The organism is Streptomyces sp. NPDC047014 (assembly GCF_040644195.1).
Lineage (GTDB): Bacteria > Actinomycetota > Actinomycetes > Streptomycetales > Streptomycetaceae > Streptomyces.
Map to the genome: position 1 here is coordinate 1 of NZ_JBEYVX010000037.1, position 53,929 is coordinate 53,929.

At 73.3% G+C, this 53,929-nt stretch carries 60 protein-coding genes and 1 pseudogene (1 of these 61 cut by a window edge); 37 read left to right on the top strand and 24 right to left on the bottom strand.

The genetic code is table 11. From position 1 onward, the window contains the following. Positions 1-134: 134 nt before the first annotated feature. Entirely contained in the window at positions 135-485 is a 351-nt protein-coding gene (locus ABZ873_RS20305) for a PRC-barrel domain-containing protein (RefSeq protein ID WP_360873689.1), read from the bottom strand. 250 nt (positions 486-735) lie between these two features. Here ABZ873_RS20305 and ABZ873_RS20310 point away from each other — a divergent pair, with 250 nt between their 5' ends. Genes ABZ873_RS20310 through ABZ873_RS20330 form a run of 5 tightly spaced genes read left to right on the top strand, consistent with a single transcriptional unit; the run spans position 736 to position 5,048 of the window. Further along, positions 736-1,590, top strand: coding sequence for an STAS domain-containing protein (locus tag ABZ873_RS20310; protein ID WP_360873692.1), 855 nt, complete (start codon positions 736-738; stop codon positions 1,588-1,590). Continuing rightward, positions 1,587-2,024 (top strand): STAS domain-containing protein, encoded by a 438-nt coding sequence (locus ABZ873_RS20315; protein ID WP_360873695.1) that lies wholly within the window; start codon positions 1,587-1,589, stop codon positions 2,022-2,024. Before ABZ873_RS20310 ends, ABZ873_RS20315 begins: the two co-directional genes overlap by 4 nt. Beyond that, positions 2,021-2,434 carry an anti-sigma regulatory factor gene (locus tag ABZ873_RS20320; protein WP_360873698.1) on the top strand — a complete coding sequence of 138 codons (414 nt, stop codon included), beginning with the start codon at positions 2,021-2,023 and terminating at the stop codon, positions 2,432-2,434. Before ABZ873_RS20315 ends, ABZ873_RS20320 begins: the two co-directional genes overlap by 4 nt. A gap of 5 nt (positions 2,435-2,439) precedes the next feature. After that, a complete protein-coding gene (locus tag ABZ873_RS20325) occupies positions 2,440-3,693 on the top strand; it encodes an ATP-binding SpoIIE family protein phosphatase (protein WP_360873701.1) in 1,254 nt (417 codons plus the stop codon). Positions 3,694-3,695: 2 nt separating this feature from the next. Then, positions 3,696-5,048: a SpoIIE family protein phosphatase gene (locus ABZ873_RS20330; protein ID WP_360873704.1), complete on the top strand. Its 1,353-nt coding sequence runs from the start codon at positions 3,696-3,698 to the stop codon at positions 5,046-5,048. Positions 5,049-5,073: 25 nt separating this feature from the next. Here ABZ873_RS20330 and ABZ873_RS20335 read toward each other — a convergent pair whose 3' ends face one another. After that, on the bottom strand, positions 5,074-5,646 hold the full coding sequence (locus ABZ873_RS20335; protein WP_360873707.1) for a type 1 glutamine amidotransferase domain-containing protein: 573 nt from the start codon (positions 5,644-5,646) through the stop codon (positions 5,074-5,076). Between the two features lie 52 nt (positions 5,647-5,698). After that, the gene (locus ABZ873_RS20340) at positions 5,699-6,511 is read right to left on the bottom strand and encodes a type 1 glutamine amidotransferase domain-containing protein (RefSeq protein ID WP_360873710.1); all 813 of its coding nucleotides are present in this window, start codon (positions 6,509-6,511) and stop codon (positions 5,699-5,701) included. 193 nt (positions 6,512-6,704) lie between these two features. Between ABZ873_RS20340 and ABZ873_RS20345 the strand changes: the two genes are divergently transcribed. Both ABZ873_RS20345 and ABZ873_RS20350 read left to right on the top strand, forming a co-directional pair. Beyond that, positions 6,705-7,715, top strand: a complete 1,011-nt coding sequence (locus tag ABZ873_RS20345; RefSeq protein ID WP_360873713.1) for an AraC family transcriptional regulator ligand-binding domain-containing protein — start codon at positions 6,705-6,707, stop codon at positions 7,713-7,715. 601 nt (positions 7,716-8,316) lie between these two features. Continuing rightward, on the top strand, positions 8,317-9,888 hold the full coding sequence (locus tag ABZ873_RS20350; protein ID WP_360873716.1) for a S8 family peptidase: 1,572 nt from the start codon (positions 8,317-8,319) through the stop codon (positions 9,886-9,888). A gap of 79 nt (positions 9,889-9,967) precedes the next feature. Here the strand turns inward: ABZ873_RS20350 and ABZ873_RS20355 are convergent, their stop codons facing one another. Then, positions 9,968-10,231 (bottom strand): hypothetical protein, encoded by a 264-nt coding sequence (locus ABZ873_RS20355; RefSeq protein ID WP_360873719.1) that lies wholly within the window; start codon positions 10,229-10,231, stop codon positions 9,968-9,970. A gap of 126 nt (positions 10,232-10,357) precedes the next feature. Between ABZ873_RS20355 and ABZ873_RS20360 the strand changes: the two genes are divergently transcribed. After that, on the top strand, positions 10,358-11,407 hold the full coding sequence (locus ABZ873_RS20360; RefSeq protein WP_360873721.1) for a DUF2804 domain-containing protein: 1,050 nt from the start codon (positions 10,358-10,360) through the stop codon (positions 11,405-11,407). A gap of 16 nt (positions 11,408-11,423) precedes the next feature. On the opposite strand, the gene ABZ873_RS20365 is transcribed toward ABZ873_RS20360, so the two are convergent. The 4 genes from ABZ873_RS20365 to ABZ873_RS20380 all read right to left on the bottom strand — a co-directional run bounded on the left by ABZ873_RS20365 (position 11,424) and on the right by ABZ873_RS20380 (position 16,638). Then, a complete protein-coding gene (locus ABZ873_RS20365; protein ID WP_360873724.1) occupies positions 11,424-13,346 on the bottom strand; it encodes a hypothetical protein in 1,923 nt (640 codons plus the stop codon). Between the two features lie 99 nt (positions 13,347-13,445). Continuing rightward, positions 13,446-13,886 (bottom strand): STAS domain-containing protein, encoded by a 441-nt coding sequence (locus tag ABZ873_RS20370; RefSeq protein ID WP_360873727.1) that lies wholly within the window; start codon positions 13,884-13,886, stop codon positions 13,446-13,448. Then, positions 13,883-14,899 carry a cobalamin-dependent protein gene (locus tag ABZ873_RS20375; RefSeq protein ID WP_360873874.1) on the bottom strand — a complete coding sequence of 339 codons (1,017 nt, stop codon included), beginning with the start codon at positions 14,897-14,899 and terminating at the stop codon, positions 13,883-13,885. The genes ABZ873_RS20370 and ABZ873_RS20375 overlap by 4 nt, the downstream gene beginning before the upstream one ends. 152 nt (positions 14,900-15,051) lie before the next feature. After that, positions 15,052-16,638 (bottom strand): PP2C family protein-serine/threonine phosphatase, encoded by a 1,587-nt coding sequence (locus ABZ873_RS20380; protein ID WP_360873730.1) that lies wholly within the window; start codon positions 16,636-16,638, stop codon positions 15,052-15,054. 304 nt (positions 16,639-16,942) lie between these two features. Between ABZ873_RS20380 and ABZ873_RS20385 the strand changes: the two genes are divergently transcribed. The 8 genes from ABZ873_RS20385 (at position 16,943) to ABZ873_RS20420 (ending at position 23,269) form a co-directional block, all read left to right on the top strand. Next, on the top strand, positions 16,943-17,293 hold the full coding sequence (locus tag ABZ873_RS20385) for an STAS domain-containing protein (protein WP_360873733.1): 351 nt from the start codon (positions 16,943-16,945) through the stop codon (positions 17,291-17,293). Between the two features lie 67 nt (positions 17,294-17,360). Beyond that, complete coding sequence (locus ABZ873_RS20390) at positions 17,361-17,852, top strand: ATP-binding protein (protein WP_360873735.1); 492 nt, start codon at positions 17,361-17,363, stop codon at positions 17,850-17,852. Positions 17,853-18,083: 231 nt separating this feature from the next. Beyond that, on the top strand, positions 18,084-18,500 hold the full coding sequence (locus ABZ873_RS20395; RefSeq protein ID WP_360873738.1) for a phage holin family protein: 417 nt from the start codon (positions 18,084-18,086) through the stop codon (positions 18,498-18,500). After that, positions 18,497-19,060 carry a DUF3618 domain-containing protein gene (locus tag ABZ873_RS20400; protein ID WP_360873741.1) on the top strand — a complete coding sequence of 188 codons (564 nt, stop codon included), beginning with the start codon at positions 18,497-18,499 and terminating at the stop codon, positions 19,058-19,060. The genes ABZ873_RS20395 and ABZ873_RS20400 overlap by 4 nt, the downstream gene beginning before the upstream one ends. Further along, entirely contained in the window at positions 19,057-19,323 is a 267-nt protein-coding gene (locus ABZ873_RS20405; protein WP_360873744.1) for a DUF4235 domain-containing protein, read from the top strand. The genes ABZ873_RS20400 and ABZ873_RS20405 overlap by 4 nt, the downstream gene beginning before the upstream one ends. Positions 19,324-19,481: 158 nt before the next feature. Continuing rightward, positions 19,482-21,263: a diacylglycerol kinase family protein gene (locus ABZ873_RS20410; RefSeq protein WP_360873746.1), complete on the top strand. Its 1,782-nt coding sequence runs from the start codon at positions 19,482-19,484 to the stop codon at positions 21,261-21,263. 73 nt (positions 21,264-21,336) lie between these two features. Next, the gene (locus ABZ873_RS20415) at positions 21,337-22,290 is read left to right on the top strand and encodes a YihY/virulence factor BrkB family protein (RefSeq protein ID WP_360873749.1); all 954 of its coding nucleotides are present in this window, start codon (positions 21,337-21,339) and stop codon (positions 22,288-22,290) included. 94 nt (positions 22,291-22,384) lie between these two features. Next, complete coding sequence (locus ABZ873_RS20420) at positions 22,385-23,269, top strand: phosphatase PAP2 family protein (RefSeq protein WP_360873752.1); 885 nt, start codon at positions 22,385-22,387, stop codon at positions 23,267-23,269. A 7-nt stretch (positions 23,270-23,276) separates the two neighbouring features. Here the strand turns inward: ABZ873_RS20420 and ABZ873_RS20425 are convergent, their stop codons facing one another. Both ABZ873_RS20425 and ABZ873_RS20430 read right to left on the bottom strand, forming a co-directional pair. After that, positions 23,277-23,546 carry a DUF3817 domain-containing protein gene (locus tag ABZ873_RS20425; protein ID WP_360873877.1) on the bottom strand — a complete coding sequence of 90 codons (270 nt, stop codon included), beginning with the start codon at positions 23,544-23,546 and terminating at the stop codon, positions 23,277-23,279. 5 nt (positions 23,547-23,551) lie between these two features. Continuing rightward, a complete protein-coding gene (locus ABZ873_RS20430) occupies positions 23,552-23,989 on the bottom strand; it encodes a hypothetical protein (protein ID WP_360873755.1) in 438 nt (145 codons plus the stop codon). A 99-nt stretch (positions 23,990-24,088) separates the two neighbouring features. Here ABZ873_RS20430 and ABZ873_RS20435 point away from each other — a divergent pair, with 99 nt between their 5' ends. Together ABZ873_RS20435 and ABZ873_RS20440 are read left to right on the top strand one after the other, a co-directional pair. Beyond that, entirely contained in the window at positions 24,089-24,427 is a 339-nt protein-coding gene (locus ABZ873_RS20435) for a helix-turn-helix transcriptional regulator (protein WP_360873757.1), read from the top strand. Continuing rightward, positions 24,424-25,107 (top strand): permease prefix domain 1-containing protein, encoded by a 684-nt coding sequence (locus ABZ873_RS20440; protein ID WP_360873760.1) that lies wholly within the window; start codon positions 24,424-24,426, stop codon positions 25,105-25,107. Before ABZ873_RS20435 ends, ABZ873_RS20440 begins: the two co-directional genes overlap by 4 nt. A 279-nt stretch (positions 25,108-25,386) precedes the next feature. Here ABZ873_RS20440 and ABZ873_RS20445 read toward each other — a convergent pair whose 3' ends face one another. Both ABZ873_RS20445 and ABZ873_RS20450 read right to left on the bottom strand, forming a co-directional pair. Beyond that, on the bottom strand, positions 25,387-25,767 hold the full coding sequence (locus tag ABZ873_RS20445) for a DUF6086 family protein (protein WP_360873763.1): 381 nt from the start codon (positions 25,765-25,767) through the stop codon (positions 25,387-25,389). After that, positions 25,764-26,126 carry a hypothetical protein gene (locus ABZ873_RS20450; protein WP_360873764.1) on the bottom strand — a complete coding sequence of 121 codons (363 nt, stop codon included), beginning with the start codon at positions 26,124-26,126 and terminating at the stop codon, positions 25,764-25,766. The genes ABZ873_RS20445 and ABZ873_RS20450 overlap by 4 nt, the downstream gene beginning before the upstream one ends. Before the next feature lie 140 nt (positions 26,127-26,266). Between ABZ873_RS20450 and ABZ873_RS20455 the strand changes: the two genes are divergently transcribed. Then, on the top strand, positions 26,267-26,656 hold the full coding sequence (locus tag ABZ873_RS20455; RefSeq protein WP_360873767.1) for a hypothetical protein: 390 nt from the start codon (positions 26,267-26,269) through the stop codon (positions 26,654-26,656). Between the two features lie 1,012 nt (positions 26,657-27,668). On the opposite strand, the gene ABZ873_RS20460 is transcribed toward ABZ873_RS20455, so the two are convergent. Continuing rightward, entirely contained in the window at positions 27,669-28,244 is a 576-nt protein-coding gene (locus ABZ873_RS20460) for a DUF6368 family protein (protein ID WP_360873769.1), read from the bottom strand. A gap of 183 nt (positions 28,245-28,427) precedes the next feature. After that, a pseudogene (locus ABZ873_RS20465) lies at positions 28,428-28,586 on the bottom strand (IS5/IS1182 family transposase); the annotation flags it as partial. Between the two features lie 332 nt (positions 28,587-28,918). Between ABZ873_RS20465 and ABZ873_RS20470 the strand changes: the two are divergent. Continuing rightward, entirely contained in the window at positions 28,919-29,119 is a 201-nt protein-coding gene (locus tag ABZ873_RS20470) for a hypothetical protein (RefSeq protein ID WP_360873772.1), read from the top strand. Positions 29,120-29,280: 161 nt separating this feature from the next. Here ABZ873_RS20470 and ABZ873_RS20475 read toward each other — a convergent pair whose 3' ends face one another. Beyond that, positions 29,281-29,862, bottom strand: a complete 582-nt coding sequence (locus ABZ873_RS20475) for a 3'-5' exonuclease (RefSeq protein ID WP_360873775.1) — start codon at positions 29,860-29,862, stop codon at positions 29,281-29,283. Positions 29,863-30,148: 286 nt separating this feature from the next. On the opposite strand from ABZ873_RS20475, the gene ABZ873_RS20480 reads away from it, so the two are divergent. After that, a complete protein-coding gene (locus tag ABZ873_RS20480; protein WP_360873778.1) occupies positions 30,149-30,379 on the top strand; it encodes a hypothetical protein in 231 nt (76 codons plus the stop codon). 227 nt (positions 30,380-30,606) lie between these two features. After that, positions 30,607-31,485, top strand: a complete 879-nt coding sequence (locus ABZ873_RS20485; RefSeq protein WP_360873780.1) for a DUF4394 domain-containing protein — start codon at positions 30,607-30,609, stop codon at positions 31,483-31,485. Positions 31,486-31,567: 82 nt separating this feature from the next. Here the strand turns inward: ABZ873_RS20485 and ABZ873_RS20490 are convergent, their stop codons facing one another. Both ABZ873_RS20490 and ABZ873_RS20495 read right to left on the bottom strand, forming a co-directional pair. Then, entirely contained in the window at positions 31,568-32,221 is a 654-nt protein-coding gene (locus tag ABZ873_RS20490) for a fasciclin domain-containing protein (protein WP_360873783.1), read from the bottom strand. A 108-nt stretch (positions 32,222-32,329) separates the two neighbouring features. After that, on the bottom strand, positions 32,330-33,916 hold the full coding sequence (locus ABZ873_RS20495; protein WP_360873880.1) for a molybdopterin-dependent oxidoreductase: 1,587 nt from the start codon (positions 33,914-33,916) through the stop codon (positions 32,330-32,332). A 209-nt stretch (positions 33,917-34,125) separates the two neighbouring features. Here ABZ873_RS20495 and ABZ873_RS20500 point away from each other — a divergent pair, with 209 nt between their 5' ends. Further along, positions 34,126-34,542 (top strand): hypothetical protein, encoded by a 417-nt coding sequence (locus ABZ873_RS20500; RefSeq protein WP_360873786.1) that lies wholly within the window; start codon positions 34,126-34,128, stop codon positions 34,540-34,542. Between the two features lie 178 nt (positions 34,543-34,720). Here the strand turns inward: ABZ873_RS20500 and ABZ873_RS20505 are convergent, their stop codons facing one another. After that, positions 34,721-34,960 (bottom strand): chaplin, encoded by a 240-nt coding sequence (locus tag ABZ873_RS20505; RefSeq protein WP_360873789.1) that lies wholly within the window; start codon positions 34,958-34,960, stop codon positions 34,721-34,723. A 293-nt stretch (positions 34,961-35,253) separates the two neighbouring features. Here ABZ873_RS20505 and ABZ873_RS20510 point away from each other — a divergent pair, with 293 nt between their 5' ends. The 4 genes from ABZ873_RS20510 (at position 35,254) to ABZ873_RS20525 (ending at position 38,353) form a co-directional block, all read left to right on the top strand. Further along, a complete protein-coding gene (locus tag ABZ873_RS20510; protein ID WP_360873792.1) occupies positions 35,254-35,577 on the top strand; it encodes an STAS domain-containing protein in 324 nt (107 codons plus the stop codon). Between the two features lie 103 nt (positions 35,578-35,680). Then, complete coding sequence (locus ABZ873_RS20515) at positions 35,681-36,025, top strand: ATP-binding protein (RefSeq protein ID WP_360873795.1); 345 nt, start codon at positions 35,681-35,683, stop codon at positions 36,023-36,025. 772 nt (positions 36,026-36,797) lie between these two features. Beyond that, on the top strand, positions 36,798-37,190 hold the full coding sequence (locus tag ABZ873_RS20520; RefSeq protein ID WP_360873798.1) for a TraR/DksA C4-type zinc finger protein: 393 nt from the start codon (positions 36,798-36,800) through the stop codon (positions 37,188-37,190). A 68-nt stretch (positions 37,191-37,258) separates the two neighbouring features. Continuing rightward, the gene (locus tag ABZ873_RS20525; RefSeq protein ID WP_360873801.1) at positions 37,259-38,353 is read left to right on the top strand and encodes a YihY/virulence factor BrkB family protein; all 1,095 of its coding nucleotides are present in this window, start codon (positions 37,259-37,261) and stop codon (positions 38,351-38,353) included. 83 nt (positions 38,354-38,436) lie between these two features. Here the strand turns inward: ABZ873_RS20525 and ABZ873_RS20530 are convergent, their stop codons facing one another. Beyond that, positions 38,437-38,829, bottom strand: a complete 393-nt coding sequence (locus ABZ873_RS20530; RefSeq protein ID WP_360873804.1) for a hypothetical protein — start codon at positions 38,827-38,829, stop codon at positions 38,437-38,439. Between the two features lie 348 nt (positions 38,830-39,177). Between ABZ873_RS20530 and ABZ873_RS20535 the strand changes: the two genes are divergently transcribed. From ABZ873_RS20535 to ABZ873_RS20545, 3 genes are all read left to right on the top strand, one after another. Beyond that, positions 39,178-40,365 (top strand): glutathione-independent formaldehyde dehydrogenase, encoded by a 1,188-nt coding sequence (locus tag ABZ873_RS20535; RefSeq protein ID WP_360873807.1) that lies wholly within the window; start codon positions 39,178-39,180, stop codon positions 40,363-40,365. 90 nt (positions 40,366-40,455) lie between these two features. Then, a complete protein-coding gene (locus tag ABZ873_RS20540) occupies positions 40,456-41,100 on the top strand; it encodes an NAD(P)H-dependent oxidoreductase (protein WP_360873810.1) in 645 nt (214 codons plus the stop codon). A gap of 157 nt (positions 41,101-41,257) precedes the next feature. Next, positions 41,258-41,587: a plasmid stabilization protein gene (locus tag ABZ873_RS20545; RefSeq protein ID WP_360873813.1), complete on the top strand. Its 330-nt coding sequence runs from the start codon at positions 41,258-41,260 to the stop codon at positions 41,585-41,587. 15 nt (positions 41,588-41,602) lie between these two features. On the opposite strand, the gene ABZ873_RS20550 is transcribed toward ABZ873_RS20545, so the two are convergent. The 3 genes from ABZ873_RS20550 to ABZ873_RS20560 are packed head-to-tail and all read right to left on the bottom strand — an operon-like array spanning position 41,603 to position 45,089. Further along, on the bottom strand, positions 41,603-43,147 hold the full coding sequence (locus ABZ873_RS20550; protein WP_360873816.1) for an FAD-dependent oxidoreductase: 1,545 nt from the start codon (positions 43,145-43,147) through the stop codon (positions 41,603-41,605). Further along, entirely contained in the window at positions 43,144-43,866 is a 723-nt protein-coding gene (locus ABZ873_RS20555; RefSeq protein ID WP_360873819.1) for a class I SAM-dependent methyltransferase, read from the bottom strand. The genes ABZ873_RS20550 and ABZ873_RS20555 overlap by 4 nt, the downstream gene beginning before the upstream one ends. 35 nt (positions 43,867-43,901) lie before the next feature. Further along, a complete protein-coding gene (locus ABZ873_RS20560) occupies positions 43,902-45,089 on the bottom strand; it encodes a lycopene cyclase family protein (protein ID WP_360873822.1) in 1,188 nt (395 codons plus the stop codon). Positions 45,090-45,355: 266 nt separating this feature from the next. Between ABZ873_RS20560 and ABZ873_RS20565 the strand changes: the two genes are divergently transcribed. The 4 genes from ABZ873_RS20565 to ABZ873_RS20580 are packed head-to-tail and all read left to right on the top strand — an operon-like array spanning position 45,356 to position 50,212. Next, the gene (locus tag ABZ873_RS20565; RefSeq protein ID WP_360873825.1) at positions 45,356-46,675 is read left to right on the top strand and encodes a polyprenyl synthetase family protein; all 1,320 of its coding nucleotides are present in this window, start codon (positions 45,356-45,358) and stop codon (positions 46,673-46,675) included. Further along, positions 46,672-48,192, top strand: coding sequence for a phytoene desaturase family protein (gene crtI, locus ABZ873_RS20570; protein ID WP_360873828.1), 1,521 nt, complete (start codon positions 46,672-46,674; stop codon positions 48,190-48,192). Before ABZ873_RS20565 ends, crtI begins: the two co-directional genes overlap by 4 nt. Further along, positions 48,189-49,202 carry a phytoene/squalene synthase family protein gene (locus ABZ873_RS20575; RefSeq protein WP_360873831.1) on the top strand — a complete coding sequence of 338 codons (1,014 nt, stop codon included), beginning with the start codon at positions 48,189-48,191 and terminating at the stop codon, positions 49,200-49,202. Before crtI ends, ABZ873_RS20575 begins: the two co-directional genes overlap by 4 nt. After that, positions 49,199-50,212 (top strand): DUF5914 domain-containing protein, encoded by a 1,014-nt coding sequence (locus ABZ873_RS20580; RefSeq protein WP_360873834.1) that lies wholly within the window; start codon positions 49,199-49,201, stop codon positions 50,210-50,212. Before ABZ873_RS20575 ends, ABZ873_RS20580 begins: the two co-directional genes overlap by 4 nt. A gap of 35 nt (positions 50,213-50,247) precedes the next feature. Here ABZ873_RS20580 and ABZ873_RS20585 read toward each other — a convergent pair whose 3' ends face one another. Further along, positions 50,248-50,538, bottom strand: coding sequence for a hypothetical protein (locus tag ABZ873_RS20585; protein WP_360873837.1), 291 nt, complete (start codon positions 50,536-50,538; stop codon positions 50,248-50,250). Positions 50,539-50,726: 188 nt separating this feature from the next. Between ABZ873_RS20585 and ABZ873_RS20590 the strand changes: the two genes are divergently transcribed. Together ABZ873_RS20590 and ppk2 are read left to right on the top strand one after the other, a co-directional pair. Then, the gene (locus ABZ873_RS20590; RefSeq protein WP_360873840.1) at positions 50,727-51,095 is read left to right on the top strand and encodes a PRC-barrel domain-containing protein; all 369 of its coding nucleotides are present in this window, start codon (positions 50,727-50,729) and stop codon (positions 51,093-51,095) included. 173 nt (positions 51,096-51,268) lie between these two features. After that, entirely contained in the window at positions 51,269-52,210 is a 942-nt protein-coding gene (ppk2, locus tag ABZ873_RS20595; protein ID WP_360873843.1) for a polyphosphate kinase 2, read from the top strand. Positions 52,211-52,290: 80 nt separating this feature from the next. Here ppk2 and ABZ873_RS20600 read toward each other — a convergent pair whose 3' ends face one another. Beyond that, entirely contained in the window at positions 52,291-52,707 is a 417-nt protein-coding gene (locus ABZ873_RS20600) for a CBS domain-containing protein (RefSeq protein WP_360873846.1), read from the bottom strand. Positions 52,708-52,845: 138 nt separating this feature from the next. Between ABZ873_RS20600 and ABZ873_RS20605 the strand changes: the two genes are divergently transcribed. After that, a protein-coding gene (locus ABZ873_RS20605) for a bifunctional serine/threonine-protein kinase/ABC transporter substrate-binding protein (protein ID WP_360873849.1) crosses the window boundary here: on the top strand, positions 52,846-53,929 show its beginning. It continues 1,295 nt past the right edge of the window; only the first 1,084 of its 2,379 coding nucleotides appear in the window; its start codon is at positions 52,846-52,848; the stop codon falls past the right edge of the window.

Sequence of the window (53,929 nt, forward strand, 5' to 3'; positions counted from 1 at the left end):
CATGGTCTTCGGCCGAGAGCGGGCCGCCCCGAGCGGGGGGGCGCGGGGGGGGGGGGGGGGGGGGGGGGGGGGGGGGGGGGGGCGGCCCCCCCCCCCCCCCCCCCCCGGCCGGGGTGACGCGGGGTGTACGGGCGTCAGATGCGGTCCGGGCCGTAGTACCCGCCGACCTGGCGGTGGTAGTCCTCGTTGCCCAGGTGCGTGTCCCGGTCGAACTCCGGCGCGTTCTTGATCTGCTCCTTCGTCCGGTCCACGTGGATCTTCCGGTCGTCGGCGTCGATCCGGGTGACCGTTCCGGCGGGCAGGAGGACTTCCTTGCCGAAGATCCACGGGCCGGTGTCGACCACGAGGTAGGCGGAGCCGACCTCGTCGGAGTGCTTGTCGACCTTGCCGATGGAGCCGTCCGTCGCCTCGACCTTGTAGCCCGTCAGGTCCGTGCCGGCCAGGCGGCCGGACGTCTCGTGGTAGCCCCACACGTTCTCAGTCATACGAAGACTCCTCACTTGCTGTGTCGACGGCCGCTCCCGCCCCGAAGGGACCGGGTGGCGCGGCCTCGTTGAGGACCGGCTGCCCCGGCAGAACCGCTTCACACGTGGAATCGGTCACCTTCTGTCCACGGCTCGCGGGCCGGTCCGGCGGCGGGCTCCCGCCCGGTGATTCCGGGTGGAGGGAGGCGTCTTCGGATCGGGCGGGCATGCCTTAAGGTCTGCGGGGAACTCATACAAAAGGATGTGCGTTGTGGCTGATAAGAACGTTTCTGAACGGCTGATCGGCCTCTTGAGCGTCCGAGGTGAGGACCTGGGTGCGGAGTGGGCCGACAAGGTCACCGACTCCCTGGGCGGCCGGGTGAGCCGCAACGAGGTCCACCGTGAGCTCCAGGAGTTGTACGCGGCGCTGGTGGCCGCGCTTGGGGAGGGCAGCCTGGACGCGCGCGGGGAGGCGTTCGGTGAAGTCCGGGCGCTGCTCACGGAGTTGTCGCGCAACCGGGCCCGTCAGGGGTTCACCCCCACCGAGACGGCGGTGAGCGTGTTCACCCTCAAGGAGGTCCTGGAGCCGGCGCTGACCGGCGAGGACAGCGATGTGCGCGCCTACCTGAACTTCACCGCCCTGCTCGACGCGTTGGGCCTGTTCACCATCGAGGTGTACACCCGGACCCGCGAGGAGCTGATCTCCGCGCAGGCCGAGCAGTTGATGGAGCTGTCCACGCCGGTGGTCAAGTTGTGGGACGGGATCATCGGGGTTCCCCTGGTCGGCACGCTGGACTCGGCGCGGACCATGGTGGTGATGGAGAAGATGCTCCAGGCTCTCATCGACACCGGTTCCGAGCAGGCCATCATCGACATCACCGGTGTGCCGGCGGTGGACACGGAGGTCGCGCAGCACCTCCTCAAGACGGTCGTGGCCGCGCGTCTGATGGGTGCGGAGTGCACGATTTCCGGGATCCGGCCGCAGATCGCGCAGACCATCGTGGCCCTGGGGATCGACTTCGGCGACATCGTCACCAAGGCCACGCTGGCGGACGCGCTGCGGCACGCGCTGCGCCGCTCCGGCACCACGCTCTCGCGTACCGCCCCGCAGGCCGGTGGCCGGTGAGCGAGCGGGTTCCGGTCCTTCGGATCGGTCAGGTCCTGCTGGTGTCGATCCAGACGGATCTGGACGACCAGGCTGTGATGCTGCTTCAGGACGATCTGGCGGCCGCGGTGGTGGATTCGGGTGCCCACGGGGTGGTCATCGACATCACCGCGGTGGAGATCGTGGATTCGTTCGTGGGGCGGATGCTCGCCACCATCGCGTCGATTTCGCGTCTGCTGGACGCGCAGACCGTCGTGGTCGGCATGCGGCCCGCCGTCGCCATCACCCTTGTGGAGCTCGGTCTTTCGCTGGGCGGGGTACGGACGGCGCTGACCCTGGACAAGGGGCTGCAGGTCCTGGAGCGGCTCCGCGGCCGGCAGGAGGGCGACGCGTTCTTCCCGCTCGCCGGGTCCGGTGACCAGGGTGCCGGGCCGGATGCCGCGGCCGGCCTGTGAGCGGGCCGGCCGGGGGCCCGACCGTACTCGTGATCAACGCCAACGCCGGGGTGGTCCAGGCACGTCAGCTGGTGCGTGCGCTGGCCCAGCAGTGCCGGCTTTCGCTGGTGGAGCAGACCAAGCTGATCACCGCCGCCAGTGAGCTGGCACGCAACACCCTCATCTACGGGGGCGGCGGCACCATGACCGCCGCGCTGGTGGAGGAGCGCGGCCGGCGCGGTGTGCGCCTGGTCTTCGCCGATCAAGGGCCCGGTATCCCGGATGTGGAGCTGGCTCTGACCGACGGGTGGACCTCGGGCAGCGGGATGGGACTGGGCCTGTCCGGGTCCCGGCGGCTCGTCGACGACTTCGTCCTGGACACCGCTCCGGGGCAGGGCACCACGGTCGCCATCACCAAGTGGGCCCGGTGATCCCCGTGGGCGGGTCACCGCTGCTGGACTGCGAGGACTCGGCCTGGTTCCGCGACCAGTACGAGGCCGCCCGTGGTGCGGCGGCCGCGCTGGGGCGGCGTATCGGCCTGGGAGAGCACCGCACCGCGCAGCTGGTCCTGGCCGTGACCGAGCTGACCACCAATCTGGCCAAGCACACCGCCGACGGCTCGCTGTTGCTGCGGGTGCTGCGCAACCGGAGCGTGGCCGGTGTCGAGGTGATCGTCATCGACGCCGGGCCCGGCATGCCCGATGTGCCGGCCGCTCTGCGGGACGGCGTGTCGACGGTGGGGACGCTGGGGCTGGGGCTGGGAGCCGTACGGCGGCTCGCGGACCGGTTCGACGTGCACTCGGTGCCGGGCACCGGAACCGTACAACTGGCCCGGTTCTGGCCGCACCCGCTGCCGCCGTCGGTGGCGGGCGAGCCGCTGGTCGGAGGGATCACCCGGCCCATCGGCGGCCAGGAGATCTGCGGTGACGCCTGGGCCGCGCGCGGGGACCACGGCGCCGCCGAGGCGTCGCGTACGGTGCGGGCCGGCGGGGAGAGCACGTCGCGTACGGTGTTCGACTGGTCGGCGATGACCGCGGACCGGCCCGGCGGCGCGTCGTCGCGGACGCAGCTGGCGCGGCCGGACCCCGGCCGGGCAGCGGACCGTGGGCCGGCGCCGGCCGAGCGCGCGGCGGCGGCGCCGGCGGCCGTCGGTCTTTCAGGGCCCCTGCGGGACGCGGACGTCGAGCCGGGCCGCGGCGTTCTGGTGATGTCCTGCGACGGGCTCGGCCACGGCCCGATGGCGGCCGCCGCCTCCCAGGCGGCCGTCCACGCCTTCCGTACCGGTACGGGACACACTCCCGCCCAGGTCATGGAGGAGGTACACCGGGCGCTGCGCGGCACCCGCGGCGCCGCGGTCGCGGTGGCTCGGCTGGAGCCCGGCGGGCGGCTGCTGTTCTGCGGTATCGGGAACATCACCGCGTCGGTCGTCACCGCCGACAAGCGCTCCAGCCTCGTCTCCCACCCCGGCATCGTCGGCCATCAGATGCGCCAGCTGCGTACCTACGAGCACCGGCTGCCCGAGGGCGGGGTGCTGGCGATGCACTCCGACGGGCTCAGCGACCGCTGGAAGCCGGGCGATCTGGCCTCGTTCCTGCACCATCCCCCGGCCCTGATCGCCGCGGGTCTGCTGCGCCAGGCCGGGACCCGTCGTGACGACGCCAGTGTGGTGATCACCAAGGGGGTCCGGTAGCCGTGGGCTTCCCCCGTACCCGTGACCAGGCACCCGCCCTGGTCGCCGTGGTCGCCACCGAGCAGGACGTCTTCGCCCTGCGCCGGCGCGCGAAGACCGTGGCCCGGGCCGCCGGGCTGGAGGACCGCGACCAGGTCCGCCTGGCCACGGCCCTGAGCGAACTGGGGCGCGACCTCCTGCGGCCGGCCCCGATGACGGTCACCTTCGACGTGCTGTACGAACCGGCGGCGCTCAAGGCGTCCTTGAGATGGGCCGACGAGCGGATCCCCGGCGGCGAGTCCCTGGCCGCCGTCACCCGCCTCCTGCCGCAGACCGCCTACCTGCCCGCCCCCGGCGCCTCCGCCGGGGGCGGGGCCGGGTGGCGCGGCGGCCGGATCGACATCACCTGCCCGCTGCCCCCGCTCTCCCCCACCGAGCTGACGGCAGCGCAGGCGAAGGTCCGCAAGCTCGTCGAGGCATCCGTACCGGCGACCGCGATCGATGACCTGCGGGCCCAGTCCCGCGACCTGATGGCGGCCCTGGAGGAGGCGCACGCCCAGCGCGACGAGCTGGAACGCCTCAACGAGGAACTGACCGAGACCAACGCCGGCGTCATGGCCCTGTACGCGGAACTCACCGTGGAGCACAAGGACGTCGTCGAACGGTTCAGCCAGGAGCACGAACTGGCGCTGATGCTCCAGCGCACCTTCCTGCCCGCCTCCCTGCCCCGGTCCCCCGGTGTCGAACTCGCCGTGCGCTACCTGCCGGCCGTCACCACCGCCGAGATCGGCGGCGACTTCTACGAGGCGGTCGACACCCCGGACGGGCTGCTGCTCGCCGTGGGCGATGTCGCCGGACACTCCCTCCAGGCGGCCGTCGTCATGGGCCAGCTGCGGCATGCGCTGCGCGCGTACGCCGCCCAGGGGCACCCGCCGCATGTGCTGCTCAAGCACCTCGACCACCTCCTCCGCCTGCACCAGCCGGGCTGGACCACCAGCCTGTGCATCGCGCTGATCGAGCCGGGCAACAGACGCCTGCACCTCGCCAACGCCGGCCATCTGCCGCCCCTGCTCCTGCCTCCCGGCGGGCCGCCGCGCTTCCTGCGGGAGCACGGGCCGATCCTGGGCATCGGTCTGCCGCACCCGCCCGCCAGCACCCACGAGATCGAACCCGGCAGCCGCCTGCTGATGATCACCGACGGGCTGGTCGAGACCCGCGCCGACGACCTCTACGAGCGCCTCGACCTCCTCGCCGCCACCGCCGAGGCGGGCCCCCACGAGCCCGAGGCGCTGTGCGCGCTGCTCGTCGACACGTTCGCGGCGGAACCCGACGACGACATCATCGTCTTCACCGCCCGCCTCAGCCCGGCGCCGTGAACGGCGGGCCGGTGCCGGCCGGGAATCAGGTCTCGTGGCGGCCTTCGGCGAATTCCTCGACGATCTTGGCGCAGAAGGCGGGGAGGTCGTCCGGGCTGCGGCTGGTGACTAGGCCGTTGTCGGTGACCGTCTCCTCGTCCACGACCGTGGCTCCGGCGTTACGCAGGTCGGTGCGGATGCTGGGATAGGAGGTGAGGGTGCGGCCGCGGACCACGTCGGCCTCGATCAGGGTCCAGGGCGCGTGGCAGATCGCACCGACCGGTTTGCCGGAGGTCACGAAAGCCCGGACGAACGCGACGGCGTCCTCGTCCTGGCGCAACGTGTCGGGGTTGACCGCGCCTCCCGGCAGGATCAGGGCGTGGAAGTCCTCCGCCGAGACCGAGCCGATCAGGGCGTCCACCGGGAAGGTGTCCGCGAGCTCGATGTCGGAGTTCATCGCCTGGATCCTGCCGTCCTGGCTGCCGCCCTCCACCGACACCAGCACCGTCTCGGCCCCGGCCGCCCGCACCGCGTCCCGCGGCTGGACCAGCTCCACCTGCTCCACACCGCTCGCGGCCAGGATCGCGATCTTCTTCCCCGCCAGGGTTCCGCTGCTCATACCGACCTCCTCAGGCGTACCGGCCGGACCCGTGCGGAAACCGGCCGGGATGTCACCGCGCGCCTACCCCTCCCCCGGCACCGGAATCAGGTCGGGCCGTGCCGTGGGCCGTGCCCGCCATGTGGGTGCGGACCAGGTCCAGGTAGGCGGCTGCCAGGCGGTGGCAGTCGCCCGGCCAGCGGGCCGAGACGTAGTGGGCGTCGCGGACGACGAAGCCGCGGCCCGGGCGGGCGGCGGTGTCGCGCCGGGGCAGTATCGGGCCGGAGCGGAAGTGGCGCCGGTCGGCGAGGGCGGCGGTGACCTCCTGCTGGACCGTGGTGCGGTAGGTGCGGTAGTAGCGGCCCAGCCAGAGGCGGGTGAGGTTCCAGCCGGTCAGTTCCAGCAGGGAGGTCAGCGCGGTCGTGCGGCGGCCGTGCAGGACGGAGCGGCCGGTGGCCGGGTCCGTGGCCCGCGCGGCGAGCAGTACGCCGTGGCAGACGGCTCCCACCGGCAGCCCCTGGGTGAACACCCGCGCGAAGAGCTGCTGGGCGGTGGTGTCCTCCAGGAGCGTGCGCATGCCGGTGGCGTGGCCGCCGGGGACGAAGAGGCCGGTGAGGCGGGCGTGGTCGACGGCCCGGTACGACATGGGCGCGAGGAAATCGGGGTCCTGGGTGAGGCGGCGGTAGGCGGCGAGTTCGGCGCGCCGGGTCATCAGCCAGGGCGACAGCCAGGAGAAACCGAGGTCCGTGAGGCGGGGGTCGGCGAGCGCGACCTTGCCTTCGGGAGTGGCGAACCGCACCTCGTATCCGGCGTCCTTGAGCGCGGCCCACGGCACGGCCGCCTCGGTGGGGTCGTAGTCGCCCGCGGGAAGCAGGAACAGGATCACGGCGTACTCCTCTGCGCGGTGGGGTCCGGGCCGGCCCGGGTCCTTCGGTGTCCGCGGGTCGACCCTAGGAGCGGACAGGGCCGGAGTCATTCACTCCGGCGGCCATGATCTTGACTTCCCCGACGCCGCCCGGCGGGCAGCCTGCCCGGGACCGGTATTGACGGGGCGGGGGCGCCCGCATTGACTGGCCGCCGTGTCCCCCGCCGAGCCGCCCTCCGTCACCGCCCGCTACGCCCTCGGCGTCCTGCATGCCACCGGCGGGCCCGGGGCCTGGGAACCGCCCGGGGAGCGGCTGGAGTTCGGGCAGATGCGGGCGGTGTGGGACGCCGTGCTCGGCGCCGGGGACGCCGGTCCGCACACCGGGCTGCTCGTGGGCGACCGCCTCCGGCCCGAGGACCTGCACATCCTGGGCCATCTCGTCCTCACCAGCGCGTGCCTCGCGGACGCCGCGCGGGCGGCCGAGCGCTACCACCCCCTGGTGAGCCAGATGGGGACGGTGGCCCTGCACCGGGACGGCGGCGCGAGCGGCACCGGCAGCACCGGCGGCACCGGCCGGCTCCTCTACCGGCCTACGGCCGCCGCGGCGGCCATGCGTCCGCAGCAGGTGGAGGCCGTCGTCAGCTGCATGGTGCGGGCGGGCCGCTGGATCGCGGGCGAGGACTGGGCGCCGCTCGCCGTCTCCTTCGCCCACCCGCTCAAGGGCCCGGCCGAGCCCTACACCCGCGTCCTCGGCTGCCCCGTCACCTTCGGCGCCCCGGAGAACGCCGTCACCGTGGCCGCCGCGGACCTCGACCGCCGCCGCCCACTGCACGATCCCGCGCTGCACGCCCTGCACCGCTCCTACGCCGACCGGCTCCTGGAGCAGCTGCGCGCCTCCCCGACCGTGTCCAGCCGCGTCCGGCACTGGCTCGACCGCGCCGAGCTCGGCGAGACCGGCCCCGAGGGCCCGGCGCGGGAGCTCAACCTCAGCGTGCGGACCCTGCGCCGGGCACTGCACGCCGAGGGCACCTCCTGGCGCGCCCTCCTCGACGCGGCCCGGCACACCCGGGCCCGGCGGCTGCTGGAGACCACGGCGCTGCCGCTGGACCGGATCGCCCCGCTCGTCGGCCTGAGCGGTGCGACGGCGTTGGTCCGGGCCTTCACCCGGTGGGAGGGCGTCCCGCCGGGCGCCTACCGCAGCCGCCGCACGACCTCGCGCACATAAATTTCACAACTCGGCTCCGGAACACGGCGAAAGACCCCGCACACCCTCCGCGCCCGCATTCGAGCGCCGCTCCGGATCCCTCCACCGAGCAGTGCGTACGGGTCTCAGCGCGCCCCGGTCCGGCAGCACCGGGCCCCTCACCGCCAGGCACTCCATGGCCGGAACCGTTCCCCGCGCGGTACGGGCGGAGCGCGTCGCTCCGCCGGAAGGTCCCAGGCAGCGGCCGCGCCGGGCCGCAGCACCACCGGAACGCCGCTCGTAGCCGCCCCCGGCGTGAAACCGAGCCCCCGCGGGCCCCCGCGCGCCGGGCCGCTCCGGCATGCCTGGGCCCCGTACCGCACTCCCCGCCCGCTCCCCCGCACCCGTCGGCCGTGCCCGCGTCATGTGCGCCCCGGCTTTGCTGATTCATGACCGGAGCATGGCGAGGATGTTACGCGGCCGTGGGCCTCTTGTGGGCGAGCGGAGGGTGGGTCAACCTTTCGAAGGCGAGGGCGAGTTGACGGGTTGTCATGCGCATGCCGCTCCCTGCATGCGCAGCACACCCCTTCAGCACGCCCCCGCTCATCCCCGCCGTGCACCACCCCTGAGGAGGACCCCCCACATGTCCGTGATGCGTCACACCCGCCGGAGGCTCGCCGGCATCAGCGCGACCGCCGTCGCGGCCCTCGCGCTCGGCGCGGCCGCCGCGCTGCCCGCCTCGGCCGCCGACAGCGGCGCGCAGGGCGTCATCGAGAACGCCGGCGCCGCCGGGACCGTCTCCGGCAGCTACATCGTGACCTTGAAGGACTCCGCCGCCCGCTCCACCGCCGACAGCGGCAAGTCCGTGGCCAAGCGGTACGGAGCCCAGATCGACCGGACCTACAGCGCGGCCCTGAACGGCTACTCCGTCAAGGTCTCCGAGGCGCAGGCCAGGAGGCTCGCCGCCGACCCGGCCGTGGCCTCCGTCGTACAGGACCGTGTCTTCACCGTGGACGCGACCCAGCCGAACCCGCCGTCCTGGGGCCTGGACCGGATCGACCAGCGGGCGCTGCCGCTGAACCAGAGCTACACCTACCCCGACAAGGCGGGCGAGGGCGTCACCGCGTACATCATCGACACCGGTGTCCGCATCACCCACCAGGACTTCGGGGGCCGCGCCTCCTACGGCTTCGACGCCATCGACAACGACAACACCGCCCAGGACGGCCACGGCCACGGCACGCACGTCGCCGGCACCGTCGCGGGCGGCGCCTACGGCGTGGCGAAGAAGGCCAAGATCGTCGGCGTTCGCGTCCTCGACAACAACGGCTCCGGCACCACGGCCCAGGTCGTGGCGGGCATCGACTGGGTGACCCGGAACGCCGTGAAGCCGGCCGTCGCCAACATGTCGCTCGGCGGCGGCGCGGACTCCGCCCTCGACACGGCCGTCCGCAACTCCATAGCCTCCGGCATCACCTACGGCGTCGCGGCGGGCAACGAGTCCACCAACGCCTCCACCAAGTCCCCGGCGCGCGTGGCCGAGGCCATCACCGTCGGCGCCACCACGAACACCGACGCCCGCGCCAGCTACTCCAACTACGGCACGGTCCTGGACCTCTTCGCGCCGGGCTCCTCCATCACCTCCTCGTGGGCCACCGGCGACACCGCCACCAACACCATCTCCGGTACCTCGATGGCCACCCCGCACGTGGTCGGCGCGGCGGCGCTGTACCTGGCGCAGAACCCGTCGAGCACCCCGGCCCAGGTCCGCGACGGCCTGGTGGGCGCCGCGACCCCGAACGTGGTGACCAACCCCGGTACGGGCTCCCCGAACCTGCTGCTCAACGTCGGTGACGGCGGCACCGTCCCGCCGGGCAAGCGCTTCGAGAACACCGCCGACTACGCGATCGCCGACAACGCGACCGTGGACTCCCCCGTCACCGTCAGCGGGGTCGCGGGCAACGCCCCGGCGTCCCTGACCGTCGCGGTCGACATCAAGCACACCTACATCGGTGACCTCAAGGTGGACCTGGTCGCCCCCGACGGCTCCCTGTACAACCTGCACAACCGCTCCGGCGGCAGCGCGGACAACATCATCAAGAGCTTCACCGTGAACGCCTCCTCCGAGGTCGCCAACGGCGTGTGGAAGCTCCGGGTGAACGACAACGCCAACGCCGACACCGGCAAGATCGACTCCTGGGCGCTGCAGTTCTGAGCGCACGGACCGGCGTATGACCACTGAGCCGCGATGAACAGGCGGGGGCGACCACGGGGCGGTCGCCCCCGCCGCACGTTCACGTCAGCGGACAGGCATGGAACCGGTGGGAGCGCACGTTCCCGAAGGCGGCGGGCAGCTCCGCGATGCCCTGGCCGGGCCGGACGACCCGGCTCTGCCCCTGATACCCGGTGTCGCTGTACACGGTGACGCACCGGCCCCACAGCCGCCCGTCCCGCTGCCAGGTGCCGGCGGCGTTCCAGACCGACACCCCGCCGTTGAAGCCGACGTAGGCGGTCGTCTCCGGGTACCAGCGCATGTCCCGCGCGGCGAAGCTGGCCACCCCGGTGTACGCGGGCCCGGTCCACCCGCACAACCAGCCCGCCGGGATCGCACCGGCGGCCGAGGCGGCCGGGGGCCGGCCGTCCCCGCTCTCGACCGGCGCGCCGCCCCCGCATAGGGTCCGCGCATGGTCACGTATGAGCGTGAGATCACCGGGCCGGTCGGACTGTGTCTGCCCGACGGCAGGCTGGATCCGGCAGCCGTCGGCTGGTCGCGGCAGCCCCTGCACCGCTCCGCGATCCCGGGCTGGGGCCGTACCAAGCGCTGGGAGTACTGGTGCGTCACGACGCCGACGCACCTGGTGGCCCTGACCGTCAGCGATCTGGACTACCTCGCACTGAACTCCGTGTACGTCCTGCGCTACGGGCCGGGCGGACCGCGCGAGTTCGAGCGCACCGCGCTCCTGCCCGGCGGCCGGGGCGTGCGCCTGCCGGACATGGTCGCCGGCTCCGGGGGCACCGGTTCCGTCGTGGTGGGGCCCGAACGCCCCGTGCGCGGGCAGGTCCGTGTCGAGATCGGCGCCGAGCCCGGCGGGACCCGGCTGCGGGCCCGCTGCCTGGGTCCGGGCCGGGTGCCGGTGGAGGTGGACCTGTACGCGGCCCTGCCGGACGGGCACGAGACGCTGTCCGTGGTGGTGCCGTGGAGCGACCGGCGCTTCCAGTACACCTCCAAGCACACGGCGCGCCCCGCCACGGGCACGGTCACCGTCGGGAACGAGGTCCTGCCGTTCGGGGACGGCGCCTGGGCCGTCCTGGACCACGGCCGGGGCCGCTGGCCGCGCCGGGTGCGCTGGAACTGGGGCGCCGCCTCCGGGCGTACGGACGGGCACACGCTCGGGATCCAGCTCGGCGGCCGGTGGACCCGCGGCACCGGCGCGACCGAGAACGCGCTGTGCGTGGACGGCAGGCTCACCAAGATCGGCCGCGAGCTGGTCTGGGACTTCGCCCCCGAGGACCCGGGGGCGCCGTGGACCGTCCACGACGGCCCGGACGGGCAGGTGGACCTGCGGTTCACCCCGTTCCACGTCCGGCGCGTCCGCACGGACGTGGGGCTGATCGGCAACCGCACCGACCAGTGCTTCGGGCACTACACCGGCACCGTCCGCGCCGACGGGGGCCGGCGGATCGCGGTCGACGGCCTGCTGGGCTGGGCGGAGGACGTCCGCATGCGGTGGTAGGGGCCGGGCTCCCCGGTCAGTCGCGGCCCCCTCCCGCCCCGTCCAGCGCGGTGACGGACCCGCCGCCCGCGAGGCTCCCCGTCAGGGACACCGCGCCCTCCGGGCCGGTCCACGGGGCCGCGAGGGTCCGCTCGGCGGCGTGGGCCCGGACCGCGCCGGTCGCGGTCACCCCGGTGACGTGGCGGCTCCCGGCGGCCAGCAGGTACCAGCGGCCGGCGGGCGAGCGCCAGCGGAAGCCCGCCAGGAGGTGCTGCCCGAACCGGCTGCAGGCGGCGGTGGACCGGGCCCGCGCCACCTCCTGCGGGGGTCCGCCCTCGGGGCGGAGCCGGACCGTGACATCGCCGGGCCCGGCCCAGCCGGAGGCCCGCGTACAGGACCAGACGGCGCGGCCGGCGCCGTCGGGCAGCGGGGCGGCGGCGAAGTCCCAGACGTTGACGGCCCGGTACGCGCCCCCGCGCAGCTCGCCGAGGCCGCAGGCCAGGGGTGCCCAGGCGGCGCGGGCCTCGGGGCCGGTGGCCTCGCGCGGCTGGCGGGCCTGGACGGCGCCGGGGCCGTCCGGCAGCGGGGTGTAGGTGAGGTGCACCGGGGACAGCGCTCCGAGGTCGCTGAGGACGAAGGAGTGCTTCTCCACGATGCGGGCGGAGGAGGTCAGTTCGAGGACGGGCCAGGAGGCGCACGCTCCGCCGGCCGCGGGCACGGCAGCCGGGGCGGTGACCCCGTCGGCGGCCACGGTCAGGGCCCGCGCGGTGTCGCCCGGCGCCCTCAGGTCGCGGGTGCCGGCGGTGGCGATCCAGGGGGCGAGGAGGTAGCGCGCGGAGGTCCCGTCGGCGCTGCGGGTCAGGGTGAGGGCGGCGGCCGTGGTGACCCCGGCCTCATCGGTACGGGTGAGGTCGAGGGTGCGGCCGCCGGAGCCGGAGGCGCGTTCGCCGTAGCGGGCGACGCGGTCCCCGTCGCGCAGGAGGACCACCGCGCGCCCGTCCAGCTCGCCCGCGTACAGCAGTTGGGGCGGTCCCGCGGGTGCTTCGGCGGTGGTGCCGGGCGTGGCGGTGACCTTGGCCGTGCCCGGCGCGGCCCAGGTGGCGAGGGCGCGGCGGAGGAGGTCGCGGTCGCCGGAACGGCCGCCCCGGGCGGGCCAGGCGGTGAAGTCGACGCGGGCGGTGTCCGCCCATGCCTCGGCGGACACGCGCTGGAGCCGGGCGGGATCCAGCGCGCGGGAGGCCGCCGGTCCGGCGGCGGGCCGTACCTCCGGGCCGGTGGGCCCGCCGCGGACGGTGAGGACGGTGGCGGTGACGGCGAGGGCGGCGAGACCGGCCCAGCAGGCGCGGGTCCGGCGGCGCCTGCGGAGCAGGTCGGTGGGGCGGGCGCTGACCACACTGGCGTCGAACTCCGGCCGGCGCAGGGCCCGGAGCAGCCCCTCCGCGACGGGCAGCGCGAGGGCCTCCCGTACGGCGGCGGCCGAATCCTCGGCCCCGGCCTCGGCGAGGAGCCGCGCGGTCTCCGCCTCGGCCAGGCCGTCCAGGTGGTGCAGGACGAACGCCGCCCGGACCGGCGCGGGGGCGTCGCCCAGCGCCTGGGCCGCCTCGTCGATACCGCCCGCCGGGGGCCAGAGTCTGAGCCCCCAGACGAAGGGCGGTACGGGCGGCCGCGCGCCCCGCGCCCAGGCGGTGCGGGCGGGCCCGGAGCGGGCGAGGGCGGCGCGCAGGACGCGGACGCGGACCAGCGCGAGGGGCCGGTCCGGATCGTCCGTGCCGCCCGGCGCGGTGCCGGAGTGGGGCAGCGCCCGCTGGACGGCCTTGTGGGCGCGCAGCACGCGTGTGTGCCGGCCCAGCGAGTCCGGGAGCGTCAGGTAGGCGAGCCGGACCAGTCGCGGGTACTGCTCGACAAGTACCGCCTCGGCGTGCTCGACGGAGGCCGAGCCGATTCTCTGAGAGGTGCTCACGCCTGTGTCGAACGAGTGAATCCTGAGATGGTCACACACCCCGCCCGCGTTCCCGCCCGTACCCTGCGGTGATGCGGGCAGGTTCACCCGTTCGTGGGCTCAGGGGCGCGGCTCCTGGCCGTTGGAGGGGGTGGCGGGGACCTTGTCCTCCGTGGGGCCGCCGCGCGTCGCGCCGCGACCGGTGCGGCGCAGCGCCTGGCCGCCCGTGCCCGGGGCCGTGAGGTAGCCCAGGGTGCCGGTGAGCTCCAGGAGGCGGTTCAGCTGTACCGTCCGGCCGTCCAGGTGGAGCCCCGCGCCCGCCTTGTCGATGCGGCGCCTGACCATCAGCAGGGCCGACAGGCCGCTGGAGTCGACGGCCGACAGCCCGGTGCAGTCCAGCCACACGTCCCGGACCCCGGGGTGGGCGGCGAGCACCTGCTCCACGGCTTCGACGAGGTGGTCGGCGTGGCGGTGGTCGAGGTCGCCGCTCAGCTCGACGCGCACGGCCTCGGACGAGGAGGAGTACGTCAGGCCGAGCGGGGCGGAGGGCAGACTCGTCATTCAGCGGTCCCGGCAGCGGTGAGAGGGGTACGGGTCAGGCAGGCGGCTCCGGCACGCAGGGTGGCGGTGGCCCGGGGGAAGTCCTGGAGTTCCCGCTCCAGGAGCCGGACGGTGGGCACCAGGGAGGCGGCCGGGACGCCCCGGGCGTCCAGGACCCCGGCGGTCCACAGCAGGAAGCCGGAGAACAGCTCCTCGTCGGCGGTGTAGAGGGCGGCGGCGAGGAATTCGACGATGTGGGAAAGGTCCTCGGCGGTGCGCTCGCGCTGCACTTCCGTGTAGCCGCGCATCGCCGGGAACGCGCCCTCCAGTTCCTTGAACACGCTCCGCACCAGCCGTGGGCGGCTGCGCGCGACCAGGGTGTACTCCTGGTCGCTGAGGTGGGGCAGGTCGTCGATGGCCTGGTGGCCCGGCCGGGGCCGCGGCAGCGGGCCGGCGGCCAGCTTGTCGGCGGCGGTCCGGGCGTCGGGGGCCCAGGCGTCCGCGCCCAGCAGGCGGGCGTAGCGGCCGCCGGGACCGAAGGCAGCCCCGCCGACGATCACCGGGGTGCCGACGGCCTGGCAGGCGGTGATGGTGGCGTGGGCGGCGGGCAGCCGGGTGGCGAGGGAACCGGAGAGCGCCACGGCGTCCGGGCCGGTGCGGTGCAGGTGGGCCACGAGGTGCGGGGCGGGCACCTGGGCCCCGAGGTAGTCGACGCGCCAGCCGCGCAGCCGCAGCACCTCGGCCAGGAGGCGGGCGGGCAGGGCGTGCCATTCGCCGTCGACGCAGGCCACCGTGACCCGGCCGCGGGTCGGCGCCGTGCGGGCCGAGGGGTGCAGGGCGACGGCGGCGATGGCCCGGTCGTTGATGGCGGTCGCGGCGTGCTCCTGGGCAACGCTGATACGGTTCGCCGCCCATTCCTGGCCGACCCGGCCCTGTACGGAGGCGATGACGTCGAGCAGCAGGTCCTCGGCCGCGGCGCCCTCCTCCAGCGCGCGCAGCACCATACCGACCGTGGCGGCCTCGTCGAAGGCCATCACCGACTCCCACACCCGCGCGCGCAGCTCCGCAGCGGCCGGGAAGGCGGCCCTGACGGTGACGGTGGCGGACGGCGGGGCGGGCGCCACCGCGGCCGCCGGTGCCGGTGCCGGTGGGGCCGCCGGTGCCGCCGCGGTGGTCTCGTACGGGCTCACGCGGTGAACCGCCCGCGGGTGTGGCCGTCGACGGCGCTGAGGTGGTTGGTGCGCGGGGCGGAGATCACGACGACGGCCATGTCGTCGTGGCGGCCGGACCCCACCCACTGGGAGGTGAGCATCTGCACATGCTCCACCACCGCCTCGGCGGGCATCGCGGCGCACTCCGACAGGGCGCGCCGCAGCCGCTCCTCGCCGAACATGGCCCCGCCCATGGGTCCTCCCCGTGCCTCGCTGATCCCGTCGGTGTACAACACGCAGGTGTCCCCGGGAGCCAGGGTCACACGTGCCGTCTCGGTGGTGATCTCGGGCAGCGCGCCCACCAGTGTGCCCTTCGTACGGGCCTCCTCGACCCGGCCGTCGGAGCGCAGGATGAGCGGGGCGGGGTGCCCGGCGCTGGTCAGCCGCAACCGTACCGTGTTGCCCTCGCGGGCGGCGGAGGCCAGCACCATGGTGGCGAAGCGGGCGTTCTCGGTGTTGAGCAGCGAGGTGTTGAGGAGGCTGAGGATCCGGTGGTGGTCGTCGGACATCGGCAGCAGGGCGTGCAGGGTGTTGCGGATCTTGCCCGTCATCACCGCCGCCTCCAGTCCCTTGCCGCACACGTCCCCGAGGACGACGAGGGAGGGCTCGCCCTCCTCGCTGGCGGGGTGCACGTCGTAGAAGTCGCCGCCGACCCGCTCGTGGTCCTTGGAGGGCCGGTAGCCGCCGGCGTACTCCACGCCGGAGACCTGGTGCAGCGACGGCGGCAGCAGTTCGCGCATCAGGGTGTCGGTGATGGACGCCTGCTCCGCGTAGAGCCGGGCGGCGGACATGGCGGCGCCGGCGCGGGCCGCGAAGAGGCGGGCGAACACCTCCTCGCCCTCGGTGAAGGCGCTCGCGCCGTCGGCCCGCAGCAGGACCAGGGCGCCCGCGGGCACCCCGTGCCCGGGCAGCGGGGTGATGACGATCGAGCCCAGCGCGGCCAGGCCCTCCGGGACCAGCCAGGCGGGCGCGGCGGCCGGGTCGATCCACCGGGAGGGCACGGGCGGGAAGCCCTGGAGCGCCTCGGCCAGGCCGGGCACCGCCTCGGGGTCGACCGCCCTGCGGGACACCGACGGGGTGCCGCCGCGGACGCAGGACACGATGGGCAGCTCGATGCCGTGGGCGGGGGCGATCACCAGGGCCGCGTCGGCGAGGTGGTCGGCCGCCATCTGCGCGGTGACGTCCATGCAGCGGTCGAGGTTGAGGGAGGACAGCAGGAGGTTGGAGGAGCGGACCAGGAACTCGGTGCGTTCCCGCTCGGTCCACAGGGCTTCGCGGGCCAGCCGGTGGTCGGTGTCGTCGACGAGCCACCACACGACCGTGCCGTCGTCGCGCGGGGTCGGATGTGCCTCGTAGGAGCGCTCCCCGACGGGCCCCTGAACGGTGCCGGGCACGGCGGAGGGGCGTTGCGCGGGCAGCGGGGAGGTCAGCCGCGTGTGCGCGGCCACCAGCCAGCCGGGGACCGCGTCGGCCATCGCCGAGCCGGGGCGGGCGTCCGGGAACACCAGACCTGCCGCCTCGTTGACGTGGACCAGGACCGCACCGGCGTCTGCGACGAGCACCGGATAGGGGGCCTGACTCCACGACGGGCCCACGGTGGGCGGGCCCGGCGTCGTCTCGGTGGAAGGAACCAAACGTAGAAGGCCCGCTGTGCGGACCCCTCACCTCATCGCGTTGATCGCGTCGGAAAAACCTCGGACCATACAGTTGTCCTCCGGCAACCATCCTCCATGTGCACTACCGCGTGCAACCGCGCGCCGGGCCCGGGGCCGCCGTAGCCACTCCTTCGGGTGACGGTAGCCGGGTCTCCGACTTGTTACGGGGACCCGGTCACCGGGGGCTCACGCGATGTAGGAGGATGTCCCGGTGACCGGAGAGGAAGCGGTCGTCATCACGACCACAGCACACGACGCGACCGTCATCACCCTGCGGGGCGAGATCGACGAGGAGAACGCGCCGTACCTGGCCCGTGCCCTCACGCGGGCGGCGGCGGACGACGGCCCCGGGCGCACCGTCGTGGACCTGTCCGGTACTCCTTTCGTGGACTCTTCCGTGCTGCACGCGCTGCTCGACGCGCAGCGGGCGCACACGGCCGCGGGTTCGGTGCTCGTCCTCGCCGGGCCCTTGCACACCGCCGTCCGACGGCTGTTCGAAGTCACCGGATCCGCCCCGGCGTTCCGCATGGCGGACAGCCTGGCGACCGCGATGACATGCTGACCACCACCCCCCGTTCCCGAACGGGTCGTCACGGTACGACCCGTGCGGCCATGGGCAGGCGATGAGTATGAACCCACCCCCGCCGTCCGAAGCCCCCCTGGGCTCGCAGCGGCACCACGAGGACGTCGCCGAGGCACGGCCCGCCGGTATCGGGCGCACCGGTACCGGGCGCACCAGCACCGGGCGCGCCGGAACCAGGCCCGCGGGGCCGCCCGACACGGCGGCCGCGGCCCGTGAGCGTGTCCGCGAGCTGCTGCTCCTGGCGGGCGTCAGCCTCGACAGCATCACCGCCGCGGACGCGCTGCTCGTCACCTCGGAGCTGGTCACCAACGCGATCCGGCACGGTGACGGGGTGACCTCCTTCCGGGCCGACGTCGCGGACGACCTGCTGCTGCTGTCCATCGCCGACGCCAATCCGCGGCCTCCCGCGGCCCGTACGGGCACGGTCGACCACCCCGGCGGATACGGCTGGCCGCTCATCCAGCGGCTGGCGGAGCACGTGGACTGCCGCACCCGGCCCGACGGCAAGACGATCACGACGGCCCTGCGCCTGAACTGACGCGCGGCCGTCCTCATTCGGCTGCCGCCGCGCGCGGCTGTCGTCGTACCGCCTTTCCCGGCCCCCTCCGGCCGCCTTCTCGACTCCCTTCCGATTCCCGTTCGCACCGCCGTGACCAGGGCGTTCACCGGTCGTTACGTTCCGTGTCCGTCGTCGGGCGGCGGGTGAGCGGCGGCGTGCGGGGTAGGCGCGCCGTGACACCCCCGCAGTCGGAGGAAGGTGAGGAGTGCGATGAGCACAGTGGAAAGCCGGCCGGCCCACAGCGGTGACGCGTCGGTGGGCGAGCTGGTCTCACGGGCGTCGCAGCAGATGTCGGAGCTGGTCCGCGAGGAGATGCAGCTCGCGCGGGCGGAGATGACGCAGAAGGGCAAGCGCTTCGGCCTCGGCGGCGGCCTGTTCGGCGGCGCGGGGCTGGTGGGCATCCTGTCCGCGCAGGCCCTGGTCGCGGCCGGGATCGCCGCCCTCGCCCTGGTCCTGCCGTTCTGGGCCTCGGCCCTGATCGTCGCCGCCGTACTGGCGGTCGTGGCGGCGGTACTGGCCCTGGCGGGCAAGAAGCAGGTCGCCGAGGCGGGCAAGCCCGCGCCGGAGCAGACCATCGACAGCGTCAAGGCCGATGTGGCCCGGATCAAGGAGAAGGCACACCGATGAGTCACCAGCCTGAGGGTGAAGAATCCGCGCAGACCCCCGAGCAGCTGCGCGCGCAGGTGGAGCACACCCGCGAGGAGCTGGGCCGGACGGTGGAGGCGCTGGCGGCCAAGGCCGATGTGAAGGCGCAGGCGCAGGAGAAGGCGGCCGAGGTCAAGGCGCAGGCCCAGGAGAAGGCCGCGGACGTCAAGGCGCAGGCCCAGGAGAAGGCCGCCGACGTCAAGGCGCAGGCCCAGGTGAAGGCCGCCGAGCTCAAGGACCACACGGCGGAGAAGGCGGCCGAGATCAAGGAGCACACGGCCGAGAAGGCCGCGGCCGTGACCGAGCAGGTACGGGAGAAGGCGGCGCGGGCGGCCGAGGTGGTCCGGGACAAGACCCCCGAGTCGGTCCGCGAGAAGGCGGCCCACGTCGGGCAGTTCGCGTCCGAGCACACTCCGGAGCAGGTACGGACGACGGCCGGGAACGCGGCGGCCGTGGCGCGGGAGAACCGCACGCCGCTGCTCATCGGGGCCGCCGCGCTGCTGGTCCTGCTGCTCGTACGCCGGAACCGGAGGCGCAAGTGAAGGCATCCAAGATCGCTTACAGGCCGGTCGGCCTGACCCTCGGCGCTCTCAGCGGCCTGATCGCGGGCGCGGCCTTCAAGCAGGCGTGGAAGGTGCTGGGGCACGACGACGACGCTCCCGACGCCATGGACGAGGACCGCACCTGGAAGGAGGTCCTGATCGCGGCCGCGCTGCAGGGGGCCGTCTTCGCCGTGGTCAAGGCCGCCGTCGACCGGGCGGGAGCGGCGGGCACCCGCCGGCTGACGGGCACCTGGCCGGGCTGAGCCGACGGGTGGCGGGCGGGCGACCGGTGGGCCGGGTGGGCGGCCGACCGGCGCTCCGGTCTGCGCCGAGCCGGTCCGGCGGGCGGGTGGCCCGGTCGGGCGGCGGCCGGCCCGCCGTGGGGCGCATCATCGGGCCGTGACGGGCAACACGGCCCTCCATGACGACGCAGAACGACAGGGTCGCGAGACCCTACCGGCTGGTGTGGCTCTTGCCCGTCCAGACCGTCTCGATGGTGCTCCTGGGCCTCTGGGTGACGCATGTGGCGGTGGGCCTGTGGCCGCTCACCGAGGAGGACCGGCTGTCGGAGGCGTTCGCGACACACCGCACGCCGGTCGGCAACTCCGTCACCGCGGGGCTGTCCCTCCTGGCCAGTACGGAGGGCATCGTCGCCGTCACCCTGGTCTGCCTGGCCGTGCTGCTGGCGGCCCCGCCCGCCCCCCGGTGGTCGGCCGCCCTGTTCCTGGGCGCGTCGGTCGCCGTCCAGTCGGCCGTCTTCCTCGTCGTCACCTACTTCGTGGAGCGGCCCCGCCCCGAGGTCCCGCAGCTCGACGGGGCGCCGCCCACGTCGAGCTTCCCCTCGGGGCATGTGGGCGCCTCCGTCGCCCTGTACGGCGGCCTCGCCACCCTCGTCCTGAGCCGTACGCGCGGCCCCTGGCGGTATGTCACCGCCGGCGCGCTGCTGCTCGCACCGCCCGCCGTCGCCTTCTCCCGGGTCTACCGGGGGATGCACCACATGTCCGATGTGATGGGCGGCCTGCTCAACGGCACCGTGACGCTGCTGATCCTGGGCTCCGTGTTCCTGTCCACCCGCCGCGGCACCTCGGGCCGGACGCGGCGCGGAGCCTCCAAGTCCGGGGCCGTCCCCGCCCTCCCCGGTCCCGCGGACGGGACGCGTCCGGGCCGCCGGGTGGTGGTCGTACGCCACCCCCACGGCTGCCCGGACGGACTCGCCGCCGAGGTGCGCGCCCTGCTCGACGCGCACGGCTATACCGCGCAGCGGTGGACCTCGACCGCCGCGGACCGGCCCGCCGGGGACCTCGCCGAGGAGTGCGCTGCGGGCCGTGTGGACCTGGTCGTGGCCTGCGGCGGCGACGGCACCGTCCGCGCCTGCGCCGACGTCCTGGCCGGCACCGGCGTCCCGCTGGCGCTCGTACCCTGCGGCACCGGCAATCTGCTCGCCCGCAACCTGGACCTGCCCGCCGATCCGGCCACGGCCCTCGACGAGGCCCTGGGCGGCGCCGACTTCGGGATCGATGTGGGCCGGATCGAGGGTGACGGCCTGCCGTCGGCCCGGTTCACGGTGATGGCGGGCGCCGGCTTCGACGCCGCCATGGTCCGCGACGCCTCGCCCGTCCTCAAGGCCCACCTGGGCTGGGCGGCCTACGCCCTGTCGGCGGTCCGGCACCTGGGCGACCCCCGGATGCGCCTGACCCTCCGCCTCGACGGGGGCCGCCGGATCCGGCGCCGGGCGCGGATGGTCGTGGTCGGCAACGTCGGGGCGCTCCAGGCCGGGCTGGAGCTGCTGCCGCTGGCCCGCCCGGACAGCGGGCGGCTGGAGGTGGTGCTGTTCGACCCGAAGGGGGCGGCGGGCTGGCTCGCCACCATGGCCCACCTGGCGACGCGTGTCGTACGCCGCCCCGCCGCGGGCGCGGTGGCCCCCGCGGCACCTACCGCCTCCGCGCCGAGCGGCACGGACACGCCGAGGGCGGTCGCCGGTGGGTCGCTGGAGTATTTCAGCGCCACCCGGATCGAGATCCGCTTCGCGCGGCCCCAGGTGCGCGAGGTCGACGGCGAGGCGCTGGGTGAGGGCACCCGGCTGACGGTGGACACCGAGGCGGGCGCCCTGCGGCTCCGGCTGCCCCGCGCCCCCGGAGCCGCGGCCGGGCCGGCCGACGTAGCCGAGGCCACGACCCGTACCGCACCCAGCGCGCAGCGCTGAGCCGCCGAAGCCGTTGCGGAACGCGCGCCGCGCACCACGCGGGCACGCACCGCCAGAAGGGAAGAAGAAGACGATGGGGACCGCCACCCAGGTACCGCAGAGACGCGACGTGCGGGGCGAGGAGCTGTCCGGCGACGAGGCGTGGGAGGCGCTGCGCCGCTACGGCAGCTGGCGTCTGGCCCGGGACGCCTTCATGCGCTTCCGGTACGCCGACGGCTTCAGCCACTCCCGCGCGCTGGCCCTCCAGACCGTGCTGTCGATCGTGCCGCTGGCCATCGCCGCCATCGGGCTGTCGAGTGTCCTGCACACCGAGGAGATCGGGCGGGTGGCGGAGCTGACGATCGGCCGGCTGACGAGCGGGCCGAGTCAGGAGATGGTCGACGAGGCTTTGCGTCAGAGCCGTCGGCACGCGGGCGACGGCGGGCAGGCGGCCCTCTGGCTGGGCCTGTTGTTCTCGCTGGTCAACGTCACCACGAGCCTCTGCCAGGTCGAGCGCGGCGCGAACCGCATCTACGGCAACGAGCGCGACCGGCCGTTCCTGCAGAAGTACACGCGCGGGCTGGTCATGGCGGTACTGGCGGGTCTGCCGCTGGGGCTGAGCTTCATCGTCACGGTGCTCGGCTCCGACCTGACCCGCGCGTTCGCCGAGGTCTACCAGCTCGGGCCGGACACGATCACCGGCTGGGACGTCCTGCGGTGGCCGGTCGGGGTCCTGCTGGCGGTGCTCGCCACCAGCGCGATCTTCCGGCTCTCGCCGCGCCGCGACCAGCCGGGCTACACGTGGCTGGCCTTCGGCGCCGTCGTGTACCTGCTGCTGTGGCTCGTGGCGACCTGGGCGCTGAGCCTGTACGTGGGTGCCAGCAGCTCCTTCACCAGCGTGTACGGGCCGCTCAGCGCGATCATGTCGCTGCTGCTGTGGTCCTACCTGACCTCCATGGCCCTGTTCCTCGGACTGTCCTTCGCGGCGCAGTTGGAGGCCGTACGGGCGGGGACGAAGGAGCCGGTGACGCGGGATCCGGGGGTCTAAGTGGGCCGTAAGCCGATTGTTTTGTAGTTCTTTTGTTCGCTTCATAGGTCTTTTGTCCGTTACGCCCCCTCCCCCGAAGGCAGGTCACTCCCCCATGGCACAGCGCACGGCCCGCACCCGACGCTTCACCGCCGTCCGGGCGTTGCTCGCCCGGCACGCCGGGCCCGATGTGGCCTTCGGCCGCAGACTGGTGCTGGCGGTGACGGCCACGGCCGTGGTGGCGGTGCCGTTCGCCCTGGCGCTCGTACTCGTCGAGTCCCAGTGGCCGCCGCTGTACCGGCTCGACCGGTCGACGGCGGAGCGGCTGCACCGTACGGCGCTCGAACACCCGGGGTGGGTGAGCGTGCTGGACTTCTTCACGGGGGTGGTGTGGGACCCGGCGACCATGCGGCTGCTGGTGGCGGCGCTGGTGGTGTGGCTGCTGACGCGGCGGGCCTGGCGGCTGGCGGCCTGGGCGGGGGTCACGGCGACGGCGGGGGCGTTGATCGGGTTCCTGGTCAAGAACGTGGTGGAGCGGGCTCGTCCGCATCTGCCGGACCCGGTCGCGGACGCGCCCGGCTTCTCCTTCCCCTCCGGGCACGCCATGACGGCGATGACCTCCTGCGCCGTCCTTCTGCTGGTACTGCTGCCGCTGGTGTCGCGCGCGTGGCGGCCGGTGCCGTGGGTGCTGGCGGTGACGGCGGTACTGGGCGTGGGGTACACACGGGTCGCGCTGGGGGTGCACTGGGTGAGCGATGTGGTGGGCGGCTGGCTGCTCGGCATCGCGGTGGTGACCGCGACCACCCTGGTCTTCGAGGCGTGGCGGGCCGACACCGGACGGCCGCGTACGGGGGTGAGCGAGGGCCTGGAGCCGGAGCTGTCCTCCGAGGAGGATCCGGAAGCCGGTACGGAGGCCGGTACGGAAGCCGGTACGGAGGCCGGTACGGAAGCCGCCCCCGTGCGCTCCGGGGGCCCGGCGGCGGGTCGTCCGTCCGCCTGAGCCGGCCTCAGGGGGCGGGCTGCGGTGGGGCTTCTGCCGGGTACCGCCGCAGGTGGCGGTGGGCCAGCAGGCCGCCGACGCCGGGGATCCACGCCTGCCAGCGGGCGGTCGGGGCGGCGGTGGTCCGCCAGACGGCGAGGATCACGATCAGGTAGGCCGTGCCGTGCACCGGACCGCCGAGCGAGCTGACGGCGGGGGTGTGGACGGTGAGGAGGTTGGCCAGCAGCAGGAGCAGCGAGGCCGCTTCGACGTGGGCGGCGATCCGCAGGAGGCGCATCCGGTTCACGCTCCCGTGGTGGAGCCGGGCCGGACGATCATGAGCACGACGACGACCGCCCAGAGCAGGTTGAACACCCCGGTACTCATGGCCAGCCGCGCGGCCCCCGCCCGCTCCGGGCCGCCGAGCAGCCGCTGCTGCGCGGGCAGGATCACCAGGACCAGCAGGGCCGCGGCCGCGGCGGTGAGCACGATGGAGGCGAGCAGCCAGGCGTCGGCCAGCACCCCGAGCCGGGCACCCGTCGCGACCCCGAAGACGGGGACGGCGATGCCGAGGACGGTGTAGGCGCGGCAGATCCGGTGCAGGACGCGGGCGGTCTGCGGCCCCTCGCCTTCGGCGTCGGGGGTGCGGGTGTAGCGCGGGAACATCGAGGCGGCGACGGCGATCGGCCCGATGGCCAGGATCGCGGCCAGCACGTGGACGGACAGCAGCAGTTTGGTCACGTCGTTCTCACACTTCCCCGCACTTCTCATGGATTGTCTACCAATGGGTCGACAGGCAACCTATACGACGCGAGGGTGGTGTGGGTAGGCTGCCTTCCCATGAAGGCCAGTGAGGTACGCGGACACCTGGACGGACTGCTGCTGTCCGTACTCGAATCGGGCCCCCTGCACGGCTACGCGGTGATCACCGCGGTCCAGGAGCGCAGCAACGGCGTACTGGAGCTGCGCAAGGGCACCATCTATCCCGCGCTGAACCGGCTGGAACGGCTCGGCCTGCTGCACAGCACCTGGGAGTCGGTCGGCGAACGCCGCCGCCGCTGCTACGAGCTGACCGACGCCGGCCGGCGCGGCCTGGACACGGAGCGGAGGGTGTGGCGGGAGTTCACCGCCGCGATCGGCTCGGTCCTCGAACCGGTACAGCCGCGGCCGGCGACATGAGCGGGGACATCCCGGCTGGGGACCACGCCGACCGGGTGGACCCGATCGAGGCGCATGTGGCGGCGCTGGGTTCCGTACTGCGCGGGGCGGACCGCGAGAAGGCGCGCATGCTGGCGGAGCTACGCGAGGGCCTGCGCGAGGCGGCGGCGGATTGCCTGGCCGAGGCGGGGGGCGCCTCTGACGAGGCGGCGGCGCGAGAAGCCGTACGGCAATTCGGCAGCGTGGCCGACCTCGCTCCGTCATTCCAGCGCGAGCTGACGATCGCCCAGGCCCGCCACACCTCCCGCCGAATCCTCCTCCTGCTCCCCCTCTTGCTGCCGTGCTGGTACCTGCTCACGGCGGCACACCACCTCCCGGCCCCGGCCCAGGTGGCACTCGCCCACCTGGGCGGCACGGCCGCGGCGACCGCGCTGGCAGCTGCCGCGTTCCTGGCACTCACCGGCCGACTGGCCCGCCGCCTGCCCACTCCGGAGCGTCTGCCGGTCATGGTCGCCTGGACGGGCACCACCGCCGCGGTGGCCCTGGCCCTCAGCGCGCTCACCCTCGCGGCGGCCTCCTTCCTCGCGTCCAACTGGCCGCTCTGCCTACTGGCCTGCGGGGTAGCCCTGACCTGCCACGCGCGCATCGCGTCCTCGTCCCGCGCCTGCCGCGCGTGCGCCCGGCTCCCCCTCCCGGCCTGACATCTCCTCAAACTAATTCCGCCCGAAGCCGTTTGAGCCCCGGGATCCAGGTCAGACGCATGACATCGGAAGCGCAAGCTTCCGGTACGGGTCCCGCCGCAGGGCGCCTTTCCCCCCGGCGCCGTGCGGCCGGCCCGGCTGAACGACGGGCTGCCGCCGGATCCGCCCGGCACCCGGACTCCGCCCCGCACGACGGACCGTCCGGAGAACCCCCGGCGCCGGCGCTCGTACCGCCGCCCCCGGGCAGCGGACCCCGGCGGCCCCGGCCCGCCTCCCTGGTCAGCGGGGCCTGACCCGATCCAACTCCCGCGCTTTCTCGCACAAACCCGCAGCCCAGGCCGCACCTTCCGTTGGGGCGGCCATCCCGATGCCGGTCGCAAGCCCGGCACGCTCTGCCAGAACGAGCACTGTGGCGGCAAAACCCTCGTGGAGCGCGAGCCAGACGCTATGACTCGCTCTTCGGTGCTGCGCCAAGAGAGCATGGACGAAGGTTTCAAAGGAGTCGGAGCTGACCTGACACTCGTCGTTTTCCATGGGCCCGACGCCCGATGGAATTCCCAGCTCCGCTTCGAAGAGCGCTACTTGGCGCTGGAACATCCGGGACACCCCATTGGACGAGTTCCACAGCATCTCGTCGCCGAGGTCGAAGTACTGGCTCATCGCGACCCGAAAGGCTGCCGCCGCCGGGGCTGCCGGCTGAACCACAGGCCATTGCCGTTCTCGCGAACGCCGGCGAGGCGGTCGGATCCGATGAGGGTGCCGCCGAGAATGACGCGTGTCATGCCCTCGTTCAGGTGGCGGTAGCCGGTGGCATGGAAGACGCCGGCGTTGCGGGCCAGGCAGTGCACGCAGCCGCAGTCGCGGAACCAGCGCAGCGCCAGAACCGCCTGCCGGAATGGCCCGAGCGCACGGGAGCGTCTCCGGGTGCTGATCCGCCGTTGATGGGCTGCCAGCAGGCGTGCGAGGTACTCCACCACATGGCGCGGGACGTCGAGCGTGGCGACGAAGGTGACCAACATGCAGCCTCTGGTTGCTAGGGACACGATCTTGGCGGACCTGTCCTACCAGGGGCTTCACTCCTGTTGCCGCCAGGGGCGTGCCCAATGCCAAGGGGGAGAATCCGCGGTCGGTCGCGCCCCCGACGCAGTACCGTGGACCGGTGGATGAGATGCCAGCCCCGACCGCGGGTATGACGATCAGCGTTCGAATGCGCCAGGACGTAGTGATCGTCGATCCGGAGCGCTTTGTTGCTTCGGCCCGCGCGGCGTACCGCGAAGCCTCCCCTGAAATCACGGAGGAGAGGGCAACCGAGGACATCCGCGATGTCTACGACGCCGTGTGGGCTCTGCTGGACCGCTTCGGCCGACTCACAGCCGACCTACCAGCGCCCGCCGGACTCCCCGGCCGACGGGTTCTGGAACGCCCGGACGGGCTCTCACCTGCGGGCGAACGAACGCGCATCGTGCTGAACGATCCGCAACCACTGCAGGACTACGGCTGCTTCATGCCCGAGGAGTATGACCCGTTCGCCATCCCGCCAGAGGTGTGACGCCGTCTCCCACAGAGAATCTTCGCAAGATCATTTCTCTGAGAAACCTCAGTAGCCGGGACTGGCGGGCGCCCGCGTGCTCCTCGTCCGCGTCGGCTACCAGGTCCTCGGCGTGCGGGCTCTCGGAGTAGTAGTTGTGCAGGTTGCCCGTCCAGAACAGGTGCTCGTGCGGAAGGCCGGGCTGGTGGCGGTAGGGACCGCCTTCATACCCCGGGGTCCGGGCGGGAGCACTCTGCCGGCTGTTCGTCACGGGAACCATCACGTCCCGGGCTGTCGTGCCGACATCAGCTGAGGCAGCAGAAGCCTTGCCGGAGCGGCCCTTAGGCGTCGCTTCTCATGGCGGTTCCTGGGTCCACGGGCTTTGCGGCCATATTGCCGTGGTGCTGTTGAGATGGATCGCTGAGGTGCCGGACGAGCCCCTGGTCCTGGAGCCGGCTGACCGTCGGGTGGAGTGGGAGACCAACACCTGGTCGTTGACTGAGGAGGACGAGGACACGAGGTCGTTGTCCGTCTCCGCGGTGGTGGCCGCCTTCGAGTGGACTGCCGCAGCCATCCAGGTCCGTATTCGCGAGCTCGGCTTTCCCGGGCTGGCGACGTTCTACGTGTGGCATGACGAGCAGACCGGGCAGCTCCGGTGCCCGACGGGATCGGTTCCGTCGGATGCGTTGCCGTTCAGTGGCGCCTACGCACTTTCTGACGACCTCGGGCCGGTCATCGCGGGGTTCCTGGTCGACGGTGAGCCGGGCGTCACGGTTCGGTCGGGCCTGGAAGGCGTGCGGAACCCCTCGGAGCAGCCGAGCCGGAGGCGGTGCCGCTCCGGGTCTGGGCGAGCAGCGTTGGAGCAGTCTCGCGCTGACTGGTTCCGCGCGTCCGCACGGACGAGGCGGAGGTGGTGTCCGCGTACTCATAAGAGTGCTCAGTGAGGTACGGATGAACGTGCCCAGTTGGACGCTGGTGTGAGTGAAAGCCGCAAGCTCGCGCCCTGCCGAGGTGCGGTGTGGCCTGGGTGGACCTATTTGACGAGGCGGAAGTCTGGGTGCTGCAGCCAGGCACTGAGGAACGGCAGATCGCCGACGTGCCGGATCCAGCGGTCGCCGCCGCCCGTGTCGTAGGAGACTTCCCTGACGGTGCCAGGAAGTGATGCCACCAGCGCCCGTGCCCGGGCCAGGTCCGCGGCTTCTTCCGGCCGGTCGCCAGGGGTGAATCCAAGGACACCGTCGAAGTCGATCACCGCGTGGAGCCGTCGGGCGAAGGCAAGGGCGAGGTGACCGAGCAGAACGTGGTTCAACTGTCCCGAACAGCCGGCGTCGAGTATGAGGCCCTGCACTGGCGGCAGCGAGAAGTCAGAGTAATCCTCGTCGTCTGCGGGAATGCAGTCGTCCTCTGAGAGGAAGAACATGCCCGCCTCAGCGGTATTAAGGGCGTGTAGACCGAGGGTCGCCGGCTCTCGCACTCGGAAGGCCAAGTCTCCGTCAGCCTCCGCCTCGACCGGATCGCAGAACGTCTCCAGCCAGGGGATCACACTGGCTCGCATTTCTTCGAAGCTGCGGTGCTTGAAGAGCCACAGCCCCACTGCCGGTCCCGCCATGACGTCCCCCAATGCGCGGCCTAGTGCCGTGTGGACCTGGTTCTACCAGGTTCACGGAGAGACATCCGATCGATTTCGGGACACGGACCCGCTTCTCAGGCCGCGTTGTCGCGTTCGATAGCGGCGAGCCGGTTTGAGGCGGTAGCTGCGGCCGTTGATGGTTGGGGGCGAGCGCGGGGCGGCACGTTCAGCCGCGGGCTTCGAGACGCCGAACGGACGGGCGAGTTGTCGCAAGGTCAGGTTGGTGCGCCTGTAGGCGACGGGCAGCAGGACTCGGGCCTCCAGGGGAAGCGACCGCGGATGTCGTGGTCGCACACCGTCGGCGGCTTACCGTCGAACCAGGCGGGGGCAGGGACACGGGGGGGCTGGCATGATGACCTTTATGACTGCTTATCGAAAGGCCGATGCCGCGTAGACGGCCGGGCGTCTTGCGCGCCGAGCGATGTGGCCCACGTGCCTGGGAGAACCTGTCCTCCGACCGGATTCACGGGCTCTCTGCCCCCACCAGTCTTGCGATACATCGGGTGGAGTGGCGTTCCCGCGGCTACTACCTCTACCCCGGCGCCACTGAACGCGCCTTGCGGAGATATCAAGAGTTCCTGGCATCCCCGGGATGCGGACCTCTTTATCCGCGGTACGCGCGGTGTTCGTGCCGCGGTTGTTCCTTCGATGACGTGCGGCATGCACGCGACGTGCTGGAACAGGTCCTTGAGGAGCTGCCTCCCCGGCCTCGTCTGGAGCTGGAACGTCAGGTGGTGACCCTGGACTCCGCCTACCTCAGGCGCACCTTGCCCGATCCGTTCGCCCGTCATCGGCAGTGGCGCTCCGGGCTGTGGTGGCGTCGCCGTCTCGCCGACGGCGAGGAGGGTGGGTGACGGCCTTGTGTCCCAGGCTGCCGCAGTGAGTGATCAGAGCGTGGCTTGTGTGCAGAGCCCTCGCCGCTTTGGCACGTCGGTGAGCACGCTGCGATGTGAACGGGCGGACTCGTCCCGGCGAGGCCCGGCTTCGACCTGGTGAAGGGGCCCGTGCTTCGCTCCTAGGGGACGGTGGTCGGCCAGGCGTCGCGGGTCTGGAGGTCCAGGATCAGGGCGGCGATGTTCCAGGCGTCGTCCTCGCCGCTGTGGTGGCGGCCTTCCAGGGGGAGGCCGGCTATTTGGAGGGCTTGGGCCATGCCTGGTTTTCTGCGGAGGCCGTAGGCCGTGGTGAATACGGCCTTCGCGTTGGTGTGGGTGCGTTCGGTGGGGTAGCCGAAGGGGTAGGCCACGCCGTCGGCCTGGCTCTGGCGGGCGAATTGCCGGCGGTCGTACTCGCCCCAGCTCGCCCACGGGCGGCGCCCGGCCCCGTACTCATCGACCAGGATTCGGCATGCCTCGGCGAAGGGGACGCCGCGTTCTACTTCGGCCTGGGTCAGTCCGGTCAGTTCGGTGCAGAATTCGCTCACCCTGGAACGGGCTGGGCGGACGAGTATGCGGTGTCGGGACACGCGGTGACCTGCCGACAGGTCTACGACGGTGAGGCCGATCTCGATGATCTCGTTCACCGAGCCGGGCGGCGGCTGCCCGTCCCAGCAGGTGGCCTCTACGTCGATGACGTTCAGCAGGGTGGATTTGTGCTGCATGGGGCGAGGGTAGGGATGTCCGCTCGGTTCCGGCATCTCAATTTCCCACGTTGGCATGTGGACTTACGACGCCGATCCGGTCAGGGTCACTCCCCGTCGACCCCTGTGTGGTGGGGCGGTGGAAGAAGGTCGACCGCGTGACCGTGTGGGAGTACCCCGACGGGGTCGTGCTCCGGGCGGGGGCCGGTGGCGGGCAGCACTCGGTCTGTGGGAGCGGGAGTGACGGGTCGGGGACTTGACGCCTACGTCACCATCTCCTCCCGTCTCGCCGGAGGGGCGCTCCTCTGTGGAGCGGCAGGAAGGCGGCGCCACGGATTTCGCCTTCACCACCGAGAACGGGGTTCTCCGGCTCAAAGGGGCCCAGCCCAGGATCAAGCAGACCACCTACCGCGACAAGGAGGTGTTGAAGGTCGAGTACGTGGCGCCGGATACCTCCCCCGGCAGCTACACGTGCAGCGTCAGAAAGCTGACCCGGGACACCGCCTTCGGCCTGCTGGAGTGGGACCGGGAAGGCTGAGGGGCGCGGGCCGGGCCGGAAGGCGGCGGTGGCCACCCGGGTGGAGCAGCCGGCGCGGGCCGGGCCCGAGCCCGGCGGTGGCCACTCGGGTGGAGCAGCCGAGGGGGCATCGCTTCCGCTGGGCGGGTGACGTTCGCGCGGGGCAGCCGCTCACCGGGGCGTGCGTGACGAACCCTCCTCAAGACGTCGGCCGGTCCGGCCGGGGCACACTCTCCACCGGAGTCCTCATGCGCAACCGCACCATGACCGCTGTTTCCGCCGCCCTCCTGGCCGCCCTGTGCGCGGCGCCCGCCATGGCGGCGTCCGACGATCCGCCGCAGACCCTGCCCGCCAGTGACCACAAGGGGCTGACCGTCGTCGGGCTGACCGGGGACCAGCGTCTGGTGCGGTTCGACGTCGACGAGCCGTCCCGGATCCGGAGGCTCGGTGCGGTGACCGGTCTCGCCGGGGACACCCGCCTCGTCGGGATCGACTTCCGCGTGCAGGACGAGAAGCTCTACGGCGTGGGCGACCAGGGTGGCATCTACACCCTGAACCCGAGCGCCCAGGCGGTGAAGGTGTCGCAGCTGACGGTGCCGCTGGCCGGGACCTCGTTCGGCGTGGACTTCAACCCCGCCGCCAACCGCCTGCGGATCATCTCCGACACCGGCCAGAACCTGCGCCACAACATCGACGACGCGGACGCCCCGCTGGTCACCACCGTCGACGCCCCGCTGACGAACCCGACCACGCCGCCGACCACCGCGCTGGGCGTCACCGGAGCGGCGTACACGAACAATGACCTCAGGCCGGCGACCGCCACGACGCTGTTCGACCTGGACACGCTGGCCGACCGGATCTCCATCCAGTCCCCGGCCAACGCCGGCACCCTCGCGCCCACCGGCAACCTCGGCGTGAACGCCGCCCTGGACGCCGGCTTCGACATCTACTTCGACCCCTCCCGCGGCACGAACCACGGCTTCGCCGCCATCGGCACGGCCGGCGCCTACCGCTTCTACGCGATCAACATCCTGACCGGCAAGGCCACCGACAAGGGCGCTTTCCCGTCCAGGGACCAGGTCACCGACGTGGCTCTGCCCATCAACCAGAAGCAGAAGAAGAAGTAGCGGCCGAGCCGGTGGCCGTGTCCCCGCCGCTGCGGGGGCACGGCCACCGGCCGATCAACTGACCTGCATGGGGCAGGAGTTGTTACTTCGGCATCAGGACGGTGTCGACGATGTAGACGTTGGCGTTGGCCGTCTTGACGTTGCCGCAGACCACGTTCGAGCTGTCGTTGACCTTGTAGGAGTCACCGGAGCCCATGGTGGTGACCATCCCCTTCTGCAGGGTCTCGAAGCTGCCGTTCTCCAGCTGCTTCGGGGTGAGCTTCTGGCCGACCACGTGGTAGGTGAGGATCTTGGTCAGCTGCTCCTTGTCGGCCAGGACCTTGTCGAGGTCGGCCTTCGGGATCTTGGCGAAGGCGTCGTTCGTCGGCGCGAAGACCGTGATGTCCTTGGCGTTGTTCAGGGTGTCGACCAGACCCGCCTGCTTGACCGCCGCGACCAGCGTGGAAAGCGCCGGGTTGTTCGAGGCGGCAGTGGCCACCGGGTCCTTGGCCATGCCGTCGAAGGAGCCCGCGCCCTCCTTCGGTACGCCGGCACACGCGGCCCCGAACGGCTTGTCGCCCGTCATCGCGTCGTCGCCCGTCGGGCTGCTGCTGCCCGTCTTGGCCTCGTCACCCGAAGCGGCGCTCGGGGCCGCCTTGGTGTCGCTGCCCGAGTCGGAGCACGCGGCCAGCGAGAAGGGGAGGACGGCGGCTGCGGCGACGGCGAGCGCGGTACGACGGATACGCATGCTGTTCATGTTCGGTTACTCCTTGAAGCGGTGTATCGGTAGGGGTGTGTCATCGGTCGGTCGGTCGGGGGTGGTGCTGCCGGGCCTGCCGCCACATGGCGGGCCGGGCCCGGTGGTCTAGGGGACGGTGACGAAGACGCTGTGCCAGCCGCTCGCCCCGTCGGGGATGGTCCTGGCGCGCTGCTCGGTCTGGACCTGGCCGGTCCCGTCCGTGGCGCGGACGGTGATCGTGTGCCCGCCGGAGGCGGCCTGCCAGGGGTACGACCACTGGCGCCAGGTGTCGGTCGTGGCCTGCGGGGCGAGGTCCGCGTCCCGCCAGGGCCCGTCGTCGATACGGACCTCCACGCGGGTGATGCCGCGCCGCTGGGCCCAGGCCACCCCGGCGATGGGGGCGGTGCCGGCGGCGGGGCGGGCGAAGGGCTTGGGGGTGTCGATGCGGGCCTGGGTCTTGATCGGCGCCCGCTGCGCCCACTTCCGCTTCACCCAGTACGGGTCGTAGGCGTCGAAGGTGGTCAGCTCGATGTCGGTGATCCACTTGCACGCGGACACGTATCCGTACAGCCCGGGGACGAGCATGCGGACCGGGAAGCCGTGGTCGAACGGCAGCGGTTCGCCGTTCATGCCGACGGCGAGCATCGCGTCCCGGCCGTCCATGAGGTCCTCGACCGGGGAGCCGAGGGTCATGCCGTCCACCGAGCGGGCCACGAGCTGGTCCGCCTGCCCGCTGCGTGACGGGGGCCGGACCCCGGCCTCGCGCAGCAGCTCCGCGAGGGGGACGCCGAGCCAGCGGGCGGTGCCGAGGTAGGGGCCGCCGACCTCGTTGGAGACACAGGTCAGCGTGATGTCACGTTCGATCAGGGGTCGGGCGAGGAGCTGGTCGAGGGTGTAGGTGCGGGGGCGGGTGACGCCCTTGCCGTGGATGCGCAGCCGCCAGGTGCCGGCGTCGACGCGGGGCACGGTGAGGGCCGTGTCCACGCGGTAGAAGTCGCGATTGGGGGTGACGAACGGGGTGATGCCCGCCACCTTCAACTGCACTCCGGCCGGGACGGCGGGGGCCGGGGAGGCGGGCGGCGGCAGGACGAGGCCGGCCCGGGAGGCGACTGCCCCCTGCCCTTGCCGGCCGGAGAGGAAGCGGCCGAGGGCCCCGGCGGCCACGGCCGCGAGAGCGGTCCCGCCCGCCGCGGCGAGGAATCCGCGCCGGCTCCACCCGCCGTCCTCACCCTCGGATGCCGGATCGCCGGGCGCCGGGGCGGCCTTCGAGGCGAGGAAGTACAGGGTCAGGGCGCCCGCGACGGCTCCCGCGACAGAGGGGAGCGTGTCCCCGATGCCGTTGGAGTCCGGGCGGCTGAGCGCGGCCGCCGCGCCGAGGATCCCGAAGAGCAGGACGCCGCAGGCGCCGGCCACCCGGTGGCGGAGGCTCAGCACGCCCAGGCCGATGGCGAGGAGCGCGAGGACGGCGAGGATGCCGAGCTGGAGGACGATCTTGTCGTTCTCCCCGAAGGTGCGGATCGCGAAGTCCTTCACCGGAGCCGGGGTCCGGTCGATCACCGCGCCGCCCACCACGGTCACCGGCCCGGCCGCCGGCCGCACGAGGCCGGCGACCAGCTCGGCCACGGCCAGCGCCACGAACGCGGCGAGGAGGCCGGCCGCCGCGCCGAGCGCGGTACGGGAGAGGGTGTTGCGGAAGCTGCTCACGGCCCGTATTCGGCAGAACTCGCCCGGCGGATTGCCCGTACACCCGAATGAGTGATCAGCAGTTCTCGTGTACGCCCTACGAGCGGCCGCGCGCTCGGGGATTTGGACTGTTTTGCCGACTTACGCAATCCATCGCGCGCTTCGTCCCGAATCCCTGCGTGAGGCCCCGCAAGGGGCCGCACACCCCGAGCGGCAACGTGAAGAAGGAGGTGAAGGCGATGACCACATCCATACGCACCCGGCGGCTGGTCGCCGGAGCGGCGTCGGCCGGGCTGCTGGCCGGTGCGTCCGTACTGGCTGTCTCCGCGACGGCGAACGCCGCGCCGACGGCGTCCACGGTGACCTCGACGGTTACCGGCGACCGGGACAACCGGGATCACCGGTGGGACCGGTGGAACCGGTGGGACCGCCACGAGCGGTGCGACTGGGTGAAGGGCCACTGGGCCCAGAAGTGGGTCAAGGGCCACTGGGAATGGAAGTGGCAGAAGGGCACCTGGCACGACGGTTACCGGGACCACAACGGCCGGTGGCACGACGGCTGGTGGGGCAAGGGCCACTGGAAGCAGCACTACGTGCCCGCGCATACGGTGAACCACTGGGTGCCGGGCCAATGGAACTGCCACAACAAGTGGTAGGGCCGGCGCATACGACCCATGGCGCATCCGACCCATGGAGGTCACTGCGGGTGGCTGCCCCGACCGGCAGCCACCCGCAGCCGTCCCGCCGGCTCTACGATCCGGCGGGGAGGGAACCGGTCCGCGCTGCTCCCTCGCCCCGGCGAGGGCGCGGACCGGGTTCTTGGCTGAGCGCCGGTCAGGCGTTGATGCAGGTGTTGCCGAAGGAGGGGTTCAGCAGCCCGATGACGCTGATGGTGTTGCCGCAGGCGTTGACGGGGATGTGGATGGGCACCTGGATCAGGTTCCCCGAGCCCACGCCCGGCGAGCCGGCGGCGATACCCTGCGCCCCCGCGTCGGCGGCGGCCATCGACGCCCCGCCGACCACCATCGCGCCGGCCACCAGCGCCACGGCCAGTCCTCGTCGCACACGCACCATGTGAACCACCTCTTCGAAAGAGCCGCGGCCACGCGGGGATCCGCGGAGCCGGTGAGGACCCCGGACCGGTGGCCCGTCTCCCCTCACACGCTGCCTTCGCCGCCGCCCTCCCCCGGGCTTGGCGAAGCAGGCCGCATTCCCTCGAACGGGCTACACGGAAGCCGCAGGTGGGACGGCCTGCGCCCGCGTTGTCCGGCCAGCGAACGGATGATCTTCGTTTCGTGGCTATCGGTGCGAGTGGACGATCCCGTATGGTCGCTATGCGTAGATCGACTTGTGTTCTGGGAGGCAGCGTGATCGCGCCCAAGGTGACGGTCCGGGGCGAGGCAAACGGCGTGCGGGTGGTTGTCTGCTCGGGCGAATTCGACCTGGACACCACCGGACTGCTGGTCGATGCCTGTGACGACAGGCGGCATCCGGCCCGACTCCTCGTCCTCGATGTCACCCAGGTGACCTTCGCCGACTCCAGCTTCCTGAACGCCCTGATCCGGCTGCGGAACACCCGCCCCGTCGCTCTGCGCGGGCCCCTCCCGAAGCAGCTGCACCGGCTGATGGAGATGACCGGCGCGCTCGCGCTGTTCGAGATCGAGAACACCGCCACCGACCGCGCCAGCTGACCGGGCTCGTCACTCAGGCCACCTCGGCCGGAATCTCTCGCCGCGCCCGGGGCAGCCGCAGGGCATGAGGCCCCGATTGAGCAGGCCGGGTTTCCCGGGCCGGATGAGTTCCGCACAGGCCCGGGAGAGCGCGCGGCGTGTCCTGGCCGAGGCGGAGGCGTCGCCGGAGCTGGTCGAGCGGGTGCTGATGGTGGTCAGCGAGCTGGTCGCGAACGCCCATCGCCACGCGGGCGGCGTCACCGGCTTCCAGGTGTCCGTGCGGGACGGCCGGATCACCGTGATGGTCTCCGACCGCTCGCCGCTCCCGCCCCGGCTGCGGCCGCGGTCCCCGCAGTCGCCGGGTGGCTTCGGCTGGCGGATGGTCAAGACCCTCGCCCCCGAGACCTTCGTCCGCTTCCACCGGGGCGGCAAGACCGTCGTCGCCATCCTGCCGCGCGAGCTTCCCTGACGACGCGAGGCGGTGGCCTGCGCGGCGCGGTCGGCGGGCTGGCCCGTTCGGCTCGCCGCCGGGGGGTGCGGGCGGGGCGCGGCCCCCGGTGCTTGCGACGCGGTCGGCGCACCTGCCCGTCCGGCTCGCCGCCGAGGCTGCGGGCGGGGGTGCGGCACCGGTGCCGAGCTGCCGCCGTGAGGGGGTCCCCCGGTGCGGCTGTCTTGCACGGGGGTGCGGGCGGTGGGGGTCGGGTTCGTGGCGCAGCCGTAGCGGGCCGGGGTTGGCTGGTGGTGATCCGCTGTCCTGACCTGGTGGGTAGCGCGTGACCGCAGTGGTCGCGGAGGGTGGGGTGCGGTGGGTCTGCCGACCCGTTCGGCCAGGCCGTCGTCGGCGCGGGGGGGGCGCTGGCGATGTCGGCGGCCGGTATGGGAGCGCAGGCGAGGGTGAACCGGTCCGCTCAGCAGCAGGTGCTGCACCAGTGGTACAGGTCGGTCACCGGTGCGAGGATCCGCTTCTCCTGCGCACCGTTCGGTGCCGGCGCCAGCCGCTGGGCGCGCAGGACCTCGTCATGAACGCTCCCGGCCCGGGAGAGGTACGTCGGCTGCCCGTTCCTAGCGGTCGCGACCGCCGTGCCGTGGATACGAGGCCGCGCCGGTGCACGTGTGAACACCGTGGGCCCGGGTGCGCGAGCCCGATCGCGAGGGCTCCGCGTCCTCACCGGCACCCGCGCCAGCGCCTCCGTCGCCCGTCCGGAGGGAATCCCGGGCCCCCCGGCCGCGTTGGCTCAGCCATGGGTGACAGCGGCTCGGACAGGACCGGCTTCGGCGGCGCCCGCGCGCGGGTCGTTGGCGATCGGGAGGACACCCTCGCGCGGGTGGCCGCGCTGCAGCGGGACTTCGACGGGATCGTCGCGGCGAACGCGCTGGTGGCCGTGGACGACGAGCACGATCCCGAGGGCGGGACCACCGCCTTCGAGCGGGCCCATGTCGCCGCCCTGCTGGCGCAGGCCCGCGAGCACCTGGACGAGCTGGACCGGGCGATGGAACGGCTCGACCAGGGCGGCTACGGGCTGTGCGAAGGCTGCGGCGGGGCCATCGCACCCGAGCGGCTGGAGATCCGCCCCGCGGCGACCACCTGCGTGCGCTGTGCCGCCGCCACCGCGCGCCGGGCGCCCCGCGCCTGAGCGAGCGGCCCGCGCAGCCGGCGTACGTACGCGTACATGACTGCCGCCGGTCTGGAAAGCCGCCAGGTATGACACGCACACCAGAGCACGGCCCGCGCAACCCGAACAGCGAGAACAGCCAGGACAGCCAGGACAGCCAGGACAGCCAGGACAGCCAGAACGAGGACACCGGCCGCGCGAGCACGCCGGGGCCGGACCCGCTCGTGGAGGAGCGCGCGCCCGACCAGCCCACCGAGATGCCCCGGCGGTCGTGGAAGGCGGTCCTGCGCGGGACCTTCAAGGAGTTCCAGGACGACGAGCTCGCCGACCGGGCCGCGGCGCTGACGTACTACGGGGTCCTGGCGCTGTTCCCCGCGCTGCTCGTGCTGGTGTCCCTGCTGGGCCTCGCGGGCGAGTCCGCGACCCAGCAGGTCCTGGACAACCTGCGGAAGCTGGCTCCCGGCTCGGCGCGGGACGTGATCACCAACGCGGTGGAGGGCCTCCAGGGCAACTCCGGGATCGGCTCCCTCCTCGCCGTCGTCGGCCTCCTCGTGGCCGTGTGGTCGGCGTCCGGCTACATCGCCGCCTTCATCCGTACGTCGAACGCCGTCTACGACATGCCCGAGGGCCGTCCGGTGTGGAAGATCCTCCCGCTGCGCCTGGTGCTCACCCTCACGCTGATGATCCTGGCCTGCGCCAGCGCCCTCATCGTCGTCTTCTCCGGATCCCTGGCCCGGCAGGTGGGGACCGCCCTCGGCATCGGGGACACCGCCCTGACCGTGTGGTCCATCGTGAAGTGGCCGGTGCTGGTGCTGCTCGTCACGATCATGATCGCCGTGCTGTACTGGGCCGCCCCGAACGCCAAGGGCCGCGGATTCAAGTGGGTGACCCCCGGCAGCTTCCTGGCGCTGCTGATCTGGATGGCCGCCTCGGCCGGTTTCGCCTTCTACGTCACGCACTTCGCGTCCTACAACAAGACCTACGGCACCCTCGCCGGCGTGATCATCTTCCTGGTCTGGCTGTGGATCACGAACCTGGCGATCCTGCTCGGCCTGGAGTTCGACGCGGAGATGGTGCGCCAGCGCGCGATCGTCGGTGGACTGCCCGAGGACGAGGAGCCGTACGTGGAGCCCCGCGACACCCGCGCATGGAGCGACGAGGACCACCGGCGCGCCGAGCACTGAGCGGGGGCGGTAGCGGCGCCCGCCCGGACACGCGCCCGCCGCCGGCGCCTGCTGCTTCGCGTCGGCGGCGGTCCCGGGGTGGGTCAGTGGGCCGGGCGGTCGTGCGGGGCGTCCTGGGGGTCGACGCCCGTCACGGCGGAGGCGTCGCGGGTGCCGGTCGGGCGCTTGCTGCGGCCCTTGGTGCCGGTGTCGTGCATGCCCTTCTCGCCGCCGCTGCCCTTCGCCTGGTCCTGGCCGCTGCGGCCCGTGCTCGGCACCGACCTGCCGTGCGGGTTGCCCGACTCCTCCTTGGAGGGGATACGGCCCGGGCCCTTCTCCGGGGCGTACTCGTCGGGGTGGAACGAGCGATGGGCGCTCGGGTTGTCCTGGGTGCGGGTGCTGTCCACGTCGGGGGACCAGCCGTGCTGCTCGGTTCCCTTGTGGCGGCTCGGTCCCTCCCCGTGCCGGGGCTGAGACCCCTTCTGCTGCTTGGCCATGGCTCCGCTCGCCTGCCTTCCTGTGCTGGAGTGCCGAGGTGCTGGAGCACCGACGGGCCGGACTGCGTTCATATCCGCCCCGTATCTGTGCGCGTGCCCCGGTATGTCCCGGGTATACGTGGGGCCCCGCGCGCCCGGAGCGACGTACGGCACCCGGCGCGCCCTTCGCGTTTCCCGCCCCCGCCTCCGGGCAGGCGCCGACCACTCCCGGGAGCCGGGCCCGCGCCGGGCACGACGGCGGCGGAGCCCCCTCTCGGAGCCGCCTGTCGGAGCCCCCTCCCAGGGCATCGATCGCCGCCGGACCGGCTTCCACGCAGCGCCGGGCGCGGCGGCGGGTAAGGAGTGATCATGAAAGCGGCAGTGTACGAAGGTCCCCGCACGGTGACGGTCAAGGACGTCCCCGACGCGCGGATCGAGCACCCCTGCGACATCCTCGTCCGGATCACGACCACCAATATCTGCGGATCCGACCTGCACATGTACGAGGGCAGGACCTCCTTCGAGACCGGCCGGGCCATGGGGCACGAGAACCTGGGCGAGGTCGTCGAGGTCGGCCAGGCGGTCACCAAGGTCCAGGTGGGCGACTGGGTGGTCCTGCCGTTCAACATCGCCTGCGGTTTCTGCAAGCAGTGCGAGCAGGGCCTGACCAACTACTGCCTGACCATGCAGCCCAAGGCCGACATGGCCGGCGCCGCCTACGGCTTCGCGGAGATGGGCCCGTACCAGGGCGGCCAGGCCGAGCTGCTGCGCGTACCGTACGGCGATTTCAACGCGCTGCGGCTGGGCGAGGACGCGGCCGAGCGCCAGCTGGACTATGTGATGCTGGCCGACATCTTCCCCACCGGCTACCACGCCACCGAGATGGCGCAGGTGAAGCCCGGTGACCAGACGATCGTCTACGGGGCCGGTCCCGTCGGCCTGATGGCCGCCTACTCGGCGATCCTCCGGGGCGCCGGGCGGGTGTGGGTCGCCGACCACCAGCCGGACCGGCTGCGGCTGGCCGAGCAGATCGGCGCCATCCCGATCAACACCTCCGAGCAGGACCCGGGTGAGGTGGTCAAGGAGGCCACCCTGGGGCTCGGGGCGGACAACGGCTGCGAGTGCGTCGGCTACCAGGCGCACGATCCGCAGGGCCAGGAGGACGCGAGCCTGACCATGAACGGGCTGATCGACGCCGTGCGCTTCACCGGCAGCCTCGGTGTGGTCGGGGTGTTCATCCCCGAGGACCCGGGCGGAGCCGAGGCGCAGGGGTCGCTGGAAGCGCAGGGCAAGATCCCGATCGACTTCGGGATGCTGTGGTTCAAGGGGCAGCGGATCGGTACCGGCCAGGCTCCGGTCAAGCGTTACAACCGGGCGCTGCGCGACCTGATCGCGGGCGGGAAGGCCGAGCCGGGTTTCCTGGTGTCGCACGAGCTCGGGCTCGACGAGGCGCCCGCCGCCTACGAGCACTTCGACAACCGCGACGACGGCTGGACCAAGGTGGTCCTGCACCCCGACGGCCGCGGGCGCAAGCGCGAGGCGGCCCTCGGCGGCTGACCGCCGCCGGACGCGCTGGTTCCCGTACCGATCGGCTGGTATCGGGAGAAAAGGCGGGATGGCGCGTGCACCTCCGGGTAGCCGGACCGCATGAACACCACCGACACCACGGGCGCCACCGGCAACACCCCGCTGCGCGCCGTCGCGCTCGTCTGCACGCTCTCCCCGTCGCCCGCTCCGTCCAGCTCCCAGCTCCTGGCCGAGCAGACCATGGCCGCGCTCTCCGAGCACGGGGTCACGGGCAAGGTCATCCGGATCGCGGACCATGACGTGAAGCCGGGTGTGAAGACCGACATGGGCGACGGCGACGCATGGCCGGAGATCCGCGAGACGGTCCTCGCCTGCGACATCCTGATCCTGTCGACGCCGATCTGGCTCGGCCACCCCTCCAGCATCGCCCAGCGGGTACTGGAACGGCTGGACGCGGAGCTCGGCGAGACCGACGACGAGGGCCGCATGCTCACCTTCGGCAAGGTCGCCGGGGTCTGCGTGGTCGGCAACGAGGACGGCGCGCACAAGGTCAGCGCGGATCTGTTCCAGGGCCTGAACGACGTCGGCTTCTCCCTCGCGCCGAACGCCGTCACCTACTGGGTGGGTGAGGCCATGCAGGGCACCGACTACCAGGACCTGGACGAGGTTCCCGAGAAGACGGCCGCGACGACGGCCACCCTCGCGGCCAACACCGCGCACCTGGCCCGCCGCCTCAAGGCCGCTCCCTACCCGCCTTCCTCCTGACCCGTTCGCCCGGCTCCGGTCACGGTCCCGGCGAGGACGCCGGTGCCCTGAACGGCGGTGGGCCGGATGCCGGGCTGCCGGGATGCGGGGGTGGCGGGGCGCGGGCAGGCTGTGCGTGTGGTTCCAACCCCCCACCCCCGTCACGAAAGGGCGTGTCATGCCCCGAGGTTCCGGTTCCCAGCGTGAACGGCAGTACGAGCACATCAAGGAGTCCGGCGAGGAGCGCGGCATGTCCCCCTCCCGCGCCAAGGAGATGGCCTCCCGGACGGTGAACAAGGAGCGCGCCCGCTCCGGCGAGACCAAGACCGCGAGCCGCGGCTCCGTCCAGGGCAAGTCCGCCTCCCAGCGCGGCGGCCAGAAGTCCTCGGGCGGCGCCGACTCCTCCGGGCGCACGAAGGACGAGCTCTACCAGGAAGCCAAGAAGCGCGGCATCGAGGGCCGCTCGACCATGAGCAAGCAGCAGCTCAAGAGCGCCCTCGGGCACTGAGGGCCGGCGCGGCGCTCAGCGGCGGGCGGCCGCCCAGGCGGCCGCCGTGCGCAGTACGGGGTCACGGCCGCGGTCCGGGACCGTCCACAGGGTCTGGCCCCGTACTCCCCATCCCTCCAGCAGGGCGTTCGCGGCGAGGAAGCCGGTCGTCGCCGCCCGTTCCATGAGGGCCACCGGCAGGTCGGTACGGACGTGGTCCCCGGCGACCACCAGCGCAGGGTCCCCGGTGCGGACCGTAGGGCGGTCGGTATGGCCGCCCAGCGGGAACAGCGGGCAGTCCTGCCGCCATTCGTGGCGTACGTCGACCACCCCGGCCGCGCGGGTCTCCGGGTAGACGCGGTGCAACTGGCCGAGGAGCTGGCGCTCCTGGTCGGGGCGCGCGGCCCCGGGTTCGACGGCGTACGCGTGCAGTTCCACCACCGATCCGCCGGTACGGGCCGCCCAGACGGCCGCCTCGTCCTCCCAGCGCTCCAGCACGCTGATGTTGTCGAGGCCACCGAAGCCGCTGGTGCCCAGGAAGCCCGGCCGGTCGGCGGCGACGGGCCGGTCCAGCCACAGCCGGGTGACCAGGAAGGGCGGGGCCGGGCGCAGCCGCGCCACCCGCTCCCGCCAGGCGGGGTCGCCCAGCCGCTCCGAGCGGGCGGCGAGGGAGCGCAGCCCGGTGGAGTCCAGGGCGAGGACGACGGCGTCGTGGTGGCGCTCCTCCCGCTCCCCCGCGACCTCGAACCCGCCGGTACGGGCGGGGGCGATGTGCTCCACGGGACTGCTGGTACGCACCTCGGCCGCATGGCTCTCCAGGTAGGAGGCGAGCGGGGCCCACAGGGCCTGGGGGTAGGGCGAGCGGGGCACGTCGAAGAGCAGGCCCTCGGCGGAACCCAGGAAGTAGATGTGGAACATCAGGGCCATCTCGGCGGCCGAGAGCCGGCGCGGGTCGGCGAAGAAGCTCCGGGAGAACACCTCGAAGGCCAGGTGGCGGGCCTGCGGCGGGAAGTTGACGGCGTCGAGGAAGTCGTGGGCGCTGATGCCGTCGAGGCGGTGGTAGACCTCGGGCACGCGGATGTCGACCAGCGGCAGGGCCTTCATCGGGCTCATGGCGCGCAGGTCCCGCAGCCGGAAGGACGGGCTGAGGGCGGCGAAGGCCAGCGCGCTCCAGGGCGGGGTGCGGGGCACGTGACGGAAGCTGTCGCGTGCGCCCTCGGCGTGCAGCAGCGGGTAGTCGGGCAGCGGGGCCAGCCGTGCCAGGGCGGGGTCCGTACGCCGCAGCAGGCCCCGGAGGTTGTAGTACTGGCGGAAGAAGGCATGGAACCCGCGGCTCATCGTCACGGTGGTGCCGTCGCGCAGCCGGGTGGGCCAGCCGCCGGCCCGGCCGCCGAGGTAGGGCTCGCGCTCGTACAGGGTGACGGTGACCCCGCGTTCGGCGAGGGCGGTGGCGGCGGCGAGCCCGGCGATGCCGCCGCCGATCACGGCGGCCGTGTGCCGGCGGGTGGCCCGGCGGGAGCCCGGGAGGGCCGGGAGGACGCGGGCGCGCCGGTCGCGGCCGCGGCGGGCGGGCCCGGTCATCGGTGGCCTTCCGCGGTGCGGGCGGCGACGAAGGTGTGGGTGATGCCCGTCTGCCAGCCCGGCAGCGGCAGGGCGCGGACCCGGTGGAAGCCGGCGCGGCGGATCCGGGCCGTGAACTGGTCGGCCCGGTCGAAGCCGACGACGCTCCGCCACAGGTGCCGGTAGAGCGGGCCGTCGCCCAGCAGGGTCGCGGCGGGCTGGACAAGGCCCCGGCAGACCAGGGTCCACACCGCCCGGTCGGCGGGCCGTCCGCTGAGGCTGTACTCGTGCACCCCGAGCCGTCCGCCCGGTCGCAGCACGGCTGCGACGGAGCCGAGGACGGCGTCGGGATCGGTGAGGTTGCGGAAGAGGTAGGCGGCGAACACCGCGTCGAAGGGGCCTCCCACGCCCGCCTCCGCGAGCTGTTCGGCCGGGGCGTGGACCAGGCGGACCCCGTCCGCCCAGGGCTTGGCGGCGGCGCGGGCCAGCATCCCCGCGGAGGCGTCGACGGCCGTGATCTCGGCGGCCGGGAGCACGGAGCGGAGCGCGGCGGTGGAGGCGCCGGTGCCGCAGCCGAGGTCCAGGACGCGCAGCCCTTCGCCGTGGCCGGGCAGGCCGAGGCGGCGTACCGAGCGGCGCAGGTGGGCGTGGTAGCCGGGGTTGGCGGCGACCAGGGCGTCGTAACTGCGGGAGGCGTGGTCGAACGCCGCGGCGAGGTCCTCGTCGCGCAGCAGGGTCATACGGGCTCCAGGAACGGGGTGGTGGACGGGCGGGGTCAGGCGAAGGGGCGGCGGGGCAGCGTGGGCAGTTCGAGCGCCGACCGCAGCATGGGCCCGGCCGGGGCATGCCGTCCGACGGCCAGGTCCTCGAACAGGCTGGTGGGTCCGTCGAGGAAGCGCAGGAGCCGGGCCGCAGGGACGCGGGCGAAGAGCCGGCAGAACAGCTCGGGCCCGTCGACCCGTCCGGTGTCCAGGGCGCGCAGCAGTACGGCGTCCATGGCGCGGGCCCGTGGCGCATGGGCGGCCGGGGGCTCCGGGCGCCGCCCCTGCCGGAGCGCGGCGGCGACGGCGCGGGTCTGGCGCTGGAGTCCGGCGAAGGTGTAGCCCGTCGACGGGCGGGTGGCGCCACCGGCGGCGCCGATGCGGAACACGGAGCTGCCGACACGGCGTGGCAGCGGGGCGTCCGTCATGGGGATCACCCCGGTCTCGGTGGCGAGGACGTCCAGGTCGCCGAGGGCCAGCACCTCGTCCGCGTACTGGCGCAGGGCGCTCGTGTAGCCGCTCGCGGTCAGGGGGCGGGCGGAGAACTCGGTGTATTCCACCAGGGCTTCGTGCGGCCCGACGGGCAGGACGTAGCCGAAGGAGAGGCCGTGGGCGGGCTGCGGGGTCCGGAAGTCCATCAGCTCCGCCGTGGCCGGGTCGAAGGCGGGGCGGGCGGTCCGGACGAACCAGCCGTGGAAGTGCTGGAGGAGGGTGGTGCGGGCGGCCGGGAGACTGCCCAGGGGGCGGGAGTCGAACACCCAGCGGGCCCGGAGGGCGCGCCCGCGGCCGTCGGGGCCGGTCATCCGTACGTGGGCGCCCCCGGGGATCTCCTCGACGGTGTCCACGGTGGCTTCCAGGCGGCGGACGTTGGGGCTGTGCGTGAGGTCGCGGGCGACGAGGGCTTCGAACGCGTCGGAGCGGATCATCTTGTACCGCAGCGGGGCGATGCCGGACACGACGGGCGGGCCGGTGGGCGGCCGTACCCGCAGACGGTCCCAGTGGGCGCGCACGGCGGCGTCGAAGCGGCCGCGGCCGGACTCCCAGAAGCACCAGGTGCGCGGGGCCGGGCGCAGCGGGCCGGGCGGGGCGTCGACGAGGACCACGGACGGGGTGCGGCCCACGGGCCGGTGGCCGTTCAGCCGGTGGGCCAGGGACAGGCCGGCGGCTCCCGCCCCGATGACCGCCACGTCCGCTTCCAGCACGGTCCTGTCCTTCCGGGTGCGCGTGCGTGAGCAAGAGGTTTTCCCGTTGCTACGGGGTTCCCGCTTGCGGGGGTTTCCCGTTCCGGCGCGGAATCGGATGCGCTCCGCTGCCGCGGTCACCTGGTCGGCCGCGTCCGGACGATGGCATTCCCTCGCTTTTCGGTCATTTACTCCGGATCGCATCCGTATCACGGGAAGGGACCGAAGGCACAGGTGGTGAGCGTTCGACACCACGAGGATCCGCCACCACGACGAGAGGAACCGGGATGCGCCGGACCCCGGCGAAGGACCACTCCGCGACCACGTCGCCACCCGTTCCCTATCTGGTGGCCTCGACGGGGTCCGCGCCACGGCACCGGCGCGCCGGCCGCGCGGTGGCGGGGGCGGCGCACGGCGTGGCCGCCCCGGAGGGGACCGCCCTCCCCGGCGTCGCACCCCGGACGGTGGACGCGGACGTACCGGCGGCCGTGGGGGAGATGCTGGAGGCGCTGCTCGCGCCCCGGCTCGCGCGGGCCGGGGCGCTGGACGCCCTCTTCGCCGGTGAACTGGCCGGGCGTGTCGCGCGCTTCACCCGGGACGGCGGCAAACGCACCCGCTCCCAGCTGCTCTGGTGGTCGATGCGCGCCTGCGGCGGGGAGGACACGGCCACGGCGACGGCCGCCCTGCGGATCGGCGCCGCGCTCGAACTGCTCCAGACCTGCGCCCTCGTCCACGACGACGTGATGGACGGATCGGTACTGCGCCGCGGCCGCCCCGCGCTCCACACCGACCTGCGGGACCGCTGCGACGGCCTCGCCTCGCCGGAGGGCGCCGCCCGCTTCGGGGAGGCGGCCGCGGTCCTGGCCGGGGACCTCGCGCTCGTCTGGGCGGACGACGTGGTGGCGGGCACGGAGCTCGACCCGTGGACGGCCGCCGTGGTGCGCGAGGTGTGGGCCGATCTGCGCACCGAGATGGTGGCGGGTCAGTTCCTGGACCTGCGCGGCCAGCTCACCGGGGCCCGCTCCCCGCAGCAGGCCCTGCGCGCCGCGCACCTCAAGAGCGCCCTGTACTCCGTCCAGCGCCCGCTGTCCCTCGGCGCGGCGGTGGCGGGCGCGGACGGCCGCACCCTGCGGGCGCTGAGCTCGGCGGGGCGCTGCGTGGGCATGGCCTTCCAGCTGCGCGACGACCTCGACGACGCCTTCGGCGACCCGCGGCACACGGGCAAGGGCTGCGGGGGCGACGTACGCGAGGGCAAGCCGACCTATCTGGCCGCGTCGGCGGTGGCACGCGCCCGCGCCCTGGGCGACACCAAGGCGCTGGCGGTGCTCGAACGGGCCCTCGGAGACACGGATCTGACGGAGCGCGGCCTGGACGAGGTACGGGAGGTGCTGGTGCGTACGGGTGCCCGCGCGGCGGTGGAGGCGAAGATCGGGCGGCTGGTGGCGCGGGGGCTGCGGCACTTCGACGGCGCGGGCGCGCTGCCCGACGCGCAGGCCGCCCGGCGGCTGCGCGGGCTGCTGGCCGCCCAGGCCACCTCCCGGGCACCCGACCACCCCTCCCCCGCGCCCGCCGCGGCCGGTTCCGGCGCGGCGGGAGGCGGGCGATGACCCGTACCGTGAGCGGGCGCACGGACCATGTGGTGGTGGTCGGGGCGGGGCTGGCCGGGCTGTCGGCGGCCCTGCACCTGCGGGGAGCGGGCCGCCGGGTCACCGTGGTCGAGCGGGACGAGCAGCCCGGCGGGCGCGCGGGGCGTCTGCACCTCGGCGGCTACCGGGTCGACACCGGCCCGACCGTGCTGACGATGCCCGACCTCGCCGACGAAGCCTTCGCGGCGGTCGGCGACAGCCTGGCCCGGCGGGTGGAGCTGATCCCCCTGCACCCGGCCTACCGGGCCGCGTTCGCGGACGGCAGCAGCCTGGACGTGCACACCGGGGGCGAGGCGATGGCCGCGGCGGTCGAAGCCTTCGCCGGACCCCGTGAGGCGGCGGGCTACCTGCGGCTGCGCGCCTGGCTGGAACAGCTCTACCGGGTGCAGATGCGCCGCTTCATCGACGCGAACTTCGACTCCCCCCTCGACCTGCTGACCGGCGATCTCGCCCGGCTGGCGGCGCTCGGCGGCTTCGGGCGCCTCGACCGGCGCATCGGCGGCTTCCTCAAGGACGAGCGGCTGCGGCGGGTGTTCTCCTTCCAGTCCCTGTACGCGGGCGTGCCGCCGGCCCGGGCCCTCGCCGCCTACGCCGTCATCGCCTACATGGACACCGTGGCCGGGGTCTATTTCCCGCGCGGCGGTATGCACGCCCTGCCGCGGGCCATGGCGGACGCCGCCGCCGACGCGGGCGCCGCACTGCGGTTCGGCGAGCCGGTGACCGTACTGGAGCGCTCCGGCGACCGGATCACCGCCGTCGTCACCGCGCGGGACCGGATCGCCTGCGACGCGGTGGTCCTCACCGCGGACCTGCCCGTCAGCTACCGGCTCCTCGGCCGCCGCCCACGCCGGCCGGTCCGGCTGCGGCACTCCCCGTCCGCCGTCGTCCTGCATGTGGGCACGGACCGCACCTGGCCCCAACTCGCCCACCACACCATCTCGTTCGGGGCCGCCTGGCGGACCACCTTCGACGAACTCACCCGGCACGGGCGGCTGATGAGCGATCCGTCGCTGCTCATCACCCGGCCCACCGCCACCGATCCCGCCCTCGCACCGCCCGGCCGCCATCTCCACTACATCCTCGCCCCCTGCCCCAATACCGAGATCGGGCCCGGGGGCGCCGCGTGGGGCGAGCTCGGGCCGCGCTACCGGGGCGAGCTGCTGCGCGTACTGGACCGGCGCGGGCTGCACGGCATCGAGGCGGCCGTCGAGGACGACTGCCTGGTCACCCCCGCCGACTGGCTGGCCCAGGGGCATGCGGCGGGCACCCCCTTCTCGGCGGCCCACACCTTCCTGCAGACCGGCCCCTTCCGGCCGCGCAACCTGGTCCGGGGCACGGAGAACGCCGTACTGGCCGGCTGCGGCACCACCCCCGGCGTCGGCGTCCCCACCGCCCTGGTGTCGGGCAAGCTGGCGGCTGCCCGGATCACCGGCGGCGTCCGGCGCCCCGCCGCCCAGGCCCGGGGGGCGGCCCGATGACCGGACGCGAGCTCGACGCGGCGGGCATCACCGACCCGGTGCTGCGCGCCGCGTACGCCCGCTGCCGCGAGCTCAACGCGGCCCACGGGCGGACGTACTTCCTGGCCACCCGCCTCCTGCCGGCCGGCCGCAGGCCCGCCGTGCACGCGCTGTACGGCTTCGCCCGCTGGGCCGACGACATCGTCGACTCCACGGATCCGGCGGCGGACGACGGCCTGCGCGGCGCCCGGCTCGCGGCCCTGCACCGGCGGCTGGACGAAGGGCTGCGGGAGGGCGGCGGCGCGGAGCCGGTGGTGGTGGCCCTCGCCGACACCGCCCGCCGCTACGGCATCGACCACCGCCACTTCCAGGACTTCATGACCGCGATGCGGTCCGACCTGGAGGTGACGGCGTACCCCCGCTATGCCGATCTGCTCGGCTACATGCACGGCTCGGCGGCGGTGATCGGGCTCCAGATGCTGCCCGTCCTGGGCACGGTCGTACCCCGGGAGGTGGCCGAGCCGCACGCGGCGGCCCTCGGTATCGCCTTCCAGCTCACCAACTTCCTGCGGGACGTCGGCGAGGACCTCGACCGGGGGCGCGTCTACCTGCCGGCCGATCTGCTCGGCGGGCACGGCGTCGACCGGGAGCTGCTGCACTGGTGCCGGGCCACGGGCCGCCAGGACCGCCGGGTGCTGGCCGCCCTGCGGGAGTTCGAGGCGCTGACCCGGCGGGTCTACCGGGAGGCGTGGCCCGGCCTCGCCATGCTCGATCCGGTGTCCCGGCCGTGCATCCGCACCGCCTACGTGCTCTACGGGGGCATCCTCGACGCCGTCGCCCGGGACGGCTACACCGTGCTGCACCGCCGCTCCCTGGTGACGCGCCGCAGGCGGGCGAGGGTCGCCGCGGGGGCGCTGGCCCGGGTGGCGGCGGCCCGGCTGGCCCGCCGGGGGCTCGGCCCGGCCGGCGAAAGCGGCGCTGCGGTGCCGTCCTCGGGCCCCGCCCGAGCCGCTTCCGAGGAGGTCGTATGAGCCCCGAACCGCCCGCACGGCGGGCCAGGCTGCCGCTCTCGCTGCGCCGGCGGCCCGTGCCGTGGGACCGGCAGCGGCCGACCTGGCGGGACGCGAAGCCCGGCCTCATCGCCGCGGCCCTGAAACGGGCGCAGGCCCGGCCCGCCGGGAACTGGTACGTCGTCGGATCCTCCGCCGCCCTCGGCGACAGCCGGCCCCTGGCCCGTACGGTGGGCGACCGCGAGGTGGTGGTCTGGCGCGGCGCCGACGGCCGGCCGCATGCCGGGCCGGGCAGCTGCCCGCACCTCGGGGCGCCCCTCGCGGACAGCCCCGTACGCTGCGGGACGCTGGTGTGCCACTGGCACGGGCTCGGCCTCGACGGCACGCCCTTCGCGGGCTGGGAGCCGTACCCGGCCTTCGACGACGGGGTACTGCTCTGGGTGCGGCTGGACGGGCTCGGCGGGGAGGCGCCGCTGGAGGCACCCGTCGTACCGGAGCGTCCGGCTGCGGGGCGCGGGCTGACGGCCACGTACGAGGGCGTCGGCGTGTGCGAGCCCGAGGACATCGTGGCCAACCGGCTGGACCCCTGGCACGGGGCCTGGCTGCACCCGTACTCGTTTGTCGACCTGACCGTGGTGGGGCGGCCCGCCACGGAGGAGGAGGCGGAGGACCGCTTCGAGGTGGACGTCTCCTTCAAGGTGGCCGGGCGCCTGGTGGTGCCGGTGCGTGCCGTCTTCACCGCGCCGGGGCCGCGTACCGTCGTCATGCGGATCACCTCGGGCGAGGGCGCGGGCTCGGTGGTGGAGACCCACGCGACCCCGCTCGCGCCGGACGACCGGGGCAGGCCGCGGACCGCGGTGACCGAGGCCGTACTGGCCGCCTCCGACCGCCCCGGCTTCGCCTTCGTCCGCCGGGCCGCGCCGCTCCTGCGGCCGGTGATGCGGACGGCGGCGGCCCGGCTGTGGCGGGACGACCTGGCCTACGCCGAGCGGCGGTGGCACCTGCGGGCGACGGGGCGCTTCCCCGGCTGAGGGCCGTCCGTGCTCCTGCGGGCTGCTAGCGGCCGCTACCAGCGCACCGGGAGCCGCGGCCCGTGCCCCTGGATATGGGCGATGGCCAGGACCGCGGTGACCCAGGCGACCACGCCGCTCCATGCCAGGAGCCCGGAACCGGCGAAACCTCCCACGATCAGCATCGTGAGCGCGACCACCAGGAGCACCAGCGTGGCCGCCAGCCGTCTCTGCTTCGCGCCCCGCGCCCCCTGCCATCCGCGCGCTCGCGCGCTCCCCCGGCTCAGCTCGGCGGCCAGCTGATCCCATGCCGCCGCTTCCCGTACCGTCAGCTCACTCCCGGCCACTCGCGTCCCCTCCCCTGACCCGTACATGGGCATCGCAGGGGCGTCTGCCCGGGGACCGTTCCTCCCATGTATCGCTCCTTCCGGACGAAATCGCCGTGAATGAAGCCCGAATGCCGGGGCACAGGCGGTCAGGTCAGCACAGAACGCAGACCTCAAGAAACGTAGATCTCAAGAGGAGTTGTTTTCGTATGACTGAGAACGTGTGGAGCTACAAGCCGACCGCCGGCCGTCTGACCGCCACGGACCTGACCGGCTACAAGGTCGAGGCCACCGACGGCAGCATCGGCAAGGTCGACAAGCACTCCGACGAGGTCGGTGACGCCTACCTGGTGGTCGACACCGGGGTCTGGATCTTCGGCAAGGAGGTCCTGCTCCCCGCGAGCACGGTGATCCGCATCGACCAGGCGGAGGAGAAGGTCTACGTGGACCGCACCAAGGAGCAGATCAAGGACGCGCCCGAGTTCCACCGGGACAAGCACCTCGGTGACACCGGCTACCGGGACGAGCTGGGCACGTACTACGGCACCGGCGCGCCCTTCGGCGGCCGCCCGGCGTGACCCCACGGTCGCTCTGACCGCCCGCCCGGCCGCACGGCCGGCCCTCGCGGTCCTCTTCGGCCCCGGCACCTCTCGCAGGTGCCGGGGCCGATTCATGCCTTTTGTTACCCGGGGAAAGCTCGGGGTAGGCGCGGGTCGTGAGTGATCCCATAGCGCGGCAAGAGCGGCAACAGGTGACCGACGATCTGCTCTCCGGCCTGAGTGTGGACCACCGGCGGCCGGAGCAGCCGGTGCTGCTGGACGCCTCCGGCGCGCCCATCCGCACCTGGCGCGAGAACTATCCGTACGAGCGCAAGATCCGGCGCCGCGAGTACGAGCGGACGAAGCGGGTCCTCCAGATCGAGCTGCTGAAGCTCCAGCACTGGGTGCAGAGCACCGGGGCGCGTCTGGTGGTGATCTGCGAGGGCCGGGACGCGGCGGGCAAGGGCGGCACGATCCAGCGCTTCACGGAACGGCTCAACCCGCGCGGGGCGCGGATCGTGGCCCTGAACAAGCCGACCGACCGGGAGGAGGGGCAGTGGTACTTCCAGCGGTACATCGCGCATCTGCCCGCCGCCGGTGAGATCGTCTTCTTCGACCGGTCCTGGTACAACCGGGCGGGCGTCGAGAAGGTGATGGGCTTCTGCACGCCGGAGCAGTACGACCTGTTCCTGCGGCAGTGTCCCGCCTTCGAGGCGATGCTCGTCGAGGACGGGATCCTGCTGGTGAAGTTCTGGTTCTCGGTCTCGCGGGCGGAGCAGCGCACCCGCTTCGCGATCCGGCAGGTGGACCCGGTGCGCCAGTGGAAGCTCTCCCCCACCGACCTGGCCTCCCTGGACCTGTGGGACGCGTACACGACGGCGAAGGTGGAGATGTTCCGCGCGAGCGACACCGAGCACGCGCCGTGGACGGTGGTGAAGAGCAACGACAAGCGGCGGGGGCGGCTGGAGGCGATGCGCAGTCTGCTGTGGCGCGTCGACTACGACCGCAAGGACGAGGAGGCGGTCGGCCGGCCCGACACCCTCATCGTCGGCGCCGCGGACACCCTGCTCGAATCCGGTGAGGAGCCTTCCCTGCTCTCCCCCACTCCCCTGGCGGGGCCGCCGACCGGACCGGGCCTCCACCCCAACGCGTAGGACGCGGCGCGGGCCCCCGATCCCCCTGGTGGGGTCGGGGGCCCGCGTGTGCCGGGGCCGCTGTCGGTGCCGCCGGTGGTTCAGGGCGCGGAGAGGGCGTCGAGCAGGTCTCCTACCTGGGGTGCCGGCAGGGCGCGCGCGACGTCCGCCTGGGCGACCATGCCCACAAGGATGTGCCCGTCGATGACGGGCAGGCGCCGGACCTGATGGTCCATCATGGTGCGCAGGATGACGTCGGCCTCGTCGTCCGCGCCGATGGTGACGGCCTCGCCCTGGGCGAGCTCGCCCACCTTGCATTCTGCCGGGTCCTTGCCCGCCCCGAGGACCTTCACGACGATGTCGCGGTCGGTCAGCATCCCCTTGAGCTTCTCGTCGGTGCCGCAGATCGGCAGTGCGCCGACCCCCAGCTCCGTCATCTTCTTCGCGGCGTCCAGGACGGTGTCCGTGGCCTTCACGCAGGTCGCGTCCGCCGTCATGATCTCCCGTGCGGTGGTCATCACGGTCTCCTCTCGGAAAGGGGGTCTCCCCGCCCCTGCCCGGCGAATCCGCCGCCATGCCGGACCTCTCCGCGCCGTGGGCCCGATCAAGCCATCCCTTCGGCACCCGGTCGGCCCGGCAGCACATACAGTGTGCGCGTGACCGAGCACGATCCCGAACTCATCGCCGGCCGCTACCAGCTGGTCGAACGCATCGGCCAGGGCGGTATGGGCCGGGTCTGGCGTGGCGTCGACCAGCAGCTCTTCGGGCGCGAGGTCGCCGTCAAGGAGATCCTTTTCCCGCCGGGCATGGAGGACGAGGACCGGGCCGCGCTGCTGCGGCGGTTCACCGGCGAGGCGCGGGCGGCGGTCACTCTCAGCCACCCGGGAATCATCACCATCCATGACGTCGTGGAGCACCGGGGCTCTCCCGTCATCGTCATGGAGCTGATCCGCGGCGAGTCCCTGGCCGCGGCCGTCCGGAGCCGGGGCCGGCTACCCGTACGGCGTGTGGCGCGGATCGGCGCGGCCGTGCTCGACGCGCTGGCGGAGGCGCACGCGGCGCGGATCGTGCACCGCGACATCAAGCCGGACAACGTGCTCCTGGCCAAGGACCGCGTGGTCCTCACCGACTTCGGGATCGCCCATCTCGCCGACGCCACGACGAAGCTGAGCCACAGCGGGATCGTCATCGGTACGCCGCAGTACATGCCGCCGGAGCAGCTGGAGGGCAAGCGCCCGACCGCCGCGAACGACCTGTGGGCGCTCGGCGCGACCCTCTACCACGCCGTCGAGGGGCAGCCGCCGTTCGCGGCGGACGGGCTGCACGCGCTCGCCGTCGCGGTGTTCACCCGCCCGCACCGGCCGGCGGTGCACGCCGGCCCGCTGGCTCCCGTACTGGACGCGCTGCTCACGAAGGATCCGGCGTTGCGGGTGGGCGCTGCGGAGGCGGCGGAGATGCTGGCGGAGGTACTCGACGCCCTCCCGGCGGAATCCGGTACGTCCGGCGGGCCGGGGCGGCGGCGCGAGGCGGAGCCCGCGCCCGGGTCGGGCCCTGCCTGGGATCCCGGGCCCGGGCGGGCGCCCGCGCCGCCCCCGCAGGACCCGCGGACTCCGCACGTACCGGCGCCCGCACCGGATCCGGCGCCGCCGACTCCGACCCCGACGCCGACTTCGACTCCGACCCCGACCCCGACCACCGTGGATCCTGAGCCCGCCGCGCCGACCGTGCCCGCGCCTCCGG

Coding starts and splice junctions, on each gene's coding strand:
- ABZ873_RS20395 (WP_360873738.1), top strand. CDS start 18,084: ATGAGCACAGTGGAAAGCCGGCCGGCCCACAGCGGTGACGCGTCGGTG.
- ABZ873_RS20555 (WP_360873819.1), bottom strand. CDS start 43,866: ATGACCCTGCTGCGCGACGAGGACCTCGCCGCGGCGTTCGACCACGCC.
- ABZ873_RS20565 (WP_360873825.1), top strand. CDS start 45,356: ATGCGCCGGACCCCGGCGAAGGACCACTCCGCGACCACGTCGCCACCC.
- ABZ873_RS20445 (WP_360873763.1), bottom strand. CDS start 25,767: ATGAGCCAGTACTTCGACCTCGGCGACGAGATGCTGTGGAACTCGTCC.
- ABZ873_RS20375 (WP_360873874.1), bottom strand. CDS start 14,899: ATGGCCTTCGACGAGGCCGCCACGGTCGGTATGGTGCTGCGCGCGCTG.
- ABZ873_RS20360 (WP_360873721.1), top strand. CDS start 10,358: ATGGTCACGTATGAGCGTGAGATCACCGGGCCGGTCGGACTGTGTCTG.
- ABZ873_RS20415 (WP_360873749.1), top strand. CDS start 21,337: ATGGGGACCGCCACCCAGGTACCGCAGAGACGCGACGTGCGGGGCGAG.
- ABZ873_RS20370 (WP_360873727.1), bottom strand. CDS start 13,886: ATGACGAGTCTGCCCTCCGCCCCGCTCGGCCTGACGTACTCCTCCTCG.
- ABZ873_RS20500 (WP_360873786.1), top strand. CDS start 34,126: ATGACCACATCCATACGCACCCGGCGGCTGGTCGCCGGAGCGGCGTCG.
- ABZ873_RS20575 (WP_360873831.1), top strand. CDS start 48,189: ATGACCGGACGCGAGCTCGACGCGGCGGGCATCACCGACCCGGTGCTG.
- ABZ873_RS20530 (WP_360873804.1), bottom strand. CDS start 38,829: ATGGCCAAGCAGCAGAAGGGGTCTCAGCCCCGGCACGGGGAGGGACCG.
- ABZ873_RS20580 (WP_360873834.1), top strand. CDS start 49,199: ATGAGCCCCGAACCGCCCGCACGGCGGGCCAGGCTGCCGCTCTCGCTG.
- ABZ873_RS20305 (WP_360873689.1), bottom strand. CDS start 485: ATGACTGAGAACGTGTGGGGCTACCACGAGACGTCCGGCCGCCTGGCC.
- crtI (WP_360873828.1), top strand. CDS start 46,672: ATGACCCGTACCGTGAGCGGGCGCACGGACCATGTGGTGGTGGTCGGG.
- ABZ873_RS20460 (WP_360873769.1), bottom strand. CDS start 28,244: ATGGCGGGACCGGCAGTGGGGCTGTGGCTCTTCAAGCACCGCAGCTTC.
- ABZ873_RS20410 (WP_360873746.1), top strand. CDS start 19,482: ATGACGACGCAGAACGACAGGGTCGCGAGACCCTACCGGCTGGTGTGG.
- ABZ873_RS20490 (WP_360873783.1), bottom strand. CDS start 32,221: ATGAACAGCATGCGTATCCGTCGTACCGCGCTCGCCGTCGCCGCAGCC.
- ABZ873_RS20535 (WP_360873807.1), top strand. CDS start 39,178: ATGAAAGCGGCAGTGTACGAAGGTCCCCGCACGGTGACGGTCAAGGAC.
- ABZ873_RS20545 (WP_360873813.1), top strand. CDS start 41,258: ATGCCCCGAGGTTCCGGTTCCCAGCGTGAACGGCAGTACGAGCACATC.
- ABZ873_RS20540 (WP_360873810.1), top strand. CDS start 40,456: ATGAACACCACCGACACCACGGGCGCCACCGGCAACACCCCGCTGCGC.
- ABZ873_RS20435 (WP_360873757.1), top strand. CDS start 24,089: ATGAAGGCCAGTGAGGTACGCGGACACCTGGACGGACTGCTGCTGTCC.
- ABZ873_RS20590 (WP_360873840.1), top strand. CDS start 50,727: ATGACTGAGAACGTGTGGAGCTACAAGCCGACCGCCGGCCGTCTGACC.
- ABZ873_RS20520 (WP_360873798.1), top strand. CDS start 36,798: ATGGGTGACAGCGGCTCGGACAGGACCGGCTTCGGCGGCGCCCGCGCG.
- ABZ873_RS20420 (WP_360873752.1), top strand. CDS start 22,385: ATGGCACAGCGCACGGCCCGCACCCGACGCTTCACCGCCGTCCGGGCG.
- ABZ873_RS20515 (WP_360873795.1), top strand. CDS start 35,681: ATGAGTTCCGCACAGGCCCGGGAGAGCGCGCGGCGTGTCCTGGCCGAG.
- ABZ873_RS20550 (WP_360873816.1), bottom strand. CDS start 43,147: ATGACCGGGCCCGCCCGCCGCGGCCGCGACCGGCGCGCCCGCGTCCTC.
- ABZ873_RS20425 (WP_360873877.1), bottom strand. CDS start 23,546: ATGCGCCTCCTGCGGATCGCCGCCCACGTCGAAGCGGCCTCGCTGCTC.
- ABZ873_RS20525 (WP_360873801.1), top strand. CDS start 37,259: ATGACACGCACACCAGAGCACGGCCCGCGCAACCCGAACAGCGAGAAC.
- ABZ873_RS20505 (WP_360873789.1), bottom strand. CDS start 34,960: ATGGTGCGTGTGCGACGAGGACTGGCCGTGGCGCTGGTGGCCGGCGCG.
- ABZ873_RS20390 (WP_360873735.1), top strand. CDS start 17,361: ATGAACCCACCCCCGCCGTCCGAAGCCCCCCTGGGCTCGCAGCGGCAC.
- ABZ873_RS20600 (WP_360873846.1), bottom strand. CDS start 52,707: ATGACCACCGCACGGGAGATCATGACGGCGGACGCGACCTGCGTGAAG.
- ABZ873_RS20335 (WP_360873707.1), bottom strand. CDS start 5,646: ATGAGCAGCGGAACCCTGGCGGGGAAGAAGATCGCGATCCTGGCCGCG.
- ABZ873_RS20350 (WP_360873716.1), top strand. CDS start 8,317: ATGTCCGTGATGCGTCACACCCGCCGGAGGCTCGCCGGCATCAGCGCG.
- ABZ873_RS20485 (WP_360873780.1), top strand. CDS start 30,607: ATGCGCAACCGCACCATGACCGCTGTTTCCGCCGCCCTCCTGGCCGCC.
- ABZ873_RS20440 (WP_360873760.1), top strand. CDS start 24,424: ATGAGCGGGGACATCCCGGCTGGGGACCACGCCGACCGGGTGGACCCG.
- ABZ873_RS20400 (WP_360873741.1), top strand. CDS start 18,497: ATGAGTCACCAGCCTGAGGGTGAAGAATCCGCGCAGACCCCCGAGCAG.
- ABZ873_RS20475 (WP_360873775.1), bottom strand. CDS start 29,862: ATGCAGCACAAATCCACCCTGCTGAACGTCATCGACGTAGAGGCCACC.
- ABZ873_RS20450 (WP_360873764.1), bottom strand. CDS start 26,126: ATGTTGGTCACCTTCGTCGCCACGCTCGACGTCCCGCGCCATGTGGTG.